This is a genomic window from Micromonospora sp. NPDC053740, assembly GCF_040677775.1.
Lineage (GTDB): Bacteria > Actinomycetota > Actinomycetes > Mycobacteriales > Micromonosporaceae > Micromonospora > Micromonospora alfalfae.
Map to the genome: position 1 here is coordinate 56007 of NZ_JBFASO010000017.1, position 44877 is coordinate 100883.

Annotated in this window: 41 protein-coding genes (1 of these 41 cut by a window edge); 2 read left to right on the forward strand and 39 right to left on the reverse strand. The window is 71.8% G+C overall.

Going from position 1 to position 44877, the window contains the following annotated elements:
• From AB0K35_RS33160 to pyrR, 14 genes are all read right to left on the reverse strand, one after another.
• Positions 1-23, reverse strand: the beginning of a protein-coding gene (locus AB0K35_RS33160) for a primosomal protein N' (RefSeq protein WP_238671596.1). It extends 1888 nt beyond the left edge of the window; only the first 23 of its 1911 coding nucleotides appear in the window; it begins with the start codon at positions 21-23; its stop codon lies off the left edge, out of view.
• A gap of 59 nt (positions 24-82) precedes the next feature.
• Positions 83-1276 (reverse strand): methionine adenosyltransferase, encoded by a 1194-nt coding sequence (metK, locus tag AB0K35_RS33165; RefSeq protein WP_091401916.1) that lies wholly within the window; start codon positions 1274-1276, stop codon positions 83-85.
• 87 nt (positions 1277-1363) lie between these two features.
• Positions 1364-2572, reverse strand: coding sequence for a bifunctional phosphopantothenoylcysteine decarboxylase/phosphopantothenate--cysteine ligase CoaBC (gene coaBC, locus AB0K35_RS33170; protein WP_363890518.1), 1209 nt, complete (start codon positions 2570-2572; stop codon positions 1364-1366).
• Between the two features lie 14 nt (positions 2573-2586).
• Positions 2587-2850 (reverse strand): DNA-directed RNA polymerase subunit omega, encoded by a 264-nt coding sequence (gene rpoZ, locus AB0K35_RS33175; protein ID WP_030335666.1) that lies wholly within the window; start codon positions 2848-2850, stop codon positions 2587-2589.
• A 64-nt stretch (positions 2851-2914) separates the two neighbouring features.
• Positions 2915-3448, reverse strand: coding sequence for a guanylate kinase (locus AB0K35_RS33180; RefSeq protein ID WP_238671598.1), 534 nt, complete (start codon positions 3446-3448; stop codon positions 2915-2917).
• A 25-nt stretch (positions 3449-3473) separates the two neighbouring features.
• Positions 3474-3791, reverse strand: a complete 318-nt coding sequence (mihF, locus tag AB0K35_RS33185) for an integration host factor, actinobacterial type (protein WP_030335662.1) — start codon at positions 3789-3791, stop codon at positions 3474-3476.
• 178 nt (positions 3792-3969) lie between these two features.
• On the reverse strand, positions 3970-4806 hold the full coding sequence (gene pyrF / locus AB0K35_RS33190) for an orotidine-5'-phosphate decarboxylase (RefSeq protein ID WP_238671599.1): 837 nt from the start codon (positions 4804-4806) through the stop codon (positions 3970-3972).
• Between the two features lie 73 nt (positions 4807-4879).
• Positions 4880-6154: an adenosylmethionine--8-amino-7-oxononanoate transaminase gene (locus AB0K35_RS33195; RefSeq protein WP_363890521.1), complete on the reverse strand. Its 1275-nt coding sequence runs from the start codon at positions 6152-6154 to the stop codon at positions 4880-4882.
• Positions 6155-6451: 297 nt separating this feature from the next.
• Positions 6452-7498 (reverse strand): quinone-dependent dihydroorotate dehydrogenase, encoded by a 1047-nt coding sequence (locus AB0K35_RS33200; RefSeq protein ID WP_238671601.1) that lies wholly within the window; start codon positions 7496-7498, stop codon positions 6452-6454.
• Positions 7495-10842 carry a carbamoyl-phosphate synthase large subunit gene (carB, locus tag AB0K35_RS33205; RefSeq protein ID WP_238671602.1) on the reverse strand — a complete coding sequence of 1116 codons (3348 nt, stop codon included), beginning with the start codon at positions 10840-10842 and terminating at the stop codon, positions 7495-7497. The genes AB0K35_RS33200 and carB overlap by 4 nt, the downstream gene beginning before the upstream one ends.
• Positions 10835-11998, reverse strand: coding sequence for a glutamine-hydrolyzing carbamoyl-phosphate synthase small subunit (gene carA, locus AB0K35_RS33210; protein ID WP_238671603.1), 1164 nt, complete (start codon positions 11996-11998; stop codon positions 10835-10837). The genes carB and carA overlap by 8 nt, the downstream gene beginning before the upstream one ends.
• A 58-nt stretch (positions 11999-12056) precedes the next feature.
• Positions 12057-13334: a dihydroorotase gene (locus tag AB0K35_RS33215; protein WP_238671604.1), complete on the reverse strand. Its 1278-nt coding sequence runs from the start codon at positions 13332-13334 to the stop codon at positions 12057-12059.
• A complete protein-coding gene (locus AB0K35_RS33220) occupies positions 13331-14257 on the reverse strand; it encodes an aspartate carbamoyltransferase catalytic subunit (RefSeq protein WP_238671605.1) in 927 nt (308 codons plus the stop codon). Before AB0K35_RS33220 ends, AB0K35_RS33215 begins: the two co-directional genes overlap by 4 nt.
• A complete protein-coding gene (pyrR, locus tag AB0K35_RS33225) occupies positions 14254-14838 on the reverse strand; it encodes a bifunctional pyr operon transcriptional regulator/uracil phosphoribosyltransferase PyrR (protein ID WP_238671606.1) in 585 nt (194 codons plus the stop codon). Before pyrR ends, AB0K35_RS33220 begins: the two co-directional genes overlap by 4 nt.
• Before the next feature lie 288 nt (positions 14839-15126).
• On the opposite strand from pyrR, the gene AB0K35_RS33230 reads away from it, so the two are divergent.
• On the forward strand, positions 15127-15615 hold the full coding sequence (locus AB0K35_RS33230; RefSeq protein ID WP_007458348.1) for a transcriptional regulator: 489 nt from the start codon (positions 15127-15129) through the stop codon (positions 15613-15615).
• Positions 15616-15706: 91 nt separating this feature from the next.
• Here AB0K35_RS33230 and nusB read toward each other — a convergent pair whose 3' ends face one another.
• The 5 genes from nusB to AB0K35_RS33255 all read right to left on the reverse strand — a co-directional run bounded on the left by nusB (position 15707) and on the right by AB0K35_RS33255 (position 19307).
• Entirely contained in the window at positions 15707-16117 is a 411-nt protein-coding gene (gene nusB / locus AB0K35_RS33235; RefSeq protein WP_172862180.1) for a transcription antitermination factor NusB, read from the reverse strand.
• A gap of 23 nt (positions 16118-16140) precedes the next feature.
• A complete protein-coding gene (efp, locus tag AB0K35_RS33240; RefSeq protein ID WP_007458344.1) occupies positions 16141-16698 on the reverse strand; it encodes an elongation factor P in 558 nt (185 codons plus the stop codon).
• A 98-nt stretch (positions 16699-16796) separates the two neighbouring features.
• Complete coding sequence (aroQ, locus tag AB0K35_RS33245) at positions 16797-17222, reverse strand: type II 3-dehydroquinate dehydratase (protein ID WP_091401894.1); 426 nt, start codon at positions 17220-17222, stop codon at positions 16797-16799.
• Complete coding sequence (aroB, locus tag AB0K35_RS33250; RefSeq protein WP_238671607.1) at positions 17219-18298, reverse strand: 3-dehydroquinate synthase; 1080 nt, start codon at positions 18296-18298, stop codon at positions 17219-17221. Before aroB ends, aroQ begins: the two co-directional genes overlap by 4 nt.
• 10 nt (positions 18299-18308) lie before the next feature.
• Positions 18309-19307, reverse strand: coding sequence for a YafY family protein (locus AB0K35_RS33255; protein WP_363890525.1), 999 nt, complete (start codon positions 19305-19307; stop codon positions 18309-18311).
• A gap of 79 nt (positions 19308-19386) precedes the next feature.
• Between AB0K35_RS33255 and AB0K35_RS33260 the strand changes: the two genes are divergently transcribed.
• A complete protein-coding gene (locus AB0K35_RS33260) occupies positions 19387-20115 on the forward strand; it encodes an alpha/beta hydrolase (RefSeq protein WP_363890528.1) in 729 nt (242 codons plus the stop codon).
• Between the two features lie 102 nt (positions 20116-20217).
• Here AB0K35_RS33260 and AB0K35_RS33265 read toward each other — a convergent pair whose 3' ends face one another.
• From AB0K35_RS33265 to AB0K35_RS33360, 20 genes are all read right to left on the reverse strand, one after another.
• A complete protein-coding gene (locus AB0K35_RS33265; protein ID WP_238671610.1) occupies positions 20218-20721 on the reverse strand; it encodes a shikimate kinase in 504 nt (167 codons plus the stop codon).
• Complete coding sequence (aroC, locus tag AB0K35_RS33270) at positions 20721-21899, reverse strand: chorismate synthase (RefSeq protein ID WP_091401884.1); 1179 nt, start codon at positions 21897-21899, stop codon at positions 20721-20723. The genes AB0K35_RS33265 and aroC overlap by 1 nt, the downstream gene beginning before the upstream one ends.
• 94 nt (positions 21900-21993) lie before the next feature.
• A complete protein-coding gene (locus AB0K35_RS33275; RefSeq protein ID WP_238671611.1) occupies positions 21994-22917 on the reverse strand; it encodes a glycosyltransferase family 2 protein in 924 nt (307 codons plus the stop codon).
• A complete protein-coding gene (locus AB0K35_RS33280) occupies positions 22914-23588 on the reverse strand; it encodes a glycosyltransferase (protein WP_238671612.1) in 675 nt (224 codons plus the stop codon). The genes AB0K35_RS33275 and AB0K35_RS33280 overlap by 4 nt, the downstream gene beginning before the upstream one ends.
• Entirely contained in the window at positions 23585-24064 is a 480-nt protein-coding gene (locus AB0K35_RS33285; protein ID WP_238671613.1) for a UDP-N-acetylglucosamine--LPS N-acetylglucosamine transferase, read from the reverse strand. Before AB0K35_RS33285 ends, AB0K35_RS33280 begins: the two co-directional genes overlap by 4 nt.
• Positions 24065-24278: 214 nt before the next feature.
• The gene (locus AB0K35_RS33290; protein ID WP_363890532.1) at positions 24279-25541 is read right to left on the reverse strand and encodes a hypothetical protein; all 1263 of its coding nucleotides are present in this window, start codon (positions 25539-25541) and stop codon (positions 24279-24281) included.
• Entirely contained in the window at positions 25538-26440 is a 903-nt protein-coding gene (locus AB0K35_RS33295) for a sulfotransferase domain-containing protein (protein ID WP_238671627.1), read from the reverse strand. Before AB0K35_RS33295 ends, AB0K35_RS33290 begins: the two co-directional genes overlap by 4 nt.
• An 8-nt stretch (positions 26441-26448) precedes the next feature.
• Complete coding sequence (locus AB0K35_RS33300) at positions 26449-28086, reverse strand: lipopolysaccharide biosynthesis protein (protein ID WP_363890534.1); 1638 nt, start codon at positions 28084-28086, stop codon at positions 26449-26451.
• Positions 28083-29435 (reverse strand): O-antigen ligase family protein, encoded by a 1353-nt coding sequence (locus AB0K35_RS33305; protein WP_238671616.1) that lies wholly within the window; start codon positions 29433-29435, stop codon positions 28083-28085. Before AB0K35_RS33305 ends, AB0K35_RS33300 begins: the two co-directional genes overlap by 4 nt.
• Before the next feature lie 8 nt (positions 29436-29443).
• On the reverse strand, positions 29444-31045 hold the full coding sequence (locus tag AB0K35_RS33310; protein WP_238671617.1) for a lipopolysaccharide biosynthesis protein: 1602 nt from the start codon (positions 31043-31045) through the stop codon (positions 29444-29446).
• Positions 31038-31556 carry a DapH/DapD/GlmU-related protein gene (locus AB0K35_RS33315; protein ID WP_238671618.1) on the reverse strand — a complete coding sequence of 173 codons (519 nt, stop codon included), beginning with the start codon at positions 31554-31556 and terminating at the stop codon, positions 31038-31040. The genes AB0K35_RS33310 and AB0K35_RS33315 overlap by 8 nt, the downstream gene beginning before the upstream one ends.
• Positions 31557-31684: 128 nt before the next feature.
• Positions 31685-33622, reverse strand: a complete 1938-nt coding sequence (locus tag AB0K35_RS33320; protein WP_238671619.1) for a hypothetical protein — start codon at positions 33620-33622, stop codon at positions 31685-31687.
• A 222-nt stretch (positions 33623-33844) separates the two neighbouring features.
• Complete coding sequence (locus AB0K35_RS33325) at positions 33845-35551, reverse strand: glycosyl hydrolase (RefSeq protein WP_238671620.1); 1707 nt, start codon at positions 35549-35551, stop codon at positions 33845-33847.
• Positions 35552-35884: 333 nt separating this feature from the next.
• Entirely contained in the window at positions 35885-36712 is an 828-nt protein-coding gene (locus tag AB0K35_RS33330) for a shikimate dehydrogenase (RefSeq protein ID WP_238671628.1), read from the reverse strand.
• A gap of 293 nt (positions 36713-37005) precedes the next feature.
• Positions 37006-38205, reverse strand: coding sequence for an endolytic transglycosylase MltG (gene mltG / locus AB0K35_RS33335; protein ID WP_238671621.1), 1200 nt, complete (start codon positions 38203-38205; stop codon positions 37006-37008).
• Positions 38205-38663 carry a Holliday junction resolvase RuvX gene (gene ruvX, locus AB0K35_RS33340; protein ID WP_238671622.1) on the reverse strand — a complete coding sequence of 153 codons (459 nt, stop codon included), beginning with the start codon at positions 38661-38663 and terminating at the stop codon, positions 38205-38207. Before ruvX ends, mltG begins: the two co-directional genes overlap by 1 nt.
• Before the next feature lie 72 nt (positions 38664-38735).
• On the reverse strand, positions 38736-41414 hold the full coding sequence (gene alaS / locus AB0K35_RS33345; protein ID WP_238671623.1) for an alanine--tRNA ligase: 2679 nt from the start codon (positions 41412-41414) through the stop codon (positions 38736-38738).
• Entirely contained in the window at positions 41411-41716 is a 306-nt protein-coding gene (locus tag AB0K35_RS33350) for a hypothetical protein (protein WP_091401860.1), read from the reverse strand. Before AB0K35_RS33350 ends, alaS begins: the two co-directional genes overlap by 4 nt.
• A 30-nt stretch (positions 41717-41746) precedes the next feature.
• Positions 41747-42211: a DUF948 domain-containing protein gene (locus AB0K35_RS33355; RefSeq protein ID WP_112677951.1), complete on the reverse strand. Its 465-nt coding sequence runs from the start codon at positions 42209-42211 to the stop codon at positions 41747-41749.
• A 150-nt stretch (positions 42212-42361) separates the two neighbouring features.
• A complete protein-coding gene (locus tag AB0K35_RS33360) occupies positions 42362-43057 on the reverse strand; it encodes a hypothetical protein (protein ID WP_238671629.1) in 696 nt (231 codons plus the stop codon).
• Positions 43058-44877: the final 1820 nt, after the last annotated feature.

Genomic DNA, 44877 nt, shown 5'->3' on the forward strand with positions numbered 1-44877 from the left:
AGGTGCGCCAGTCCGACATCCACGCAGACGCGTGCGACCGGCGACCCATCAGCGGGTCGCCGGTCGCTGCGCTTGGTGGCGGTCAGGCTCCCGCGGCCGACTTGAGGTCGGCGGCCCGGTCGGTGCTCTCCCAGGTCAGGTCCGGCAGCTCCCGGCCGAAGTGGCCGTACGCGGCGGTCTGCTGGTAGATCGGGCGGAGCAGGTTGAGGTCCCGGATGATCGCGGCCGGACGCAGGTCGAACACCTCGGTGACGGCCTTCTCGATCGAGGAGACGGGCACCGTCTCGGTGCCGAACGTCTCGATGAAGAGGCTCACCGGGTGCGCCTTGCCGATCGCGTAGGCGACCTGCGCCTCGCACCGCTCGGCCAGGCCGGCGGCGACCACGTTCTTGGCCACCCAGCGCATCGCGTACGCGGCCGAGCGGTCCACCTTCGACGGGTCCTTGCCGGAGAACGCGCCGCCACCGTGGCGGGCGTACCCACCGTAGGTGTCGACGATGATCTTGCGGCCGGTCAGCCCGGCGTCGCCCATCGGACCGCCGATCTCGAACCGGCCGGTCGGGTTGACCAGCAGCCGGTAACCGTCGGTGTCCAGGCCGAGGCTCTCCAGCTCCGGGGCGATCACGTGGTCGCGCACGTCCGGGGTGAGCAGCGAGTCCAGCGAGATGTCGGCGGCGTGCTGGCTGGACACCACAACGGTGTTCAGCCGGACCGGGCGCAGCCCCTCGTACTCGATGGTGACCTGGGTCTTGCCGTCCGGCCGCAGGTACGGGATCGTGCCGTCCTTGCGCACCGCCGAGAGGCGGCGGGCCAACCGGTGCGCGAGCGCGATCGGCAGCGGCATCAGCTCAGGCGTCTCCGAGCAGGCGAAGCCGAACATCATGCCCTGGTCGCCGGCGCCCTGCGCGTCCAGCGCGCTCTCCGACGCCCCGGTACGCAGCTCGAAGGCGTTGTCCACACCCTGCGCGATGTCCTCGGACTGGGCGCCGATGGAGACGCTGACCCCACAGGAGGCGCCGTCGAAGCCCTTCTTCGACGAGTCGTAACCGATGTCGAGGATGGTCCGGCGGACGATCGTCGGGATGTCGGCGTACGCCTTGGTGGTCACCTCACCGGCGATGTGCACCTGACCGGTGGTGATCATGGTCTCCACTGCCACGCGGCTGTGGGGGTCCTCGGTCAGCAACGCGTCGAGGATGCCATCGCTGATCTGGTCAGCGATCTTGTCCGGGTGGCCTTCCGTGACCGATTCGGACGTGAAGAGACGGCGTGTCACGGCACTCCTAAGCGTGTGAGGTCGTTCCGCGGCAGTCTAATCACCACTGCGGCCGGTGTCGGGATCGGTCGCGCCCTGTTCCACCCGTCAGGAGCGGCCAGGCAGCCGCGCCACGACGAGGTCCCACACGGCGTCGGCCACAGCTTCCTTGGCCTGCTCGGGCAGCCGGCTGACCGAGCCGTCCGCGCCGATCACCGTCACCGTGTTGGTGTCGGCACCGAAGACCAGATCCGGACCGACCTCGTTGACCACGATCAGGTCGGCCCGCTTCCGGGCGAGTTTCGCCCGGCCGTTGGCCTCGGCGTCGCCGGTCTCGGCGGCGAACACCACCAGCACCTGCCCTGGTCGTTTGCGCTGGCCGAGCTCCGCCGCGATGTCCGGGTTCGTGACGAGTTCGATGGTGGGTGCGACACCGTCGTCCGACTTCTTGATTTTGCCAGTCGCGTACGTCGCGGGCCGGAAATCGGCCGGAGCCGCCGCCATCACCACCGCGTCGGCCTCGACGGCGGCCTTGACTGTCGCCTCCCGCAACTCGGCGGTGGTGCCCACCCGGATCAGGTCGGCACCGGCCGGGTCGGCGAGGCCGACGTTGGCCGAGATCAGTGTGACCCGGGCACCCCGGGCGACCGCCGCGCGGGCGAACGCGTACCCCTGCTTGCCGGACGAACGGTTACCCAGGAAACGCACCGGGTCGAGGGGCTCGCGGGTGCCGCCGGCGGTGACGACCACCCGGCGACCGGCCAGGTCGGCGGGGGCGGAGTCACCGCGGGCCAGGAGCCGGCCGGCGACGGCGAAGATCTCCGCCGGGTCGGGGAGCCGGCCCTTGCCGGTGTCGGCGCCGGTGAGCCGGCCGACAGCGGGCTCGATGACCCGCACTCCCCTGGAGCGCAACGTGGCGACGTTGGCGACCGTGGCGGGGTGCTCCCACATCTCGGTGTGCATGGCCGGGGCCAGCAGGACCGGGCAGCGGGCGGTCAGCAGGGTGTTGGTCAGCAGGTCGTCGGCGAGGCCGTGGGCGGCCTTGGCGAGCAGGTCGGTGGTGGTCGGCGCGACCACCACCAGGTCGGCCTGCTTACCGAGCCGGACGTGCGGCACCTCGTGGACGTCTGTCCAGACGTCGTCGGCGACCGGTTGACCGGAGAGCGCGGCCCAGGTCGGCGCTCCAACGAAGCGGAGCGCCGACGCGGTTGGCACGACCCGAACCCGGTGACCCGATTCGGTGAAGAGTCGCAGCAGCTCACACGCCTTGTAGGCGGCGATGCCGCCGCCGACCCCGAGGACGATCGAGGCGGACATCGGCCAGCGGGGGCTTACGGCTGGTCGGTCGGCTCGGCGGTGAGCAGGCCCGAGTTGATCTCGCGCATGGCGATGGAGAGGGGCTTCTCCTGCGGGGTGGTCTCGACGAGCGGGCCGACGTACTCCAGCAGACCCTCACCGAGCTGGCTGTAGTAGGCGTTGACCTGGCGCGCGCGCTTGGCGGCGAAGATGACCAGCGCGTACTTCGACGTCGTCTTCTCGAGGAGCTCGTCGATCGGCGGGTTGGTGATGCCTTCGGGGTTGGCGATGGATCCCACGAATTAACCTCTGCGTCTTTCGAGCCGCGCGGACGCGGTGCTGAGTCTCAACGGCGGCCGACCGTCAGCCACGCACGCGCGACCAGGCCGGATCCGGATAAGAAGAACCGAGTAAGCCTACCAGCTCCTCGACCACCCGTTCGGTGTGGTCGTGGGTCAGCGCGTGCTCGACGGTGGCGGCCACCGTGGCATCGGGCGCGTACCCGGGTGGGCTCAGCAACACCAGCCGGGCATCGGGCAGGCGCGCCCGGACCAGTGGGACGCCGCGCAGGTCGAGCGGGAGCAGCACCTGCTGCCCGGCGTCGAGCCGGGCGCGTAGCGGCGGGTACGGGGTGCCCCGGCGGTGCGAACCGATCCGGGACCACTCCAGCAGCTCGCCGTCGACGATCCGCCGATCGAACTCGGCGGGGGCGAGGAAGACGCGGTCCACCCCGTCGATCTCCGACTCCCGGCGCGGCCTGGTGGTTGCCGCGACCGGGATCCACACGGACGGAGAACGCGCCCGGACGAGCTCGACGACACTCTCCCTGCCGGAACCCGAAGGTCCAGCCAGGACAGTGAGCCGAGCCGCCGGGCGCGCCTCGTCATCCGTGCTCACTGCTTGTTTCTACACGCTGCCAGGTTCAGTTGGCGGCGAACTCTCCAAGCAGTGCCTTGCGCTGCTGCTCGCCGAGGCCACGCAGGCGACGGCTGTCGGCGATCTTGAGCTTCTCCATGATCTGGGTAGCCCGGATCTTGCCGATGCCCGGCATGGCCTGCAGGACGGCCGACACCTTGAGCTTGCCAACGACGTCGTCGCTCTCGGCCCGCTCGAGGACGGCACCGAGGGTGGTCTTGCCCTGCTTGAGCTGCTCCTTCAGCTGAGCACGGGCCTTGCGGATCTCCGCGGCCTTCTCGAGCGCGGCAGCGCGTTGTTCGGGGGTCAGTGACGGGAGCGGCACCAGTTCTCCTCAGGTCCCTATCGCGGCGGGCGGGGCGCACCGCCGCATCTGTGAAACGTGGTGTCGCTGTGAACCAAGGGGTCCATGGTTCCCAGCGCGGGGAAAACTAGCGGCCAACGGAGCTTTCGGCAACGTGGGGGCCGCATGATCACCGTAGAGTGACCGACCCGTCAGTCAGTCACCGGGCAGGCAGAACGGCCCGGCAGTCGACCAACACGCGGTCCGCGGCGGCCCGCAGCGCGGTCACATCGGGGCCTGCCGAGAGCACCTCCCGGGAGTACGACGGGAGCACCGAGGCGAGGCTCGAACCGAAGACGGTACGCAGATCGGCTGCACCGGCACCCTGTGCGCCGAGCCCCGGAGAGAGCAGTGGGCCGCCCACACCGGAGAGGTCGTGACCGGTGTCACCGATGGTCGCGCCGACCACCAGACCGAAGCTCCCGAGCGGGGACGCACCCCTGTTGAGCTGCGAAATCTCGTCGATCACGGTTTGCGCCACGGTGCGGCCGTCGGCCGTGACGGCCCGCTGCACGGCAGCGCCCTCGGGGTTGGAGGTGAGGGCCAACACGAACACCCCGCCGCCGTGCTCGGCGGCCAGCTCGAACATCGGCGCCAGCGAACCGACCCCGAGGTAGGGGCTCGCGGTGACCGCGTCGACATACACGGGGCTGGATGGATCAAGGTACGCCGAGGCGTACGCGCTCACCGTCGAGCCGATGTCGCCGCGCTTGACGTCGAGCAGAACGAGCGAGCCGGCTTCTCGTAACTGTCGGATAGTTGACTCAAGAATCGCCACACCTCGGGATCCGAATCGCTCGAAAAAGGCCGACTGAGGCTTGACTACCGCAACCCGGTCACCGAGGGCGTCGACAACGATCCGGCTGAAACGGTCGAGCCCCTGAAGGTCGTCCGGGAGGCCCCACTGCGCCAGCAGACCGGGATGCGGGTCGATGCCCACACAGAGTGGGCCCCGCTCGGTGACCGCCCGGTGCAGCCGGGTACCGAAGCTCTCCATCGGAGTGTTCCCCTCTTCTCGTCCGGGCGGCTGACCCGCCCGGGTAACCAGTCGACCCGGTGGCCGGGCCGACTCAGCCAGCAGTCACCGCCGCCGCCACCCCGGTCGCGATCCGGGCCAGGTCCACGTCGTCGGTGACGTACGGCGGCATCGTGTAGATCAGGTCGCGGAACGGACGCAGCCAGACCCCCTGGGCGACCGCGGCCGCGGTCGCCGCGCCAAGGTCGACCTCGTGATCGAGCTGGACCACGCCGATCGCGCCGAGGACCCGTACGTCGGCCACGCCCGGCATGCCGCGCAGGGGCTCCAGACCGGCGCGCAGACCGGCGCCGACCCTGGCGACCTGGCCGGCCCAGTCTCCGGCCCGCAGCAGCCCGATGGAGGCGTTCGCCACCGCGCATGCCAACGGGTTACCCATGAACGTGGGCCCGTGCGCCAGCACACCGGCCGCCGAGATGCCCCGGGCGACCTCCGCGGTGCACACTGTCGCCGCGAGGGTCAGGTACCCGCCGGTCAGCGCCTTGCCCACACAGAGCACGTCCGGCGTGACCCCGGCGTGCTCGGCGGCGAACATCTCGCCGGTACGGCCGAACCCGGTGGCGATCTCGTCGAAGATCAGCAGGATCCCGTGCGCGCGGGTCACCTCGCGCAGCACCCGCAGGTAACCCGGGTGGTGGAAGCGCATCCCGCCGGCGCCCTGGACGACGGGCTCGACGATCACGGCGGCCAACTCGTCGGCGTGCCGCTCGACCGTCTCGACCAGCGCCGCCACGTACGCGTCGTCGGGCGGATCGGTGAAGCCGCCCGGCGGCACCGGGGCGAACACCTGCCGGGGCAGCACGTCGCCCCACAGGTGGTGCATCCCGCCCTCCGGGTCGCAGACGCTCATCGGATGGAAGGTGTCGCCGTGGTAGCCACCCCGCCAGGTAGCCAGCCGGCGCCGCTGGGGCCGCCCGACGGCCCGCTGGTACTGCAGGCACATCTTCACCGCCACCTCGACGCTGACCGAGCCGGAGTCGGCCAGGAACACGTGCTCCAGGCCGTCCGGGGTCAGCTCGACCAGTGTTCGGGCCAGCTGCACCGCCGGCTCGTGGGTGAGCCCGCCGAACATCACGTGGCTCATCCGGCCGAGCTGGTCGGTCACCGCCGCGTCCAGCACCGGGTGCCGGTACCCGTGGATCGCCGCCCACCAGGACGACATGCCGTCCACCAGCTCACGCCCGTCGGCCAGGGTGAGCCGTACCCCCTCGGCGCTCTGCACCACGTAGGGCGGGTTGGCCGGCGGCAGCGCGGCGTACGGGTGCCAGACGTGCGCCCGGTCAGCGGCCAGGATCTCCTCGGGTGTCACGCGTACTCCTTCCAGACACGGACGGGCCGGACGGCGGACGTCCCACAGCCGGGTCGAGTCATCCCTGCGCCGCCTTTGCTCTGCTTCACCGGACGCCACACCCGGTGTCCGGAGATCGGACGTCGGCCGTCGCGTGGGTTGAAGCAGAGCAAAGGACCTGCGACGAGGTTCGCCTCCCGGGCGCGCAGCCGGTTCGGCGGCGAGCCGGCGCAGGCCCACGCCGGCCCACGCCGGTTCGGCGGCGAGCCGGCGCGGGCCGGCCTGACGCGAGGCCGGGCGAGCACCGGGCCGGTGCGGTCACCGGCCGGCGACCGCGTCCGGTGCCGCCGTTGCGGCCGCCGCGCGGGCGGCGGCGCGGACCAGGGCCGGTCCTCGGTAGATGAAGCCGGTGTAGAGCTGCACCAGGGCGGCGCCGGCATCGAACATCCGCGCCGCGTCGTCCGGATCCAGCACCCCGCCGACGCCGATGATCGGCAGCCGGCCGTCGGTCTCCCGGTGGACGAAGGCGACCACCTCGCGGGCCCGCCCGGTGAGCGGCCGACCGGAGAGCCCACCGGCCTGCCCGCCACGCTCGACGTCACCGCTGGCCAGCCCCTCGCGAGACAGGGTGGTGTTGGTGGCGATCACCCCGGCGGCGCCCCGGGCCAGGCAGACCTCCAGCAGCTCGGCGATCGCCGCCTCGGTCAGGTCTGGTGCGATCTTGACCAGCACCGGCTTCTCCCCCACCAGCGCGCCGAGCAGCGCGTCCAGGTGGGCACGGTCCTGCAACGACCGCAGACCCGGGGTGTTCGGTGAGGACACGTTCACAGCGAAGTAGTCGCCGTGCCCGCGCAGCGCCCGGTACGAGGCGAGGTAGTCCTCGACCGCCTCGTCCAGCGGGGTCACCTTGGACTTGCCCAGCGAGATGCCCAGCGGCACCCCGAGCGGGCGCGGCAGCGCCGCCAGCCGGGCGGCCAGCGCAGCGGCCCCGGCGTTGTTGAAGCCCATCCGGTTGACCACCGCCTCGCTGGCCGGCAGGCGGAACAGCCGCGGCCGGGGGTTGCCCGGTTGGGCGTGCGCGGTGACCGTGCCGACCTCCACGAAACCGAAGCCGAGCGCCGGCCAGGCCGGCAGCGCCGCCCCGTCCTTGTCCATTCCGGCGGCCAACCCGACCGGGTTGGGGAACCGCACCCCGAACACGGTGCGCGGCGCGTCGACCGCGTACCGGGCCCGCAGCGCGGCGAGCGCGGCCGGCCGCCGCGACAGGGCAGCCAACCGCCGCAGCGTCCACTCGTGCGCCGTCTCGGCGTCCCCGCCCCCGAGCCGGAACAACCACGGCCGTACCGCCTGCTCGAACACTGTCACTGGGCCGCCCGCAGGATGGCGTGCAGGTCCTGCAGGGGGCGGACCTGCATGTCGCCGCGGATCCGCGCCTCGATGCCCATCACCGCTGCGGCGGCGCCGGGAACCGTGGTGATGCAGGGGATGTCCGCGGTGACGGCCGCGCTGCGGATCTCATAACCGTCGGAGCGGGCGCTGGCACCCGAGCCCTGCGGCGTGTTGATCACCAGCGCCACGTGGCCGCCGCCGATCAGCGACACCGCGTCGTCGCCCGCACCGGCCTGATAGTGCTTACGGATCTGCTCACAGGCGATGCCGTGCCGGCGCAGCACCTCGGCCGTGCCGGCGGTGGCGACGATCTCGAAGCCCAGATCGGCCAGCCGCTTAATCGGGAAGATCATGCCGCGCTTGTCCCGGTTGGCCACCGAGACGAAGATCTTCCCGGCGGTCGGCAGCGACCCGTACGCCGCCGACTGGCTCTTGGCGAAGGCATGCCCGAAGTTGGTGTCGATGCCCATCACCTCGCCGGTCGACTTCATCTCCGGCCCGAGCAGCGAGTCGATCCCCTTGCCAGCGCGGGTCCGGAAACGCTTGAACGGCAGCACCGCCTCCTTGACGGCGACCGGCGCGTCGGCGGGCATCGTGCCCCCGTCCCCGGTCGCCGGCAGCAGGCCCTCGGCGCGCAGCTCGGCGATGCTCGCCCCGAGCGCGATCCGGGCCGCCGCCTTGGCCAGCGGCACCGCCGTGGCCTTGGAGACGAACGGGACGGTCCGCGACGCGCGCGGGTTGGCCTCCAGCACGTAGAGCACGTCGTCCTTGAGGGCGTACTGCACGTTGAGCAGGCCCCGGACCCCGACGCCACGCGCGATGGCCTCGGTGTAGCGGCGGACCTCGACCAGGTGCGAGCCCGCGAGGGTGATCGGCGGGAGCGCGCAGGACGAGTCGCCGGAGTGGATACCCGCCTCCTCGATGTGCTCCATCACACCGCCGATGTAGACCTCGCCGTCGGCGTCGCACAGCGCGTCCACGTCGATCTCGATGGCGTCGTCGAGGAACCGGTCCACCAGCACCGGGTGGTCCGGGGAGATGTCGGTGGCCCGGCCGATGTAGTCGCGCAGCGTCGGGTCGTCGTAGACGATCTCCATGCCCCGCCCGCCCAGCACGTACGACGGCCGGACCAGCACCGGGTAGCCGATCTCGTCGGCGATCGTCTTGGCCTCGTCGTACGAGGTGGCCATGCCGTGCGCCGGCGCGCGCAGGCCGGCACGGGCCAGCACCGCGCCGAACGCGCCGCGCTCCTCGGCCAGGTGGATCGACTCCGGGGAGGTGCCGACGATCGGCACACCGGCGTTCTTGAGCCGCTGCGCCAGCCCCAGCGGGGTCTGCCCGCCGAGCTGGACGACCACCCCGACCACACCCGGCCCGCCGGCCGCCCGGCCGGACGAGTCCTCGGCGTGCCAGACCTCCAGGACGTCCTCGAAGGTCAACGGCTCGAAGTAGAGCCGGTCGGCGGTGTCGTAGTCGGTGGAGACCGTCTCCGGGTTGCAGTTGACCATGACCGTCTCGTAACCGGCCGACCGCAACGCCTGGACGGCGTGCACGCAGGAGTAGTCGAACTCGATGCCCTGCCCGATCCGGTTCGGGCCGGAGCCCAGGATCAGCACCTTCGGCCGGTCCGACGGCACGACCTCGGACTCCAGGTCGTACGTCGAGTAGTGGTACGGAGTGGTCGCCTCGAACTCGGCCGCGCAGGTGTCCACTGTCTTGTAGACCGGGCGCACGTCGAGGCGGTGGCGCAGGGTCCGTACGCCGTCCTCGGCGGCCAGCTCCGGGCGCAGCGCGGCGAGCTGCCGGTCGGACAGACCGGCCCGCTTGGCACGACGCAGCAGGTCGGCGTCGAGCACCGGCGCGTCGACGATCTCGGTGCGCAGCTCGATCAGCGCGGCGATCTGGTCCAGGAACCACGGGTCGATCCCGCCGGACGCCTCGGCCACCTCGGCGATCGACGCCCCGAGCCGCAGCGCCCGCTCCACCGTGTACAGCCGACCGTCGTGCGGGATCCGCAGCGCCGCGAGGGTGTCCGCCAGTGTGACGCCGGCAGGGTCCGGCACACTCCAGAAACCGGCCGACTTGGTTTCCATCGAGCGCATCGCCTTGTTCAGCGCCTCGGTGAAGTTGCGCCCGAGGCTCATCGCCTCGCCCACCGACTTCATCGTGGTGGTCAGCTCCGGGTCCGCGCCGGGGAACTTCTCGAACGCGAACCGGGGGATCTTCACCACCACGTAGTCGAGGGTCGGCTCGAACGCCGCAGGGGTCTTCAGGGTGATGTCGTTGGGGATCTCGTCGAGGGTGTAGCCGATGGCCAGCTTGGCGGCGATCTTCGCGATCGGGAAACCGGTCGCCTTGGAGGCCAGCGCCGACGACCGCGACACCCGCGGGTTCATCTCGATCACGACGATCCGGCCGTCGACCGGGTTGACAGCGAACTGGATGTTGCAGCCGCCGGTGTCCACCCCGACCTCGCGCAGCACGGCGATACCCAGGTCACGCAGGCGCTGGTACTCCCGGTCGGTGAGCGTCATGGCCGGGGCCACAGTGACGCTGTCGCCGGTGTGCACACCCATCGGGTCGATGTTCTCGATCGAGCAGACCACCACCACGTTGTCGTGCCGGTCGCGCATCAGCTCGAGCTCGTACTCCTTCCAGCCGAGCACGCTCTCCTCGATGAGCACCTCGTGCACCGGGCTGGCGGACAGGCCGTCGCCGGCGATGCGGGCCAGGTCCTCCGGGGTGTGCGCCATGCCGGAGCCCAGGCCACCCATTGTGAACGACGGCCGGATCACCACCGGCAGGCCCAGCTCGGCGACTGTCGCCTCGACCTCGTCCATCGAGTGGCAGACCCGCGAGCGGGGCACCAACCCGGCCGGGTCGTCGACGCCCAGCCGTACGCCGGCCTTCGCCACGATCTCCTTGAACAGCTGCCGGTCCTCGCCACGGTTGATGGCGTCGATGTTCGCGCCGATCAACTCCACGCCGTACTTCTCCAGGACGCCGGCCTCGTGCAGGGCGACGGCCGTGTTCAGCGCGGTCTGCCCGCCGAGGGTCGCGAGGATCGCGTCCGGGCGCTCCTTGGCGATGACCAGCTCCACGAACTCCGGGGTGATCGGCTCGACGTACGTCGCGTCGGCGAACTCCGGGTCCGTCATGATCGTCGCCGGGTTGGAGTTGACCAGGCTGACCCGGATCCCCTCGCTGCGCAGCACCCGGCACGCCTGGGTGCCGGAGTAGTCGAACTCGCAGGCCTGCCCGATGACGATCGGCCCGGAGCCGATCACGAGGATGTGCTTGAGATCGGTCCGCTTAGGCATTGCTGCGCCCCTTGCTGTGGGTCCGGCCTTCGATCAGTTCGGCGAATCGGTCGAAGAGGTAGTCCGCGTCGTGCGGGCCGGCTGCCGCCTCCGGGTGGTACTGGACGGTGAACGCGGGCAGGTCCACTGCTCGCAGCCCCTCGACCACGTTGTCATTGAGGCAGACGTGTGACACCCGTACGCCACCGAAGTCGGTGTCGATCACCTGGTCGGGGACGACAGCGCCGTCGCCCGAGCCGGGGACCTGCACGGCGAAGCCGTGGTTGTGGCTGGTCACCTCGACCTTGCCGGTGACCCGGTCGAGCACCGGCTGGTTGATTCCCCGGTGGCCGTAGCCCAGCTTGTAGGTGCCGAAGCCGAGCGCCCGGCCGAGGATCTGGCTGCCGAAGCAGATGCCGAACAGCGGCACCTCCCGCCGCAGCGCCTCCCGGGCCAGTTCCACCGGGGCGTCGGCGGTGGCCGGGTCGCCCGGACCGGGCGACAGGAAGATCGCGTCGGCGCCGGTGGCGAGCATCTGGTCGATGCTCGACGACGCCGGCAGCACGTGCGTGGTCACCCCACGGGTGGCCAGCCGACGCGGCACGTTGCGCTTGATGCCCAGGTCCAGGGCGGCCACTGTGAACCGGTGCTCGCCCAGGGCCTCGACGACGTACGGCTCGGCGGTGCTCACCTCGGCGGACAGGTCCGCGCCGACCATCTGCGGCGCCTGGCGGACCCGGGCCAGCAGGCTCTGCGGGTCGTTGTCGATGCTGGAGATGCCCACCCGCATGGCGCCCCGCTCGCGCAGGTGCCGGGTCAGCGCCCGGGTGTCCACGCCGCTGATGCCCACCACACCCTCGGTGGCGAGGCGGTCCTCGAGACCACCGGTGGCCCGCCAGTTCGAGCCGATCCGGGCCGGGTCGCGCACGACGTAGCCGGCCACCCAGATCCGACCGGACTCGTCGTCCTCGCCGTTGACGCCGGTGTTGCCGATGTGCGGCGCGGTCTGCACCACCACCTGACGGTGGTAGGACGGGTCGGTCAGGGTCTCCTGATAACCGGTCATGCCGGTGTTGAAGACCGCCTCGCCGAAGGTCTCCCCGACGCTGCCGTACGCCTCGCCGGGGAACGTGCGCCCGTCCTCGAGGACAAGGATCGCGGGTCTGCGCTTGACCATTACCGTGCCCGCCTTTCGTTCGCGACTGCGGGACTCCGCTGCGCTGCGTTCCTCGCGCTCACTTGACAGCCTTTCCGTCCAGGACCGTCGGCTCGCCACGCAGGAAGGTCGCCACGATGCGACCTGGCAGCGTCATGCGGGCGTACGGGGTGTTGCGACTGCGACTGGCCAGCTCCGCCGGCTCGATGGTGCGGTGGGCGGCCGGGTCGATCAGGGTCAGGTTCGCCGGCACACCCGGCGCGGGGTCGACGCCGTGCCCGGTGAGGCCGGCGATCCGTGCGGGGGTGCGCGACATCCGCTCGGCGATCAGGTCCCACTCGGGGCCGAGCACGTCCAGCGCGATGGAGAGGGCCGTCTCCAGACCGAGCATCCCCGGTCGGGCGTACGCCCACTCGCACTCCTTGTCCTCCACCGCGTGCGGGGCGTGGTCGGTGGCGATCACGTCGATCACCCCGTCGGCGAGGGCGGCACGCAGCGCGGCGATGTCCGCGGCGGTGCGCAACGGCGGGTTCACCTTGTAGACCGGGTCGTAGGTTTCCGCCCGTTCGTCGGTGAGCAGCAGGTGGTGCGGGGTCACCTCGGCGGTCACGCGTACCCCGCGCGCCTTTGCCTGGCGCAGCACCTCGACGCTGCCGGCGGTGGAGACGTGGCAGACGTGCAGTCGGCTGCCCACGTGCTCGGCGAGCAGCACGTCCCGGGCGATGATCGCCTCCTCGGCGACCGCCGGCCAGCCGATCAGGCCGAGCCGGGTGGAGACCTCGCCCTCGTGCATCTGGGCGCCCTCGGTGAGCCGGGGCTCCTCGGCGTGCTGGGCGATGATCCCGTCGAACGCCTTGACGTACTCCAGGGCTCGGCGCATCAACTTCGGGTCGGCGACGCAGTGCCCGTCGTCGGAGAAGATCCGCACCTGGGCCGCCGAGTCGGCCATCGCGCCCAGCTCGGCCAGCCGCTCGCCGGCCAGCCCGACGGTGACCGCGCCGATCGGCTGCACGTCGACCAGGCCGGCCTCGCGGCCGAGCCGCCAGACCTGCTCGACCACACCGGCGGTGTCCGCCACCGGGGAGGTGTTGGCCATCGCGCAGACCGCCGTGTAGCCGCCCAGCGCCGCCGCCCGGGAACCGGACTCGACGGTCTCGGCGTCCTCCCGGCCGGGCTCGCGCAGGTGGGTGTGCAGGTCGACGAGGCCGGGCAGGGCGACCAGGCCGGCGCCGTCGACGACTGTGGCGTCCGGCGCGGTCAGGCCGGGACCGACAGCGGCGATCACGCCGTCGCGGATCAGCAGGTCGGTCGGCGCGGCGCCGACGACACTCACGCTGGTGATCAGGTACGCGGTCACCGGTTGTTCCCTCCGAGCAGCAGGTAAAGGACAGCCATCCGCACGGAGACCCCGTTGGTGACCTGTTCGACGATTGTGGAGCGGGGTGAGTCGGCGACCTCGGGGGTGATCTCCATCCCCCTGTTCATCGGGCCGGGGTGCATGACGATCGCGTGTTCGGGCAGCCGGCGCATCCGCGGCCCGTCCAGCCCGTAGCGGCGGGCGTACTCGCGCGCGGAGGGGAAGTAGGAGTCGTTCATCCGCTCCCGCTGCACGCGCAGCATCATCACCACGTCCACGTTCGGCAGGACGGAGTCGAGGTCGTAGGAGACGTTGGTGCCGGGCGCGAGGGCGCCCGCGATGTCGACCGGAATGAGGGTCGGCGGGCCGACCAGGGTGACCTTGGCGCCGAGGGTGGAGAGCAGCAGCACGTTGGAGCGCGCCACCCGGGAGTGCAGCACGTCCCCGACCACAGCGACCGACAGGCCGGCGAGCCGGCCCAGCCGGGACCGCATGGTGTACGCGTCCAGCAGCGCCTGGGTGGGGTGCTCGTGGGTGCCGTCGCCGGCGTTGACCACCGACCCGTCCACCCAGTTGGCCAGGCGGTGCGGCGCGCCGGAGGCGGGGTGTCGGATGACGACGGCATCAGCGCCCATGGCCTGCAGGGTCAACGCGGTGTCCTTCAGGCTCTCACCCTTGGTGACGCTGGACCCCTTCGCGGAAAAGTTGATCACGTCGGCGCTGAGCCGCTTCGCCGCGGCCTCGAAGGAGATCCGGGTACGCGTGGAGTCCTCGTAGAAGAGGTTCACCACCGTCCGTCCGCGCAGCGCGGGAAGCTTCTTGATCTCCCGGCCGGCGACGGTGGCCATCTCGGCGGCGGTGTCCAGGATCTCGGTGGCGGTGTCGGCGTCCAGGTCCCCGCCGGAGAGCAGATGCTTGATCATGAGGCGGTTCCCCCGTACAGCTTGACCTCGTCCGTCCCGTCGATCTCGGCGAGCGTCACCTTGACGCTCTCGGCGAGCGAGGTCGGGATGTTCTTGCCGACGTAGTCGGCGCGGATCGGCAACTCCCGGTGGCCCCTGTCGACCAGGACGGCGAGCTGCACCGAGGCCGGACGGCCAACGTCGTTGAGCGCGTCGAGCGCGGCCCGGACGGTGCGGCCGGAGAAGAGCACGTCGTCGACCAGGATGACCCGCTTGCCGTCGATCCCGCCGGGGGGCAGCTCGGTCGGACCCACAGCGCGGGTGGCGTGCCGACGAAGGTCGTCGCGGTACAGGGTGATGTCGAGCACACCGACCGGAACGGCGACGTCCTCGAAGGTGCTGATCCGGTCGGCGAGCCGCCGGGCGAGGGGGGTGCCCCGGGTGGGAATTCCCAGCAGCACAGTGTTCGCGGCGCCCTGGGTCTTCTCCAGGATCTGGTGGGCGATGCGGTCGACCACGCGTTGCACGTCGGCGCTGGCGAGGATCACCTTCACCGAGGGTTGTCGCGGTGGTGACGAGCGGGCAGCCGGTGGGTATGCCACGGCGGACCTCCTTCCCCGCCTCACGGGACGGGTCGTTAAAGGATGTCGGGCACCTCCGGCCGGACCGCTCAGCAGACCTGGGCCGGGGCTTCCGCCACGTTACCAGTGGTCACCGGGGTGATGGACGGCGGCCGCTGACCACCGGGTCAGGTACCGGAAAAGGGGAAAACTCCCCGGACGCTCCGCAACGGTAGGGGCACGACCACTTGACCACGTGTCGCATTCCCCGTACCGTCACGCTCCGTAGCGATCGACGGGAGAACCCCGAGCAGCACTGGGAGTGTCCGAATGCCCTCTGAATACGCCAAGTCTCTGGGCGCCCGCCTGCGCTCCATCCGCCAGCAGCAGGGTCTCTCCCTGCAGGGTGTGGAGGAGAAGTCGAACGGGCGGTGGAAGGCCGTGGTGGTCGGCTCGTACGAGCGTGGCGACCGGGCCGTGACGGTGTCCCGTCTGGCCGAGTTGGCCGAGTTCTACCGCGTACCCGTCTCGGAGCTGCTGCCTGACGGCAGTGGCGTCCGTCACGAGCCCACCAGCAAGATTGTCCTGGACCTGGAGCGGCTCTACGACGAGGCCTCCGAGGACCTGGCCTACGTTGCCCGCTACGCCCGCGCCATCCAGCAGCAGCGCGGCGACTACAACGGCCGGGTGCTCTCCATCCGCGCCGATGACCTGCGGGCGCTCGCGATCGTCTACGACGCCTCACCGTCGGGCCTGATCGAGCGGCTCACCGAGCACGGCGTGCTGGTGGCCGACCCCCGGGCGTTCTTCGCCTCCTGATCTACCGCTCCACCTGATCTGCCGCTCCACCGAAAGGGCCCGTGCCGACTGGCACGGGCCCTTTCGGGTTTGCGGTGTTCGGTGCGGACGCTCAGCGGGTGGCGTACTCGGCGATCCGGCCGAGCACCCCGTTGAGGAAGCGCGGCGAATCGTCCGTCGACATCTGCCGAGCCAGCTCCACCGCCTCGCTGATGGCCACCGCGTCGTCGATCTCGTCGACGTAGAGCAACTCGTAGACGGCGATCCGGGCGAGATTACGGTCGACGACCGGCATCCGCTCCAACGTCCAACCCTCGGCGTAGCTGGCGATCAGCTCGTCGATCCGGTCGAGGTGCTCGGCAACCCCCTCGACCAGGCCCACCGCGTAGCCCAGGTGCTCCGGTCGGGGCTGCTCGATCCGCTGCACGTAGCCGGCGAGCACCTCCACCGGAGGCTTGTCCCGCAGGTCGGACTCGTAGAGGACATCCAGCGCCCGCTTGCGCGCCTTGCGGCGCGCCGGCATCTGCTGCTTGGAACCCTCAGCCATCAGGCGCGGCCGAGGTAACGGCCGTCGCGGGTGTCGACCTTGATCTTCTCGCCGGTGGTGATGAACAGCGGAACCGGCACCGTGGCGCCGGTCTCCACGGTCGCCGGCTTGGTGCCGCCGGTCGAACGGTCGCCCTGCAGGCCGGGCTCGGTGTAGGTGACCTCCAGCACGACGCTGGTGGGCAGCTCGATGTAGAGCGGCACACCCTCGTGCTGGGCGACGGTCGCCTCCGCCTCGGGCAGCAGGTAGTTGGCTGCCTCACCGACGGTGCCACCGGGCACCGTGATCTGGTCGAAGGTCTCCAGATCCATGAAGACGAAGTCCTCACCGTCGGCGTACAGGTACTGCATCGTGCGCTTGTCAACGGTCGCGGTTTCGACCTTGGTGCCCGCGTTGAAGGTCTTGTCGACCACCTTCCCGGACAGCACGTTCTTCAGCGTGGTGCGCACGAAGGCACCACCCTTACCGGGCTTGACGTGCTGGAACTCGACGACGGCCCAGAGCTCGCCGTCCAGGTTGAGTACCAGACCGTTTTTGAGGTCGTTGGTGGAGGCCATTTCCTGCCTTGATCATCAATTGGCGGACAGACCTGGCAAGTCTACAAGCTGCGTCGAATCGGACGGCCCCCCGTTCGGAGCGCCCAGTCCGTGGGCCTTCAGCGGGTGGCCAGATGGTGCAGAGCGAGACGATAGCCGTCGATACCCAGACCGCAGATCACCCCGGTCGCCACCGCCGAGACCACCGAGTGGTGCCGGAACTCCTCACGGGTGTGGATGTTGGAGATGTGCACCTCCACCAGCGGCCCCCGCAGCATGGCGCAGGCGTCCCGCACCGCGTACGAGTAGTGCGACCAGGCGGCGGGGTTGAGCACCACCGCGGCGCCCTCGTCGGCCGCCGTGTGCAGCCAGCCGAGCAGCTCGTGCTCCGCGTCGGTCTGCCGGACCGTCACCGCCAGCCCCAACTCCCGACCGGTGCTCTCGCAGAGCGCCACCAGATCCGCGTAGCTGGTCGCGCCGTACACGTCGGGCTCGCGGGTGCCCAACCGGCCCAGGTTCGGCCCGTTCAAGACGTAGACCTTCACGGGGTTGCCACCTCCCGGTAGGCGGCCTCCAGCAACGCGTCGTCGGGGCCTTCCAACATCGCCGGGCGGGCCAGCCCGTCGAGCACCACGAAGCGCAGCCGACTGCCCCGGGTCTTCTTGTCCACCCGCATCGCGGCCAACAGTTGCGGCCAGGCGTCGGCCGGGTAGCTCACCGGCAGGCCCAGCGCGCTCAGCGCGACCAGGTGTCGGTCGGCGGTCGGCGCGTCCAGCCGCCCGGCGAGCCGGGCCAGCGTGGCCGCGTACACCAGACCGACAGCGACGGCGTGGCCGTGCCGCCAGCGGTAGCTCTCGTTCTGCTCGATGGCGTGGGCCAGGGTGTGGCCGTAGTTGAGCACCTCCCGCAGGCCCGACTCGCGCAGGTCGCCGGCGACCACGTCGGCCTTGACCCGGATGGCCCGCTCGATCAGCTCCCGGCTCACCGGCCCACGCGGGTCGGTGGCGGCCTCCGGGTCGTTCTCGATGAGATCCAGGATCGTCGGGTCGGCGATGAAACCGCACTTGACGACCTCGGCCAGCCCGGCCGCCAGGTCGACAGCGGGCAGGCTGTCCAGAGTGGCCAGGTCGGCCAACACCCCGACCGGCGGGTGGAACGCGCCCACCAGGTTCTTGCCGGCGGCCGTGTTGATGCCCGTCTTGCCGCCCACCGCGGCATCCACCATGCCCAGCAGCGAGGTCGCCACCGGCACCCAGCGCACACCCCGTAACCAGCAGGCCGCGACGAAGCCGGCCAGGTCGGTCACCGCGCCGCCGCCCACCCCGACCACCGCGTCGGTACGGGTGAAGCCCGCCGCTCCGAGCCGGTCCCAACAGGCGGCGGCCACGTCGATGTGCTTTCCCGACTCGGCGTCGGGCACCTCGATCGGCAATGGTTCGACGCCGGCGGTGCGCAGGCGTTCGCCGAGCGCGTCCGCGAGGGCCTTGAGCGGAGGCGCGTGCAGCACCGCCACCCGGGTCGCGCCGGGCAGCAGGCCAGGCAACGCACCCAGCAGGTCACGTCCCACCAAGACGTCGTACGGCCGCTCGCCGCCGACCGGAATTCGGGTCACCTCGTCCATCGCCGGCAGCCTAGTCCAGCGGGCGGCGCGGGGAGGGCGGCTGTCCACCTGCTGGCCGGGTGGCCCAGTCCGCCAACCGGCGGGCGTGTTCGGCCACAGCGGCGCGCAGGGCGTCCGGATGCCGGACGGTGAACGGACACCCCAGACCGGCGAGCAAAGCCGCCATCCCGGGCAGGCTCTCCGCTCGGGCCCGCAGCAGCACCCCGTCGGTGGTGGCTGTCAACTCGGCCACGCTGGGCGGGATGCGGCGGCGGGCGGCGACCAGGTCGGTCTCCAGCACGACCTCCACCTCGTGCCGGTACGGCACGCCGGCCAGTGACCGGGTCACCCAGGCCACCGCCTCGAAGCCGTCCGGCACTGTGAACGTCGCCACGCCGGGCGTCACCGCGCCGATCCGGTCCAGTCGGAAGGTGCGGATCTCCCCACGCCTGTGGTCGTGGCCGGTGACATACCAACGGCCGGCGTGGAAGACCAGCCCGTACGGGTCGAGTTCGCGGTGCGACTGCTCGCCCCGCCAGGAGCGGTAGTCCACCGCCACCCGCTGCCGGTGCCGGGTGGCCGAGGCGAGCGCGAGCAGTGTGCCGGACGCCGGTCCGCGCTCCGGCTCCGGACGACGCAGGGTGAAGCCCAGGTGCTCCTGGACGGCGGCGAGCCGGTCGGCGAGCGCCCCCGGCAGCACCCGGCGGATCTTCGCCAGCGCGGTGGCGGTGGCGGGCTGCTCGGTGGCCAGCCCGACCCGTTCGGCGACGACGAGGCCGAGCAGCACGGCCACCGCCTCGTCGTCGGTGAGCATCAGCGGGGGCAGTTTGTAACCGGAGTGCAGCCGGTAGCCGCCGTAGCGGCCCCGGTCGGCGGTGACGGGAATGCCCAGCTCGACGAGCGTGGTCGCGTAGCGGCGCACGGTCCGCTCGTCCACACCGAGGTGGCCGGCGAGTTCGGCGGCCGTCGACCGGTGCCGGGTCTGCAGCAGTTCGAGCAGGGCCAGCACCCGCCCAGCGGGATGTGACACGGGCCACTCCTTCAAAGCGGGCGGATCCTGTCCGGAATAGATCGTACGGTCTGTCGGTAACCGAGAGAAGGAGCCACAGATGGCGACATTCGTGCTGGTGCCGGGTTTCTGGCTGGGTGCCTGGGCATGGCGGGACGTGACAGTCGCGCTGCGGTCGCAGGGGCACGAGGTGTATCCGATGACGCTGACCGGGTTGGCCGAACGCGACCACCTCGCCGGGCCGGAGGTCAGCCTGGACACGCACACCACCGACATCGTCCGACTGATCGAGGTCGAGGACCTGCGCGACGTGCTGCTGGTCGGGCACTCCGGCGGGGGGATGCCGGCCGCCCAGGCGGTGGACCGCATCCCGGACCGGATCGCCCGGATCATCTACGTGGAGAGCGGGCCGTTGCCGGACGGCACGGCGCAGTTCGACACGCTGCCGGCCGACGAGCAGCAGCGGCTGCGGGCTGTTGTCGGCAGCGGGCACCTGCTGCCGCCGCCGGCCTGGGATCCGGCCGCCGACCCGACCAACCTTGCCGGTCTGGACGAGCCGACGCTCGCGCTGCTGCGTACCCGGGCCACCCCACAGCCGCTGCGGGCCGCCAGCGACCCGGTCCGACGCACCGGTGGGCGACGGGTGCCGACCGCGCTGGTCGCCAGCACCTTCCCGCTCGGCATGGTGCAGCAGATGATCCAACAGGAGCATCCGTTCTTCACCGGACTGGCCGACGGCCAGTTGCATGAGCTGCCCACCGGGCACTGGCCGATGCTCAGCGAGCCGAAGGCTCTGGCCGACGTCCTCGACCTGATCGCCCGCGGCTGAGGGCCACCCCACTGCGCCGATCTTGCAGTTCCGGTTGCCGAGATGCGGGGAATGCCCCCTACGCCGGAGCAGCTACTGCAAGATCGGCGGGGCAGGGCTACGTCAGCGGGGCAGCAGGGCGGCGACGTCGGCGACTACCTGCGCCGGGGCCCGGCCGTCGGTGACCACCGTCTCGGTGGCGACCTCGGCGTAGAGCGGCCGGCGCTGGTCCAGCAGGTGCTTGAGGGTGGCCCGTGGGTTGATCGCCAGCAGCGGCCGGCCGGCGCCGAGCCCGACCCGCCGCACCGCGTCGGGCAACTCGACCGAGAGGTGCACCACCCGGTGCCCGATCAGGGCCGCTCGGGTCTCCTCGGCCAGCACCGCGCCGCCGCCGAGGGCGAGCACGCCCGTGCCGCCGGCCAGCGCCGCGGCCACTGCGGCCCGTTCCAGGGTACGGAAGTGCGCCTCGCCCTCGTCGATGAAGATCTCCGGGATCGGCTTCCCGGCCATCTGCTCGATGTCGGCGTCGGTGTCGCGGAACTCCACGCCGAGGGTGGCGGCGAGCGCCCGACCGACTGTGGTCTTGCCGCAGCCGGGCGCGCCGACCAGCACGACGACAGGTGCCATCAGCGGATGACCAGCGCGTCGAGGTAACCGGCGAGGTTGCGACGGATCTCGGCGATCGAGTCTCCGCCGAACTTCTCGGTGGCCGCCTCGGCCAGCACCAGCGCCACCATCGCCTCGGCGACCACCGCCGCGGCGGGCACCGCGCAGACGTCGGAGCGCTGGTTGATCGCGGTGGCCGGCTCGCCGGTGGTGACGTCCACTGTGGCCAGCGCCCGGTTCAGCGAGGAGATCGGTTTCATGGCGGCGCGGACCCGCAGTGGCTCGCCGGTGGTGATGCCGCCCTCCAGCCCGCCGGCCCGGTCGGTGACCCGCCGAACGCCGGTGGCCGACGGAATGATCTCGTCGTGCGCCTCCGAGCCGCGGGAACGGGCCTGCTGCCAGCCGTCGCCGATCTCCACGCCCTTGATCGCCTGAATGGACATCAGCGCGGTGGCCAGCCGGGCGTCGAGCTTGCGGTCCCACTGCACGTGGCTGCCCAGCCCCGGTGGCACCCCGTACGCCAGCACCTCGACCACGCCGCCGAGGGTGTCGGCGGCCTTCTTCGCGGCGTCGACCTCGGCGACCATCAGGGCGCTGGCCTCCGGGTCGAGGCAGCGCAGCGGGTCGGCGTCGATCCGGGCCGTGTCGGACGGCGTGGGACGCAGGCCGGGCTTCGCGGCCACCGGGCCCAGCTCGACGACGTGCGAGACGATCTCGATGCCGAGCGCCTGACGGATCAGCGCCTTGGCGACAGTGCCGACGGCCACCCGGGCGGCGGTCTCCCGTGCGCTGGCGCGCTCCAGGATCGGCCGTGCGTCGGTGTGGCCGTACTTCTGCATGCCGGCCAGGTCCGCGTGGCCGGGCCGGGGACGGGTCAGCGGGGCGTTGCGGGCCTGCCGGGCCAGCTCGTCGGGGTCGACCGGGTCGGCGGCCATCACTGTCTGCCACTTCGGCCACTCGGAGTTGCCGACCCGGATCGCCACCGGGCTGCCCAGGGTCACGCCGTGGCGCAGGCCGCCGAGCAGCTCAACCTCGTCCCGCTCGAACGACATCCGGGCACCCCGCCCATAGCCCAGCCGTCGACGGGCCAGCTCGTCGGCGATCTCGGTGGTGGTCACCTCAATGCCGGCCGGCACCCCCTCCAACATCGCGACGAGGGCGGGACCGTGCGATTCACCTGCAGTCAGCCAGCGCAACACAGCGGTCAGTCTGTCACGGCGGGCCACCGACGCGGCGCGCTCCCCGTCGTGTCCCGCCCAGCGGACGCCGCCGCCCGCTCACGCGGGCGGCGGCTCAGATCCCCCGACCGCGCTTGTGCAGGGTGCGCAGCACCGCGTCGGCCCGGACCACCCGACCGGCGACGGCGAGGGCCAGGTAGGCGCGCGGCTCGCGGGGGTTGCTCCGCAGGGTGCGCCGGGCCCACCGCAGCGCGCCCCGGCGGTCACCGGAGGCGGCCTGGGCGAACGCGATCTGCCCGGCCACCCGGGCCTCGCCGGCCGGTTGACTGGCGAACTCCGGGTAGCGCTGCAGCAACCACTGCAACGCCTCCGAGATGGTGTCCCAGCGCTGCGCGAAGTACGAGCGCTTGTGCCAGCGGACCAGCACCGACGGCGTCCGCAGGTTGATCAGCGGCGCGCTGCGGGCGGCCCGCAGCAGGAACTCGTAGTCCTCCGCGTAGCTGCCCGGGATCTCCTCGTCGACAAGCCCGAACCCGTTGCGCAACGCGGTGGCGCGGATCAGGAAGGTCGACGGGTGCAGCTCAGTCATCCGGTCGCGTAGCAGGTCGTCCAGGGTGATCCGGTCCTTGTCGAGCACCCGCTCGACGCTGTGCCCGTCGTAGTTGACCCGGATGCCGCAGCAGACGAACTCGGCGGCCGGATCGCCGGCCAGCGCGTCGACCTGGGCGGCAAGCTTGCCGGGCAGCCACTCGTCGTCGTCGTCGCAGAACGCGACCAGCTCGCCCTCGGCCGCGAGGGTGCCGCTGTTGCGCGCACCGGCCAACCCTGGGGTACGGGCGTTGCGGATCACCCGCACCACGCGGGTCGGGCCGCTCCCCAACTCGTTCAGCGACTCGTCCGGCGCGGACTGGTCGAACACCACGACGACCTCGATCAGGCCCGGGTAGTCCTGTGCCAGGATCGCGCGCACCGCGGCCCGCAGCAGCTCGGGGCGGTCCCGGGTGGGCACCACGACGCTGACGGTCGGCTGCTGGGTCATCGAATCTCCTCCGTACCCGGGCGCGGCCGGGACCAGGCCCGCCACCGGGGTCGGCGCGGGGTCGAACGGGCCACCAGGTCGTCGACGATCTGCCCGACCCGGGCCACCGCCGCCCGTCGCGCCTCGTGTGCCTCCGGGTCGGCGGCCACCGCGTACCGGGACGGGTCGGCCACCCCGGCGGCCAACGCGTCGTGCAGGGCCTCCCGGGTCTCGCAGAGCGCCACCAGCCCGGCGGCGCCGAGCCGGCGGGCGAAGAGGAGCTGATGGTTGTCGACGTGCTCACCGCGAGCCGGATCGCGGGGCACCACGATGGGCAGGTGGCCGTGCCGGCGGGCCTCCAGAATGGTCGCCGGGCCACCGTGGCAGACCACCAGATCCGCATCGATCATCGCCTGTTGCAACGCGTCGTGGCCGAGGAACGGCACCGCGCCACTCAGCTGGGGCGCCTTCGTGTGCCCGTGCTGCATGGTCAGCCCGACCGGGCCGGCAGCCTGCGCGTGCCACTGCGCCAACCAGTCGACGAGCCGGTCGAAGGGGTGCTTGTCGGTGCCCACCGCGACCAGCAGTCGGAGCTGGGCGACCGCCGAGCTGTCGCGCTGGCGCGGCAGGCGGGCCGCCTCGGTGGCCGGCCGGGGTTGCGGACGCCGGGCGGTGCCCGTCTCCCCGGTCACAGCAGCGTCCCGACGACTGTCGCCTCGGGGTACTGCCGGCGCTGCTCGTCCCACTGCACCAGCATCGAGGACAGGAACGGCCGGCAGAGCCGAGCGGTCAACGTCGGGGTGTCGATCCGGTCGTACACCTCGATGTAGACGGTCGGGATGCGCCGCAGCCGGGCCAGCACCACGAACGGCACCGCCACCCCGGCGCCGGTGGTGACCACGGCGGCGACCCGCCGGGCCCGCAGCACCCGCCAGGCCAGCAGCGCGTTGCGCAGCAGGTTCGGCACGTTGCGGGTGGTCGGGTGGTGCGCCGGCACCAGGTCCTCGCCGGCCAGCAGCGACACCGCCTCCGGGGTGTCGAAGGTGACCCAGCAGCGCCGCCGCTGTTCGTACCAGGGCCGCAGGGCCAGTAGTTGGGCCAGATGGCCGCCGCTGGAGCCGACCAGCAGCAGCACCGGTGCCCCACTGTCGTCGTTGTTCGTGTCCACGCGACTCCCCACAAGTTCGCTTGGAATTTCAGTTCACGCCAGGCAGAAGCAGATCACACGATTCCCGGTCGTTGAATAGCGCGACCGGCCGAGATGACGATCTCCACAGCGGGCGGTGCGGTGCACCGAACGTCCGAGGTCCATCGATCGTCATCACCACCTGCGATTTTGTCGTCACTCTGCGGCGCACCGTCGTCGCCGCGATTCCTCCAGATCAGCCGCTATGTCTTTTCTCGATGACGTCCAAGAGTGCGGGATGCAGGGCGGCGTTCCAGCCCGCGCCCGCGTCGGCCAGCCGCCACGTCCGCAACCACATCTCCACCAGGTACGCGTCGGCGACGAGCCGACGCTGCGCGGCGTCGAGGCCGAGCCGCTCGCCGTGCCGGCTCAGATATCCGTCCACCGCCGACGCGGCCACGTCGGCCGGCTCCCCGCGCAGCACGAGGGCCCGCTGGAACGCGTCGTGCGCCAGGTCGAAGCCGACCGGCACGTCCGGCCCGCTGTGCTCCCAGTCCCAGGCGACCAACCGACCGGCGTGCCAGCCCAGGTTCCACGGCACCCAGTCACCATGCCAGTGACCGAACTCGACGCTGGTGTCGCCATGCCGGCGGGCCAACGCCGAGACCGCGGCGATCGCCCGCGCACCGGCCGGCTCGGTCGCGGCGGCCCGGCCGGCCTGGTCGGCCAGCCGGCGCAGGAACGTCGAGTCGGTGAGCGGTCGGGGCGTGCCCGCCCCGTCGCCTCGCCGGGCGACAGCGAGCAACGCCGCGATCCGGGGCGGGTCGTCCACAGGCACACCGCGTACCGCCGGGGGCAACGGCTCGATCACCGCGACCACCTGGCCCGCCCACGACGTCTCGGTGAGCAGCCGCGGCGGCGTCGGATGGTCGGCGACGCCGACCACCTCGCGCAACGCCCGCAGCGCCGCCGCCTCCGCGCTGACCAGCGCGCGGGTCGCGTCGTTCCAGCCGATCTTCGCGTAGCCACGCGGACGCCCGTCGGCACTGAAGAGTTGCAGGGTGGGCTTGCCGTTCGGGTCGGGTGGGCGGACCCCGAACGCGGCCAGCAGCGGCGTGTCACCCAGGTCGGCGGAGAGCCGCTCGCTGAGCAGCAGCTCCGCGGCCGGCACCCCGGCCGGCACCGAGACGGTCAACGTGGGAAAGGGCGCGAGCCCCACCCGGCCGAACCGGGCCAGCCCACCGAGCACCGCCCGAAGAGCGCGCACCTTCGGTGGCCGCAGGGCGTTGTACGCCAACAGGGACGCCGCCCCGGCCCGGGGCGCGCCCAACGGCACCAGGAACCGGGCCCGGGCGACCGACGGCACCACCGCGTACCTTGCCACCGCCTGGTGACCGGCCGGCAGGGCGCCGGCCACTGTCAGGCCGACCCGGTCGTCCGGGAAGACCGCGCGGCTCACCCAACCCAGGCCGTCCACCCGTGAACGCGGGTCGGTGGCCGGGCCCACCCCTGTCGTCACGCCGCCCGGTCCGCCCAGTCGAGGTCCAGCCCGAGCCGTTGACGCAAGGCGTCGTTGTACGGCCGGTAGTAGTCGGTCAGCTCAGCGCGCACGTTCGGCTCCAGCGGTGCCGAGCGCCGATCGTTGTAGACCTTGAAGTTGGGCAGGTCGTACGCCGGCAGACCAAGGAAGTCCAGGGTCCGTCGGTAGGTCGCCCGCGAGTCGCTGTACAGATCCTCGCTGGGCAGGAAGAGGATCTGCTCCCGGTCGAAGCGCTCCAGCCACGGCTCCAGGTGCTCCAGGTAACGCCCCCGGGCCCGGTACGTGTACCAGTCGTACGGCTCGCTGAACGACTCCGGTTCGGCGATCAACCGCTCCCGCTCCCCCGCCGTGCGTTCCGGCTCGGCCGCGAGGGCGGCGGCGAAGTCCAGTGGTTCGATGCCGTGGGTGCGGCGTTCCTTCCAGTGCGAGTACGCCCGCTCCACCGGGTCCCGCAGCAGCACGATGAGCTTCACCGACGGCATCAGCCCGGCGACCCGCTGCGCGGCGAGCGGATGGAACATGTACAGCGGGGCGGCCTCACCGACCCGGACCGGGCCGCCGTGCCGCTTGGCCAGGGCCTCGCGCTGCCGCTCGGTCGGGAAATGCGAGCGGTACCAGGCTTCGCCGCGGCCCCAGTGCTCCTCGAAGTAGTGCGCCGACTTGGTGTTCCACGCGGGAAAGAGCCGGGGTACCAACGGGTGCTGGATGAGGTAGTTCCACAGGGAGGTGGTGCCACCCCGTTTGGTCCCGATGATCAGGAAGTCCGGCAGCGGCCGACGGTCGCTGGTGCGAACGCCGTAGTCGACAAGCGACTCCTTCACCCGGGTGGTCACCTGGGTCGGAACCAACTGCTTGACCCGGTCACGGATGGACACCACGCCGAACCTCACCTGCCTCTCGTCGATGCCGAGGTGGGCTCGGCGGCCGTGGCCGCGTTGTCCCCTCCACGGATCTGTCTCATGGTCCCCCGGATGCCGGCGCGCACCCGGGGCAACGTCAACATGCCGACGCAGCCGGTCAGCAGCACCGCCAACGCCACCGCGAGGCCGGGCAGGCCGCGACCGCCCACCAGCACGCCGGCCGCGGCGGCCAGGCCCACACCGGCGATCGTGGCCGCCGCGGCACGCACCATCGCGGCGTCGAACAGCGGCTCCCGAACCACCGACCGGGCGAACCCGGCGGCGGTGAGGTTCTCGGTGGCGATGCCGGCCGCCCAGGCCACCGCCGCGCCCGTCGCGCCGTAGCGCGGGATGAGCCAGAGGCCCAGCGAGACGGTCACCGTCAACCCGGCCACTGTGGCGACCAGGTGCAGCCCGCTGCGTCCGCCCATCAGGAGCAGGCTCTGCACGTTGCCCACTCCGGTGTTGACGAGCATCGCCAGCGCGAGCACCGTCATCGCCGGCACACCGGCGGTGAACTCCGGCCCGAACAGTTGCAGGAAGGCCAGCGCGAACACCGCCAGCAGCAGGTACACCGGCCAGGACAGCACCAGGCCCCAGACGGTCAACTGCCGGTGCACCGCCGCCGCCGCGGCCCGCTCGCCCCGCCCGAGCAGCCGGGACAGCTGCGGCGACACCGCCACCCGCAGCCCCTGCATGGCCAGTTGACCGGCCAGCACGTACCGGCCGACGGCGCCGAACACACCGGCGTCCGCCGGGCCGGCCAGCACCGAGGTGAGCAGCACGCCCACCCACATGCTGCCGGCGTCGATGGCCGCCGAGGCGGCCCGGGGCAGCGCGAAGCGCCAGAACGTGGACCAGTCGGCGCGGCGCGGACGCAGCGTCGCGCCCCGGCCCAGCCCGAGCGGGCCGGCGACGAGGATGAGACAGGCCAGCAGCGCCAACGCCGCCGGCACCAACCAGCCGGTCATGCCGGCGAGCAGGCCACCACCGGCCAGGGCGGCCGCGCCGACCAGCGCCGGGCGGGCGATCGGCAGCAGCAGGAACTGCACCCCGACGTACGCCCGGATGGGCCGCACGCAGCGCAGCGCGGCCAGCAGCAGGGTCATCGTGACCACCACCGGCACCGCGGCGAACGTGACAGTGAGCAGCGCGCCGCCGCTCGCGCCGGAGCCGCCCAGCAGTCGGGGCGCGAGGGCGTCGGCGGCCAGCACGCCCGCGCCGGCGACCAGCAGCCCGGTCACCAGCGGCGGGATCAGCGCCACCGGGAGCACCCGGGCGGCATCACCGCGCACACCGGCGCTGCGGCGCGGCAGAGCCCACATCAGACCGGTTTCCGCGCCGAGCGTGCAGATCGCGGTGGCCACCGTGACGACCCCGATCGCGGCGAAGAACGCGCCAGCGCCGGCCGGGCCGTAGCTTCGGGTGATCACGACCGCCAGCACGAACCCGAACAGGCCGCTGGTGGCCGCGCCGAGCAGCCCGGCCACGCCGCTGCGCGCGCTGCGGCGGGTCTCGGCCGAGCCGGTGTCCCCAGCGGGCGACGGCGCGGCCTGACCCTCTACCGGGGTGGGCGTGGACCGGCCCTCGTCGGCGCCGGCCGACGGACGGGTCGCGGCGGTCACGCGGGCACCGGCGCGGCCCGCGCGGGCGTCGGCGACGACCCGGCCAACCGGGTCAGCCGTTCGCGTTCGGTGAGCGCCATCGCGAAGGCCACAGCGAAGAACGCGACAGCGAGGTTCTGGTTCGCCATGCCGTAGAACGGGACCTGCACGAGGCAGACCACCGGCACCACCGCCAGCCACTGCCCGGCCGCCGACGTCGCCCGCGCGCAGATCACCGCCGCGGCGACGAACCACGCCAGGAAGCAGATGAGCGCGGGTACGCCGTGGCTGAACAGCACCATCCACAGCTGCCCCTGGGTGCCGATCGGCGCGGCCGCCGACACGGTGTCGACGTTCACCGGAGCGCCGTAGCCCAACCAGGGCGACTCCTGCACGCGGCGGATCACCTCGGTGTAGAGCGAGAGCCGGTCGGTGTTGGTGTCGCTGGAGTCGACCCGCCTGCTGATCAGCTCGGTGATCGGGATGAACAGCGTGGCCAACCCGCCGATCACCACGACCCCGACGATGGACGCGGCCACCCTGACGTTGCCGCGCAGGCTGGCCCGCACTCCGAGCACCGCCAGCCCGGCGCCGAGGCTGAGGAACATCGCCCGGTTGAGGGTGAGGAACGCCGGCGCCAGCGACAGCGGCAGCGACGCCAGCAGCGCCCAGCGCAGCAACCCCTGCCGGCGCAGCATCGCGAACGCCACCACGCAGGGCAGGGTCATCGCGTACGCGCTGCCGTAGTTGTTGGTGTACGCGAACGGCGCGGCCGGCCGATAGATCGGGTTGAGCGAACGGGCGCTGTATTCAGCGGTGGTGAGGTGCACCATGTCCTGGATGAACGGGGTGCCGGCCACCCCACCGGGCAGCAGCACCTCCATCGGGGTCGTCATGGCCAGCCGGGGCACGAGCACCCCGAGCCAGCCCAGCGCCACCAGCCCGAACCAGAACGCGCAGAGCGGGGTGAGCACCGCCACCAGGCTGGCGCGTTCCCGGGCGGCCGCGTAGACGTAGACGCCGACCACCAACGCGGTCAGGTAGAAGGCCAGCCGCAGGGCGAACGTGAGCAGCGAGGCGGGCGACGACAACTGGGTGGCGCTGACCACCACGATGGCGAGGAAGAGCAGCCAGATGCCGGCCGCCGGCGGCAGCGGCACGCGCCCCCGGGTGAGCAGCAACGCGAACAGCAGCGCGCCCAGCAGCGGCCAGCCGAGGTAGAACGCGCCGAACAGCCACCAGAGCGGCACCAGGCCGAACATCATCGACAGCGGCCAGAGCGGCAGTTGCGGCGGCGCGAACGACGGCACCGGCGCGGACTCCTGGGGAGCGCCTCCGGGTGGTGGTTCGGTCGCCGGGGCGCGGGTCACCGACACGCTCAGGCCCGGCCGTTCCGGGTGAGCACGAAGCCCAGCGGGGTGACCCCGGCGGCGCGCAACCGCTCCACCAGGCGTCGCAGGTCACTCTGCCGGGTGCGGTCGCGCTCCACGACCACCACCGCGCTGCCCTGCCGGGCCACTGCCACGCCACGCTCGTCGGACTCGGCCGGCGGTGCGTTGAACAGGACCAGGCCGTGGTCCGCGCCCTGCCGCCAGGTGCCGAACCGGACACTGCCCACACCCACGACAACCTCGTCGGGGGTGACGACGCGACTGTTCTCCGGGCGGGCGGACGACACCCTCGGCAGCGTGAGTGTGGCATCGGGGTCGGTGGACGGGCGGGCACCGGGCGGGTGCGGGGAGGGCCGACGGGCGGGCGTGCTCTCCGTGGCGGCAGCAGCGGCGGGCGGTGTGCTGCCGGCCGGCCGGGGCTTGGGCACCAGCGGCCGGGACGGGTCGATGGGCAGCCGCCCCCGGTCGGCGAGAACGGTGGCCCGTAGCCGCTCGATCCGTCCGCTGTCGTCGGCGACGAAGACCTCCCGGCCGTCCACGGCGAGCGCCACAGCGAGCCCGGCGGTGAGCGCCGTGGCGTCCTCCCGGGCGGTGACCAGCGCCACCCGGGCCGGCTGCCGGACCCGCTCGGCGACCGCCATCGCCACGTACCGGACGTCGGCGTCGACCGCCCGGGGGCTACCCCGGAACGCCGGCCGGCGTACGGTGCCGAGCAGTGGAAGGCCGGAGGCCTCCCGACCGTCGGCGACCGAGCGGACCCTCCGGTCGGTCGACTCCCAGAGGTACGCCAGCACGATGCCGATCAGCGCGCCACCGAGCAGGCCGGCGACCAGGTAGAGCGGCCGGTGCCCGGCGGAGGTGACCAGCGCCTTCTCGGCTGTCTGGGTGACCCAGCCGGGGTTGACGTCGACCGCCGCGATCTCGGTGCGGGCGGCGTTGAGCTGGGTGAGCTGGTTGTTGATCCCGGCCAGCTCGGCCACCAGCGCGTCACCGGCGGCGGTGTCCTTGGCGGTGTTCGCCCGCTTCTGCAGGGCGGTCTGCTGGGCGGCGACCTTGGTAATGCTGGCGTCGTAGGAGCGCAGCATCTCGGCGCGCTGCTGCTCGTACATTGTGCGGCGCACGCTCAGGTAGGCCTCGGCGGCCATGTTGGCGCTCTGCACGGCCTGGTGCGCCTCGCCCGCCTGGTAGGTGAAGCGCAGGATCTGCCCACCGGTGGGCACCTCGACCTCGAGCGCGTCACGGATGTCGCGCGGATCGCCGCCCGCCGAGTCGGCGAGCCGCTGCACCACCTCGGTGCCGGTGGCGATGCCGCTCTCCACGTTCATGTTGACCGCGCGGTCGGCACCCGCGCCGCTGGGGGTGAAGGCGTCGGTCACCACCGGCCGGACCGCGACAACGGCGCTCGCGGACAGCGCCGCCGGCACCAGCAGCACGTAGCCGAGCGCGGCGAGCAGACCGACCATGGCGACCGCCGCCACCAACCGCAGCCGGTGCATCGGCACCCGCAGCAGGTCGGTCAGTGTCACGGCACGGGAGGTGCCGGAGGACGGGCCGTCCGTGGGCCAGGGGGCGGGCGCTGCATCAGTCATGGAACTTCTTCACCGTCTGTTGAGGATTACCGACGACCACGACGCCGGGCGGTACGTCCGTGCGGACCACCGTCGCCGCGCCGACGACGCTGTCCCGGCCGACCCGCACGCCCTTCAGGACCAGGGCGTGCGCACCGACCCAGACGTTCTCCTCGAGAACGATCGGGGCACGGGTGAGTGGGCCGGGCGGGGCGTGCCGCTGCGCGGGGGGCAGGTTGTGGAAGTCGTTGTCGAGCAACTCGCAGTCCGACAGGAGGCACCGGTCCCCCACTGTGACCGACGTCCAGGTGCCGATCCAGGTGGCGTTGAGCAGACAGTCCGCCCCGACGCGTACCTCGCCGGGTCCGGCGAAGCGGACGAGTTTGTTCAACCGGGTGCGGTCACCAATTGTCACCCGCACACCACGCCGCAACCGGATGCGGCCCCGGATCTCCACGTCCCGACCAAGCGTCAACCGTCGATAACGGAGCTGATACCAGCCGCGTTTGACCGCGAAGACCAGACGCACCACACGTCTCGTTCGGATGCCAGCGGCGCCGAGCAACGACCCTCCCCCACCGTCGCGGGCCGGCGGCGGTGGGTACCGCCACCGGCCCAACGTGAACAATCTACCGATGCTCCGTTACGAACGGTTGACCCTTACTGTACGGAGAAGAATGTCGATGGGGTAGACCAGGACAACTCGGGCGTCGCGCTGCTGATCACTGTCGCCGTGGTGCCGTTGACCACCGCGGTCGGGGCGGCCGTCGGGTCGAACGGCACGCTGCGCAGCGCGCCGTCGGTGGAGCCGTAGACGATCCGGCCACCCACCCAGGCCATGCCCCGCACCGCGGACCAGGTCACACCAGTGGTCGGCAGGGTGAACTCGGTGGCACCGAGGTAGCTGCCGTCGATCTCGAAGTAGCGGTAGTAGAGGTTGTTGGACCCGGTACGGGTGTAGTAGAGCCGGCCGTCGAGGAAGAAGGCGCCGGTCAGCAACGCCGGGTTGTACCAGTCGTTGTAGCCGGACGCCTCCCACGGCGAGCCGATGGCGCCTCCGTTGAAGAGCGAGATGTCGATCCGACTGCCGGTGGGCGTGCCGGCCACGGTGTGCGACCAGTAGATCCGGTCGTCCACCCGCCAGGTCGCGCCGGCCGCCGTGTACGCGGGCTGGCTGACGCTGGTAGCGGTGCCCAGCGCTGTGCCGTCGAACGGCACCTTCGCCACGGTGCCCGAGGCGGTGCCGAGGTAGAGGTTGCCGGTGGTGGCCGACGGCGGGTTCTTCGCCGTGAAGGTACGTCCGCCGGCGAGCGGGAACATGCCGAGCCGGCCGTGGTACTCCTCGCCCATGCCATCGGAGTTGTGCCCGAAGTAGAGGCCGTCCGAACCGCGCCAGAGCACGGGCACCGCCGAACCCCAACTGCTGGTGCCCGACGGCATCGACGCGCTGCCGCTGCGGCGCGGGTTCCAGTTCACCGGCATACCGGTCGCCGGGGTGACGGCGGCGATGCCGAGCCGGTCGATCGCGCCCGCGCCCGCGTTGTCGCTGGCGTTCGGGTTGTTCAACCAGCGGAAGTGCCCGCCCAGGTAGATCACGTTGTCCGCCACCTCGACTGAGGTGATGGTGTCGTTGCCGGTGAAGTCGACCCAGGTGGCGAGCTGGCCGCCGCCCCGCGCCGCGGTCTCGAAGCGGACCAGGGCGTCGCAGTACGCCGACGGCCAGCCGGCGCCGCCGTTGGTGCCGACCACGAACCAGGTGCCGTCGCCGCCGAACTTCACGTCCTGCACGTAGTGCACGAAGGTCGCCGGTGACGCGCACGGCGCGACGAACTTGTCGCTGCTCCAGTCGATCAGCGTGGGCGTCGCGGAGACGTCCACCAGTGCGATCTGGTTGCGCGGCAGGTCGTTCACGAGCGTGAAGTTGCCGCCGACGACCAGGGTGTCGCCGTCCGGTGCGACGTCGATGGTCCAGACGTACGACGTGGTGCTGTGCCGTCCCACAGTGGCGTCGATGCTGAAGCTCGGGTCGATCGCGCCGGTGGTCGCGTTGAGCCGGCCGAGACCGGCGTGCGCGGTGCCGTTGAGCCAGTTGAATGCCCCGGCCACGTAGAGCCAGTTGCCGTCCAGCGCCAGGTCGCGGACCGTGCCGCCGTCGGAGCGCCCGACCCAGCTGTCGATGATCGCGCCGGTCGACGGGTTGAGCGCCACCAGGTTCTTCCGGGAGACGCCGTTGACGTTCTTGAAGGTGCCGCCGACGATCAGCGTGCCGCCGGGGCCGGCGATGAGGGTGTTGACAGCGCCGTCGAGCACCGGCAGGAAGGTGGTCGACATGGTGCCGGTGGTCCGGTCGTACGCGAAGAGGTAGCGCTGCGTGATCCACGCAGAACTCGCGGTCTGCCGGAGCTGGGTGAAGCTGCCGCCGACGAAGACCGTGTTGCCCACCTGCGCGAAGGCACGGGTCTCACCGTCTCGGGCGTGCGGGGTAGCGTCGGCGGGGTTCGCCGACACCAGGGTCGCCGTGGTCGGGACCGGTACCACAGCGGCCGACGCGGTGGTGGGCACGCCCAGAGCTGCGGCGATGATCGCCAACGCGACCATCCCCGCCCGAGTACGACGTCGTCCTGCAAAACGCCACAAGTGCGAGAGTTTGGGCACGCTGCGCCTCCAGATTGGATGAGAACCCGAGGTAGCGTGCCTCGTCCAGCCTGGTTAACAAAATCCGCCGATTGGGCGGTGCATGAATCCGCAAGCCGACAGAACGCCGGAGGATCGGTTGTCCGACCCCCCGGCGACCGCCGTCCGGTCAGCCCGTTTCGAACGTCAGCGGTTACCTCCGGTGGGTTGCCGCAGGTAGGGGTCCTGGCCGGCCTTCGCGAAGCCGGCCACCGCCGAGGCGTCGTGGTTCATCGTCATGTCGCAGGTCGACGTGCGGCTGGTCATGCCGGCCGAGTTGAAGTAGATCGCCGCCTTGATCTTCGGGTGCGCCTTCAGCGCCGCCGGGAACTCCTGGAACCAGCGCTGCTTGGCGCCCAGGTCGGCGGAGTTGAAGTTGGTGCCGAACTCGGCGAGCATCCGGGGCTTGCCCGCGCCGATGCCGTTGTCGTCCAGCCACCGGTAGAAGCCACCGACAGTCGTGCTCGGGCTCTTCCACACAGTGCTGCCGTTGCAGACGTGGAAGTTGTACGGGTCGTAGGCCACCCAGTCGACGTACTGGTCGCCCGGGTACAGGCCGGCGTACCGCGAGTAGTGCCCGGACCAGCCCATCATCGTCCAGACCCAGACCGCGTTCGTCGCGCCTGCGTTGGCGAACCGCTGGTGGACGTAGCGCCAGGCCCTGACGAAGTCGGCGTCGCTGCCCTTGTTCGGCTCGTCCTCCGGCTCGTGGTCGAAGCCGATGAAGACCGGAACGCCAGCGGCCTTGATCCGGCCCGCGACCGCGTCGATGGTGTCGTCCTGCTTGCCGCCGTAGACGTCCGACCACTTGAGGGTGGTGCCGGCGGAGAAGTCACGCGACTCCCAGGCGAAGAACATCAACCGGCCTTCGCGCATCTGCTGCTGCTCGTACATGTCGGGGAAGGCGCCGTTGCTGCCGGCGTTGGAGAAGTCGTGGTAGCGGTGCACGATGTCGAACTTGCGCCCGACCTGCGTCTCCACGTCGACGACGGCCTTGCCGTGGTCCCAGCCACCGGCCGCCCCGGCGGGCGAGTACATGCCCCACCAGGCGCCACAGGACGGGACGAGCTTGTCCGAGACGGACCCACACTTGCCGGACGGGAGGGTGCCGCTGGCGCTCGGGGTCGCCGTCCGGGTCGGAGCGATGGTCGGCGACGGCTTCGGCGCGGCGGTGGTCGGCGACGCGCTCGGCGACGGCGGCGGTGCCGGCCGGGTGGGGGTCACCGGCGACGGCCGGGACCCGAGGTCGTAGCTGATCAGCAGGCTGGGTCGCAGGTCCGGGTTGCGGTTCTCGACCGACGCCCAGTAGATCCGGCTCTCCAGGCCACTCTGCGCCAACGAGACCGTCCAGGTGCCGTTGCCGGTGACCAGCTTGGAGACGTCCCACTCGTTGACGCCCTTGGACACGCTTGTCACGCTGTCCAGTGCGGCGCCGGCCGAGGTCAGCGGCGGCCGCGACTCGCGGGCGCTCAGCGGCGACGCGTGCGCCGTCACCGTGGCGGCGAACTGCTGCCAGGCGTGCACCCGCAGCGTCGCCCGGATGTTGACTGCGGTGGCCGGCACCGTGGTGACAGCGAACTCGATGACCGCCTCGCGGCCACCGCGCGGGTTGCCGTCGCAGCGCGTCGCGCAGGTCGCGAGGGTCGACTTGGCCGCGTTGTCACCGTCCTGTGAGACAGCGGTGGCGGTGGTGTCGGCCGCCGCCCGGATCGACAGGTCGTCGCTGGCCAGCAGCGGCATCATCGTCGCCACGATGCCGGCCACCACCGAACCGCCGACCACGCCGATGGCAATCGCCTTACGCCGGGGTCCGGAGCGGAACCGGGTGATGCGGTGCAGTCCGTGCCTGGTCAAGGAAACTCCCTGTGTCTGCGTCCGTAACGGTGAGCAGCGTATCGATGACCAGGACATGTGGCAGGTAGGACAGTTTTCCGTAAGCGCGTCTTAATCGTCAGCTAAGAAACGCCTCGGGGAAATCACTGCCGCTGGCCGCAGTGCGACCGATGCCCGCCACACACCTTGCCCGCGGAGCACGCGCGGAGTCAACGGGGCGCGTGGAGAGCCTGCCGCTGAGCCCGCTCATCCGCCCGCACGCCGCTGTAGTACCGCGGCCGCCGGCCCACGAACGCCCCCCGGAACCCCGTTCACAGTCAACGCCCTCGATGGCTGGGCTGCCTGTCCGGTCCGTCAGCCGGCGCGAGCGGCAGTCAGCGCGGCAGCCATCGCCGCCCTCGGCGCGGCCACGCCGGTGAACTGCTCGAACTGCCCGACGGCCTGGGCCAGCAGCAGGTCCAGACCGGAGACGATCCGGCAGCCGGCCCCGTTCGCGGCCGTCGCCAACGGGGTCGGCCACGGGTCGTACAGCGCATCGAAGTACACGGCGCCCGGCCGCCAGGCCACCGCGCCGGCCAGCGGGTCGGCGACCCCCTTGGGCACCGTGGAGACGACCACGTCGGCGGCGACCAACTGCCGGGGGGCATCAGCCCACGGAGCGAACGTCAGCGCGACACCCAGCGCGCCGGCCACCGGGCGCAGCTCGTCGACCGCCTCGGCTCGGCGGGCCACCACCGTCACCGCCGAGCACGCGAGCCGCGCGGCAGCGGCGAGCGCGGCGCGGGCGGTCCCCCCGGCGCCGAGCACCGTGACGGTGGCACCGGCGGTCACGCCGGCATCGGTGAGCACCCGCACCATGCCGGCGACGTCGGTGTTGTCCGCGTACCAGGAGCCGTCCGGACGGCGTACCAACGTGTTTGCCGCGCCGACGGCGACGGCGACCGGCGAGGCCGCGTCGGCCACGGCGAGCGCGGCCTCCTTGCCCGGCATGGTCACCGACAACCCGGCCCACTCCGGGCCCAGGCCGGCGACCAGATCCGGCAGCTCCGCCGCCGCGCACTCGATCCGGGTGTACGACCACCCGGTCAGCCCTGCGGCGACGTAACCCGCGGTGTGGATCACCGGGGAGAGGGAGTGCGCGATCGGCTTGCCCAGCACCGCGGCCCTACGGATCGACACGATCACCGCCGGTCGCGGCCGGTGGCCCGGTCACTGTCGACATCACTTCCCCGCTCTCCCGCGCACGTCGGAATCGACAGTACCCAGCACTCCGGCCCGGGCACCAGGCAACCGGCTCTGCGGCCACCCCGGGCGACCGCGTCATCGCGTGACGCCCCATCGACGTTGGTAAAAGCATTTTCGGCGACGGAAGGGCCGACCAAAAAGGGAACCTGAACCACAAAGGCTCCCTTCCCGGCGGGGACCATAATTGCGGTCGCAGTGGGAAGGGAGCCTTTACGGCGTGACCCGGCCGGTCAGATGATGCCAGCCTCCTTGGCCTTGTTCTCGTTGCGCTTGTGCTGCTCGTACGTCTCGGCGAACGCGGAGTGACCCTTATCGTCGATGGCCACGAAGTAGAGCCACTTGCCGGGCGGCGTGTCCATCGCCCCTTCCAGGGCCTGCTTGCCCGGATTGTTGATCGGGGTGGGGATCATTCCGCGCAGCTTGCGGTTGTACGGGTTCTTCTGGTCGTCCAACTCGGCCGCCGTCATCTGCTTGGACGACTTGGTCGGCTTACCGATCGACTCCAGGTAGTAGTTGACGGTGACGTCCATTTCCAGGCAGTTGCAATCGAACTCGCCGTACGCGCGGTTGTAGGCCACCCTGGCGACCTTGCCGAGGTCGTCCTTGTTGCCCGCCTCGGCCTGGGCGAGGGAGGCCACGATCAGCGCCTCGTACGGGCTGACCTTGCGTTCCTCCTGCACCCGGTCGGCGAACTTCATCTCCCCCGTCACCGACAGGAAGCGGTTCACCATCAGCTTGAGGATGCTCTCGGCGGTGGACTTCGGCGGGATCTCGTACGTGTCCGGGAAGAGGAAGCCCTCGACGGACTTGACGCTCTTCTTGCCGTCGCCGCGCTCGAACCACCAGTCCGGAACGCCGAGCCCTTCCGGGTCCTTCGCGGCGGCCTGGAAGTCCTTGACCGGGATCTTGGTCTTCTCGGAGAGCAACTTGTAGATGTTGAAGCTGGTGCGGCCCTCGGGGATGGTCAGCCCGTTGACGATCTTGTTCTTCAGGTCGAGCATCGCGGTCACCGCGTTCGTGCCGCTCATCTGCTTGCGCAGCTTGTACGTGCCCGGCTGGATGTTCTTGCTGCGCGAGTTGGCCTCGGCCGCCTCGATGAACGCCTTCTGGCTCTTCACCACGTCCGCCGCGACGAGGGCGTCGGCCATGTCGGCGATCAACGCGCCGTTCTTGATCTCGACGGTGACCTCACCGGCCCCGCTGCCGTCGTAGTCGGGGGTGACGAAGTAGTTCTGGATGCGGTCGAAGCCGTAGAACGCGCCGCCGCCGATGCCGCCCAACAGGAACAGGGCCATCAGCAGGGCCAGGAATGTCTTGCCCCGGCCGCCGCCGCCGCCGGACCCGCTCTTGCCCTTGCGGAAGCCGCGCCGGTGCCGACCCTTCTCCCCCCGCTCCGGCTCGTCGAACCCAAGATCCAGATCGTCGATCATTACGTCCGCCTCCGCTGCGCGTCCAGCCAGCTCTGCAGGATCTCCACCGCGGCCGCCTGATCGACAACCGCACGTTGACGTTTACCTCGGACGCCACGCTCGGCAAGCCTACGAGAAGCGACCACGGTCGACATCCTCTCGTCAGTGAGCGTTACCGGGACAGGCGCTATCACATCGACCAGTCGGTCAGCGTACGCCTTCACATGGACGGCCGCAGGGCCATGCTTGCCGGCGAGATTGACCGGAAGACCGACGACAACCCCGACGGCCTCGTGTTCGGCCACCAGCGCGGCCAGCTCGGCGAGGTCGCTCGGCACCGCGTCCGGCGCTGCCGTGAGATCGCGGGCCAGGGTGACCAGCGGCGTTGCCAGGATTCCGTCCGGATCCGAGCGGGAGACGCCCACCCGCACCTGACCGACATCCACGCCGATCCGCACACCACGCGTCGACTCAGCCACCGAACGTCACCACCGGCCGGGAACGAACCAGGGCGGACCAATCGGCCCGCCCTGACTCACAGTGATGATCTATCACGCCTCGGTGATCGCCTTCTCGACGGTGAGCAGCAGGTTCGGCGCCTCGGCCGCTGGCAGACCGCCACCCTGAGCCAGGTCGGGACTGCCACCGCCGCGCCCGGAGAACGCCGCCTTCACCAGATCCGACGCGGCCAGGCCCCGGCTGCGGGCCGCCGCGTTGACAGCCACCACCAGTGACGCCTTGCCGTTCGACCGCGCCGCCACCGCCACGACCGCCGGCCGCGCCGGGTCGATCTTGCCGCGGATCTCCTGGGCCAGGGTGCGCACGTCGTTGCCGGCCGCGCCCTCCGGCGCCTCGGTGCCCACGTACGCGACCCCGCGCACGTCCTTGGCCTGCGCCGCGAGCGCCGCCGCGCCACCCAGCACCAGCTGGGCCCGCAGCTTCTCCAGCTCCTTCTCGGCGTCCCGAAGCTGGGTGACGGTCTGCTCCACCCGGTCGGCGACCTGATCGTTCGGCACCCGGTACAGCTCGGCCAACCGGGAGACCAGCAGGTGCTCCTTGGCCAGGAACCCGAACGCGTCCATGCCGACCAGCGCCTCGACCCGGCGCACGCCGGAACCGATCGACGACTCGGAGAGGATCTTCACGAGGCCGAGCTGGGCCGAACGGGCCACGTGCGTGCCCCCGCACAGCTCCCGGGCGTAGTCACCCACCTCGACGACCCGCACCTCCTCGCCGTACTTCTCGCCGAAGAGCGCCATCGCGCCGATCCGCCGCGCCTCCTCCAATGAGGTGATGAAGGCGTGCACCTCCAGGTCGGCCAGGAGAACCTCGTTGACCTGCTGCTCCACGTCGCGCAGGACGCTCGGCGAGACCCCGGTCGGGGTGTTGAAGTCGAACCGGAGCCGACCGGGAGCGTTCAACGACCCGGCCTGCGTGGCCGACTCACCGAGGAAGTTGCGCATGGTCTGGTGCACCAGGTGCGTGGCGGTGTGCGACCGGGAGATCGCCCGACGTCGGGTCGTGTCGATCTCGGCGAAGCCGGCCTCACCGGCGCGTACCTCGCCCCGGATCACCCGGGCGCGGTGCACGATCAGACCGGGCACCGGCTGCTGCACGTCGAGCACCTCGACCTGCCCGCCACCAACCGTGATCATGCCCTGGTCGGGCTGCTGGCCACCGCCCTCGGCGTAGAACGGGGTGGTGTCCAGCACCAGCTCGATGGTGTCGCCCTCGGTCGCCGCCTGACGCGGGCCGTCGGCGCCGAGCAGCGCCCGCACCGTCGACTCGCGGGACACCTCGCTGTACCCGGTGAACGTCACCGGCCCACCCGCGTCGAGCACCGACCGGTACGCCGACAGGTCGACGTGCCCCGTCTTGCGGGCCTGCGCGTCCGCCTTCGCCCGGGTCCGCTGGTCGGCCATCAGCCGCCGGAAACCCTCGTCGTCGACGGTGAGGCCCTGCTCCGCGGCGATCTCCAGGGTCAGATCGATCGGGAAGCCGTAGGTGTCGTGCAACTGGAACGCCTTCGCGCCGGACAGCGCCGAACCACCCGCCGTGCGGGTCTCCGCGATCGCGGTGTCCAGGATCGTCGTGCCCGCCCGCAGAGTGGACAGGAACGCCTCCTCCTCCGCGTACGCGTAATCAGCGATCCGGTCGAAGTCGGTGGCCAGCTCCGGGTACGACGGCGCCATGCAGTCCCGCGCCACCGGCAGCAGCTCGGGCAGCGCCCGGTCCTGCCAGCCCAGCAACCGGATCGACCGGATCGCCCGGCGCATGATCCGACGCAGCACGTAGCCGCGGCCCTCGTTGGACGGGGTCACGCCGTCGCCGATCAGCATCAACGCCGTGCGCACGTGATCGGCGATCACCCGCAGCCGGACGTCGTCCGGGTGCGACTCGCTGGCCACATGCCCGGAGTGCGCGCCGTACCGCTTGCCTGTCAACTCCGCCGCCCGGGCCAGGATCGGCCGGACCTCGTCGATCTCGTACAGGTTGTCGACACCCTGCAGGATCGAGGCCATCCGCTCCAGGCCCATGCCGGTGTCGATGTTCTTCGCCGGCAGGTCACCCAGGATCGGGTAGTCCTCCTTGGTCGTGCCCGGACCCCGCTCGAACTGCATGAACACGAGGTTCCAGTACTCCATGTACCGGTCCTCGTCGACCGCCGGGCCGCCCTCGCGGCCGTACTCCGGACCCCTGTCGTAGAACAGCTCCGACGACGGACCGCACGGCCCGGGAATGCCCATCGACCAGAAGTTGTCAGCCTTGCCCCGGCGCACGATCCGTTCGGCCGGCACGCCGACCGACCGCCAGATCTCGTACGCCTCGTCGTCGTCGAGGTAGATCGTCGGCCAGATCCGCTCCGGGTCCAGCCCGTACCCACCCTCGGCGATCGGCTTCGTGGACAACTCCCAGGCCAGCGGGATCGCGCCGGCCTTGAAGTAGTCACCGAAGGAGAAGTTGCCGTTCATCTGGAAGAACGTGCCGTGCCGGCTGGTCTTACCGACCTCGTCGATGTCCGGGGTGCGGATGCACTTCTGCACGCTCACCGCCCGCTGGTACGCGGGCGTCTGCTGACCCAGGAAGTACGGGACGAACTGCACCATGCCGGCGTTGACGAACAGCAGGTTCGGGTCGCTGATGGCGGGCAGCGGAGCGGACGGCACCACGGTGTGGCCATTCGCCTCGAAGTGCGCGAGGTACCGCCGCTTGATCTCCGCCGTCTTCATCGCTGGTGTTCCTCCGGAAAGATTTCTCGATCGCCGATTCGCGGGTCTTCCCGCAGGTCGGCGAACTTGTCGTCGAACGCCTCGCCCTGGGCGAACGCGTGGTGGATCTCCTGCTCGCGTTCGGCCATCCCGACCCGGACGTCCTCCACGAAACTACGCAGCGACTCGACGAGCCCGCCAGCGGATTCCGTCAGCGAGCTGGCGATGCCCGCCGGCGTGTACGCCTGCGCGGTCCGGGTCGCCTTGCGGACCACGATCACCCCGACGGCCACCCCGATGCCGAGCCAGAACAAGCGCCTCATGTCCCGCTACCTCCTGGTGCGCCGGGTCGGTCAGCTGTTGCCGCGTCGCGCGGCCCGTCGCTGCTGCTTGATGGTGTCGCGTACCTCGCGCTCGGTCTCGGCGTGCCGGCGGCCGGCGGCGGCCTTGCGTACGCCGTAGCCGAACGCGGCAACCTTGACCAGGGGGTTGGCGGCCGCGGCGGAGACGACGGTGGCGAGGTTGGCGACGTTGGCGGTGACGTTCTGCGCGTGGCTGGTCATGGTGTCGACCTTCGCCAGTTGGAGGTTCACACCGTCGAGCGAGGTCTGCACCTGCTCCAGGGCGGTGTTGACGTTCTTCACAGTGGTGTTCACGTCACCGAGCAGCGGCGCGGTCCGGTCGTTCAGGTCGTTGATCATGCGGGTGGTGGCGTCAACCGTGTGCCGCAGCCGCAGGATGGGCAGCGTCAGGATGAGCACCAGCACCGCGAACGCGGATGCCGCGATCAGCGCCGCGATCGCTCCAATGTCGCCCACGCCTGTCCTCCTCAAGCAGAAGTTCCGCAGGACCCGACGTCCCCGGAACGCACAACCATGCCACCCGTACCGGCCGCCGAGCCGTCGGCGGTCACCGGTGACGGGCGTGCCCGCCAGCCCCAGACCCTACCGTCCGTGATGGAGACCGGCTCAGGACGGTGAGGGTGTCTGCTCACCCAGCGGATCCGCACTGACAGTTGGGAACGGATCCTCACCGGTCAGTGACGGGTCGGTGGTCGGCTGCGGCCTGGTCCGCTCGTCGTCTATCGCATTGCGCACCTTCACCGACACCAACGAGCCGGTGCACTCGGTCGCAGCGGCCGACGGGTCGCCGGACGGCACGATCGCCGGCTCGCCGTCCACCGGCGGCGGCACACAGGTCGGTTCGCGTACCCACAGGTCGAGGGTCAACTCGTCGCGACGCCAGCAGGTGTAGCTGCCCTTCGTCTGCTGCTCCGGGCAGCGGCTCACCTTCCACGGCTGCCACCCGTCCCGGCGCAGCGCGTCCTCGTAGACCTGCGCCGTCTCCTTTGGCGCCTTCTCCGAGGTCACCGTGCGCTCCCGCAGCCGGCAGTCGAGCAGGCACCAGCGGCTGCCGCTGACGTCGTCGACAGTCTTCGCGGCCGCCCAGCCGGGCACGCCGAGCTGGTCCAGGTTGTCGAAGACCGGGTCACGGCTCAGCGTCCGGATGCCGAAGAAGAGCGGCAGCGCGCCGAGCAGCACGACGCTGACCAGCACCAACACCGCCGCGCGCAGGCGGCGTCGTTCACGGGTCTGCCGGCGTTCCTCGGAGCGGGCGCCCGGTGCGGCGTCGTCGTCCGGCGCGTCCTGACCGGCCGGGCGCAGCGGCGGCCCGTCGGAGGGTTCCGGTTCCGGCCGGTCCACCGGGCCGGGCACTGAGGGCACCACGGCGGCGGCGCGGGCCACGCCGACGGGCTCGGCGGCGCGTCCGGGCGGCGGCACGGGGGCGACACCGCTCGGCTCGGCACGGCCGGGCTCCCGACTCGGAGGCGCTGCGCGTCCGGCGGCACGGTCGGCCGGCGCGGGTCGCCCGGCCGGCGCCGCACCACGGGCCGGCCCGGGCTCACCGGTCGTCCGGTCGTCGGTTGGCGGTTGCCCGCCGGGTGGGCGGACGGCGGCACGAGCCGGACCGTCCGGACGGGAACGTGGCGGACCGTCGACACCCGGCGGCACTGCCGCACGAGCCGACCCGTCCGGACGGGTCGCGTCCCGGGGTGCCGCATCGCCACCCGGGCCGGGGCGCAGGGGGCCGTCAGCGCCACGGCGCGCGGCGCCGGGTGCCGGCGCGTCGCCCGGGATGGGGCGGGCCCGGCCCGGTGGGACGGAGCGGGCAGCGCCCCGAGCGGCGGGACCGGCGCCGGGTCGACCACCGGCGTAGGGGTCGTCGCCGTGGTCGCTCACCGGCCCGGGTCGGCCGGGGACAGCCGTACCGTCGGGACCGGATTCGGCCGGTCCACGCCGTCGTCGGCCGGTCGGATCCGGGGCGGGCGGTGCGTCCGGGCCGGGCCCCGCCACGGCACGGCCGCGCTGAACAGTGGGGTCCGGAGTCGGCACCGCCGCAGCGCCCCGCCCACGGGCGGGGCGGTCACCGGGCGGCGGGGGGTAGGTGAGGGCGTGCTCTCCGGTGGATCCCGACCCGTCGGGCCGGACCGCGCGACGACCGTTCGGTGCGTCCGCGCCCGGGTCGGCCGGCGGGCCGGCGGGCCGGCGGGCGGCGCCGCGTTCCGCGGCCGGGTCGGGCACGGCGAGCCGACCGGACGCCTGGTCGGTGAGGTCTCCCGACCCGGTGGGCGACGCCGGACGGCGACCCCCGGCCGGCGGACCGCCGTCTCGACGGTTGACCACCGGCAGGCCGGGGTCGGTGTGTGGCAGGCGGCCGGCCTGGCGCAGCCAGTCCGCTGGCCGCTCCGGGCGGTCCGGCCGGTCCGGGCGGGCTTCGCCGCCGGGCGGCGTTCGGCGTTCCGGTTCATCGGAGACGACCCGGCGGCGACCGGTGCCGTCGGCGGGGCCGGTGGTGGGCAGGGCGCCGCTGTGCGCGCCGGTCGCCTCGGGCACCGCCGACGCGTTCCCCGAGCGGGGCACGGGTGGCGCGTTACCCGAGCGGGGCACCACCGGCTCGTCGGGTTCCGCGGCGCGGCGACGCCCGCCGGCTGTCGGACGGGGACCCTCCGACGCGCGCCCGGCGGGCTCGGGTGCGCCGGGGTCGGCCGGACCCGGACGACGCCGGGCGGTACGCGGGTCACTGTCGATGGCGGGGTCGGGCCGCAGGCTGTCCGCGGCCGGCGGCACGACACCAGCCGGCGCGCCATCGAAGCGGGCCGGCCCGGGGGCGGCGGGTGCTCCGCCGGCCCGCGTCGGGTCGGGTGCCGAGCCGGCGGCGCGGCGACCGGCGGGCGTGCCGTCGGCGGGCGGCCGGGCACGACCGGGTTCGACCTGTTGCTCCGGGCCGGGTCGGCGGACCGGCGGACCGGCATCCGGACGGCGCAGCGGCGGCATGGCGTCGGGCGCGGCGGGGTCCTGATGACGGCCCGGCGGAACAGCGGCGTCCGGACGGCGGGCCGGCGACGCGGGGACACCGACTCGGCTTCGCCAGCGGTGACCGCGATCAGGTGCCACACACCTGCCGGCGTCCGGTGGTAGTAGCG

What these genes read in the sequence shown, in the direction of transcription:
- alaS (WP_238671623.1), bottom strand. Translation starts at nt 41,414, where the DNA reads ATGAAGACGGCGGAGATCAAGCGGCGGTACCTCGCGCACTTCGAGGCG.
- AB0K35_RS33230 (WP_007458348.1), top strand. Translation starts at nt 15,127, where the DNA reads ATGCCCTCTGAATACGCCAAGTCTCTGGGCGCCCGCCTGCGCTCCATC.
- aroB (WP_238671607.1), bottom strand. Translation starts at nt 18,298, where the DNA reads ATGGACGAGGTGACCCGAATTCCGGTCGGCGGCGAGCGGCCGTACGAC.
- carA (WP_238671603.1), bottom strand. Translation starts at nt 11,998, where the DNA reads ATGGTCAAGCGCAGACCCGCGATCCTTGTCCTCGAGGACGGGCGCACG.
- AB0K35_RS33260 (WP_363890528.1), top strand. Translation starts at nt 19,387, where the DNA reads ATGGCGACATTCGTGCTGGTGCCGGGTTTCTGGCTGGGTGCCTGGGCA.
- AB0K35_RS33275 (WP_238671611.1), bottom strand. Translation starts at nt 22,917, where the DNA reads ATGACCCAGCAGCCGACCGTCAGCGTCGTGGTGCCCACCCGGGACCGC.
- AB0K35_RS33220 (WP_238671605.1), bottom strand. Translation starts at nt 14,257, where the DNA reads ATGATCAAGCATCTGCTCTCCGGCGGGGACCTGGACGCCGACACCGCC.
- pyrF (WP_238671599.1), bottom strand. Translation starts at nt 4,806, where the DNA reads ATGGAGAGCTTCGGTACCCGGCTGCACCGGGCGGTCACCGAGCGGGGC.
- nusB (WP_172862180.1), bottom strand. Translation starts at nt 16,117, where the DNA reads ATGCCGGCGCGCCGCAAGGCGCGCAAGCGGGCGCTGGATGTCCTCTAC.
- AB0K35_RS33320 (WP_238671619.1), bottom strand. Translation starts at nt 33,622, where the DNA reads ATGGTCGCGTTGGCGATCATCGCCGCAGCTCTGGGCGTGCCCACCACC.
- mltG (WP_238671621.1), bottom strand. Translation starts at nt 38,205, where the DNA reads ATGATCGACGATCTGGATCTTGGGTTCGACGAGCCGGAGCGGGGGGAG.
- carB (WP_238671602.1), bottom strand. Translation starts at nt 10,842, where the DNA reads ATGCCTAAGCGGACCGATCTCAAGCACATCCTCGTGATCGGCTCCGGG.
- efp (WP_007458344.1), bottom strand. Translation starts at nt 16,698, where the DNA reads ATGGCCTCCACCAACGACCTCAAAAACGGTCTGGTACTCAACCTGGAC.
- coaBC (WP_363890518.1), bottom strand. Translation starts at nt 2,572, where the DNA reads ATGTCCGCCTCGATCGTCCTCGGGGTCGGCGGCGGCATCGCCGCCTAC.
- AB0K35_RS33350 (WP_091401860.1), bottom strand. Translation starts at nt 41,716, where the DNA reads ATGAGGCGCTTGTTCTGGCTCGGCATCGGGGTGGCCGTCGGGGTGATC.
- AB0K35_RS33265 (WP_238671610.1), bottom strand. Translation starts at nt 20,721, where the DNA reads ATGGCACCTGTCGTCGTGCTGGTCGGCGCGCCCGGCTGCGGCAAGACC.
- AB0K35_RS33310 (WP_238671617.1), bottom strand. Translation starts at nt 31,045, where the DNA reads ATGACTGATGCAGCGCCCGCCCCCTGGCCCACGGACGGCCCGTCCTCC.